53 protein-coding genes and 1 pseudogene (2 of these 54 cut by a window edge) are annotated in these 56700 nt (G+C 60.0%); 29 read left to right on the plus strand and 25 right to left on the minus strand.

Annotation, left to right across the window (positions count from 1 at the left end; all coding sequences use genetic code 11):
* Both FBY12_RS16315 and FBY12_RS16320 read right to left on the minus strand, forming a co-directional pair.
* Positions 1 to 1876, minus strand: partial view of a methyl-accepting chemotaxis protein gene (locus tag FBY12_RS16315; protein ID WP_121733414.1) — the 5' portion only. 101 nt of this gene lie to the left of the window's left edge; 1876 of the gene's 1977 nt are visible here — the first part of the coding sequence; the start codon lies at positions 1874 to 1876; its stop codon lies beyond the left edge, outside the window.
* A 420-nt stretch (positions 1877 to 2296) separates the two neighbouring features.
* A complete protein-coding gene (locus FBY12_RS16320) occupies positions 2297 to 3217 on the minus strand; it encodes a LysR substrate-binding domain-containing protein (protein ID WP_145253980.1) in 921 nt (306 codons plus the stop codon).
* 169 nt (positions 3218 to 3386) lie between these two features.
* Between FBY12_RS16320 and FBY12_RS16325 the strand changes: the two genes are divergently transcribed.
* On the plus strand, positions 3387 to 4781 hold the full coding sequence (locus FBY12_RS16325; protein WP_145253983.1) for a NorM family multidrug efflux MATE transporter: 1395 nt from the start codon (positions 3387 to 3389) through the stop codon (positions 4779 to 4781).
* A 112-nt stretch (positions 4782 to 4893) separates the two neighbouring features.
* Here the strand turns inward: FBY12_RS16325 and FBY12_RS16330 are convergent, their stop codons facing one another.
* Complete coding sequence (locus FBY12_RS16330) at positions 4894 to 6567, minus strand: bifunctional diguanylate cyclase/phosphodiesterase (protein ID WP_121757152.1); 1674 nt, start codon at positions 6565 to 6567, stop codon at positions 4894 to 4896.
* Between the two features lie 262 nt (positions 6568 to 6829).
* Between FBY12_RS16330 and rep the strand changes: the two genes are divergently transcribed.
* Both rep and FBY12_RS16340 read left to right on the plus strand, forming a co-directional pair.
* Entirely contained in the window at positions 6830 to 8839 is a 2010-nt protein-coding gene (rep, locus tag FBY12_RS16335; RefSeq protein WP_121732311.1) for a DNA helicase Rep, read from the plus strand.
* A 56-nt stretch (positions 8840 to 8895) separates the two neighbouring features.
* Positions 8896 to 9468, plus strand: coding sequence for a xanthine phosphoribosyltransferase (locus tag FBY12_RS16340; RefSeq protein ID WP_092276238.1), 573 nt, complete (start codon positions 8896 to 8898; stop codon positions 9466 to 9468).
* Between the two features lie 158 nt (positions 9469 to 9626).
* Here the strand turns inward: FBY12_RS16340 and FBY12_RS16350 are convergent, their stop codons facing one another.
* From FBY12_RS16350 to dadA, 6 genes are all read right to left on the minus strand, one after another.
* Positions 9627 to 11552, minus strand: a complete 1926-nt coding sequence (locus FBY12_RS16350; protein WP_145253985.1) for an acetyl-CoA hydrolase/transferase C-terminal domain-containing protein — start codon at positions 11550 to 11552, stop codon at positions 9627 to 9629.
* Positions 11553 to 11689: 137 nt separating this feature from the next.
* Complete coding sequence (locus FBY12_RS16355; protein WP_121732313.1) at positions 11690 to 12103, minus strand: cytochrome c5 family protein; 414 nt, start codon at positions 12101 to 12103, stop codon at positions 11690 to 11692.
* A gap of 181 nt (positions 12104 to 12284) precedes the next feature.
* Entirely contained in the window at positions 12285 to 12833 is a 549-nt protein-coding gene (locus tag FBY12_RS16360; protein ID WP_092276228.1) for a cupin domain-containing protein, read from the minus strand.
* Positions 12834 to 12961: 128 nt separating this feature from the next.
* Positions 12962 to 14038 carry an alanine racemase gene (gene alr, locus FBY12_RS16365; RefSeq protein WP_145253988.1) on the minus strand — a complete coding sequence of 359 codons (1077 nt, stop codon included), beginning with the start codon at positions 14036 to 14038 and terminating at the stop codon, positions 12962 to 12964.
* A 113-nt stretch (positions 14039 to 14151) separates the two neighbouring features.
* Entirely contained in the window at positions 14152 to 14505 is a 354-nt protein-coding gene (locus tag FBY12_RS16370; protein ID WP_145253991.1) for a RidA family protein, read from the minus strand.
* Positions 14477 to 15781, minus strand: a complete 1305-nt coding sequence (gene dadA / locus FBY12_RS16375; RefSeq protein WP_145253993.1) for a D-amino acid dehydrogenase — start codon at positions 15779 to 15781, stop codon at positions 14477 to 14479. The genes FBY12_RS16370 and dadA overlap by 29 nt, the downstream gene beginning before the upstream one ends.
* Positions 15782 to 15951: 170 nt before the next feature.
* Between dadA and FBY12_RS16380 the strand changes: the two genes are divergently transcribed.
* Entirely contained in the window at positions 15952 to 16440 is a 489-nt protein-coding gene (locus FBY12_RS16380) for an Lrp/AsnC ligand binding domain-containing protein (protein WP_010465173.1), read from the plus strand.
* Between the two features lie 123 nt (positions 16441 to 16563).
* Here the strand turns inward: FBY12_RS16380 and FBY12_RS16385 are convergent, their stop codons facing one another.
* The gene (locus FBY12_RS16385) at positions 16564 to 16917 is read right to left on the minus strand and encodes a YkgJ family cysteine cluster protein (protein ID WP_007947437.1); all 354 of its coding nucleotides are present in this window, start codon (positions 16915 to 16917) and stop codon (positions 16564 to 16566) included.
* A 147-nt stretch (positions 16918 to 17064) separates the two neighbouring features.
* Here FBY12_RS16385 and FBY12_RS16390 point away from each other — a divergent pair, with 147 nt between their 5' ends.
* The gene (locus FBY12_RS16390; protein ID WP_145253996.1) at positions 17065 to 18357 is read left to right on the plus strand and encodes an FAD-binding oxidoreductase; all 1293 of its coding nucleotides are present in this window, start codon (positions 17065 to 17067) and stop codon (positions 18355 to 18357) included.
* 119 nt (positions 18358 to 18476) lie between these two features.
* On the opposite strand, the gene FBY12_RS16395 is transcribed toward FBY12_RS16390, so the two are convergent.
* The gene (locus FBY12_RS16395; protein WP_145253999.1) at positions 18477 to 18719 is read right to left on the minus strand and encodes a DUF1127 domain-containing protein; all 243 of its coding nucleotides are present in this window, start codon (positions 18717 to 18719) and stop codon (positions 18477 to 18479) included.
* A 178-nt stretch (positions 18720 to 18897) separates the two neighbouring features.
* Between FBY12_RS16395 and FBY12_RS16400 the strand changes: the two genes are divergently transcribed.
* Together FBY12_RS16400 and FBY12_RS16405 are read left to right on the plus strand one after the other, a co-directional pair.
* Positions 18898 to 20331, plus strand: a complete 1434-nt coding sequence (locus tag FBY12_RS16400; protein ID WP_121732319.1) for a PLP-dependent aminotransferase family protein — start codon at positions 18898 to 18900, stop codon at positions 20329 to 20331.
* 59 nt (positions 20332 to 20390) lie between these two features.
* Entirely contained in the window at positions 20391 to 21959 is a 1569-nt protein-coding gene (locus tag FBY12_RS16405) for a phospholipase D family protein (RefSeq protein WP_145254003.1), read from the plus strand.
* A 184-nt stretch (positions 21960 to 22143) separates the two neighbouring features.
* Here the strand turns inward: FBY12_RS16405 and FBY12_RS16410 are convergent, their stop codons facing one another.
* Both FBY12_RS16410 and FBY12_RS16420 read right to left on the minus strand, forming a co-directional pair.
* Positions 22144 to 23289: an MFS transporter gene (locus FBY12_RS16410; protein ID WP_121732321.1), complete on the minus strand. Its 1146-nt coding sequence runs from the start codon at positions 23287 to 23289 to the stop codon at positions 22144 to 22146.
* Positions 23290 to 23444: 155 nt separating this feature from the next.
* A complete protein-coding gene (locus tag FBY12_RS16420) occupies positions 23445 to 24938 on the minus strand; it encodes an aldehyde dehydrogenase (protein WP_145254007.1) in 1494 nt (497 codons plus the stop codon).
* A gap of 236 nt (positions 24939 to 25174) precedes the next feature.
* Here FBY12_RS16420 and FBY12_RS16425 point away from each other — a divergent pair, with 236 nt between their 5' ends.
* Entirely contained in the window at positions 25175 to 25537 is a 363-nt protein-coding gene (locus FBY12_RS16425; protein WP_145254010.1) for a cupin domain-containing protein, read from the plus strand.
* 190 nt (positions 25538 to 25727) lie between these two features.
* On the opposite strand, the gene rpmG is transcribed toward FBY12_RS16425, so the two are convergent.
* Positions 25728 to 25883 carry a 50S ribosomal protein L33 gene (gene rpmG, locus FBY12_RS16430; RefSeq protein ID WP_007894709.1) on the minus strand — a complete coding sequence of 52 codons (156 nt, stop codon included), beginning with the start codon at positions 25881 to 25883 and terminating at the stop codon, positions 25728 to 25730.
* Positions 25884 to 25894: 11 nt separating this feature from the next.
* On the minus strand, positions 25895 to 26128 hold the full coding sequence (gene rpmB / locus FBY12_RS16435) for a 50S ribosomal protein L28 (protein WP_007894701.1): 234 nt from the start codon (positions 26126 to 26128) through the stop codon (positions 25895 to 25897).
* Positions 26129 to 26574: 446 nt separating this feature from the next.
* Between rpmB and FBY12_RS16440 the strand changes: the two genes are divergently transcribed.
* Positions 26575 to 28161 carry an ABC transporter substrate-binding protein gene (locus tag FBY12_RS16440; protein WP_145254013.1) on the plus strand — a complete coding sequence of 529 codons (1587 nt, stop codon included), beginning with the start codon at positions 26575 to 26577 and terminating at the stop codon, positions 28159 to 28161.
* A 526-nt stretch (positions 28162 to 28687) separates the two neighbouring features.
* Here FBY12_RS16440 and radC read toward each other — a convergent pair.
* Positions 28688 to 29362: a DNA repair protein RadC gene (gene radC, locus FBY12_RS16450; protein WP_121732325.1), complete on the minus strand. Its 675-nt coding sequence runs from the start codon at positions 29360 to 29362 to the stop codon at positions 28688 to 28690.
* Positions 29363 to 29498: 136 nt separating this feature from the next.
* Between radC and coaBC the strand changes: the two genes are divergently transcribed.
* The 7 genes and pseudogenes from coaBC to FBY12_RS16490 all read left to right on the plus strand — a co-directional run bounded on the left by coaBC (position 29499) and on the right by FBY12_RS16490 (position 35204).
* Positions 29499 to 30707: a bifunctional phosphopantothenoylcysteine decarboxylase/phosphopantothenate--cysteine ligase CoaBC gene (gene coaBC, locus FBY12_RS16455; RefSeq protein WP_145254549.1), complete on the plus strand. Its 1209-nt coding sequence runs from the start codon at positions 29499 to 29501 to the stop codon at positions 30705 to 30707.
* Positions 30708 to 30712: 5 nt separating this feature from the next.
* Positions 30713 to 31168 carry a dUTP diphosphatase gene (dut, locus tag FBY12_RS16460; protein ID WP_092276186.1) on the plus strand — a complete coding sequence of 152 codons (456 nt, stop codon included), beginning with the start codon at positions 30713 to 30715 and terminating at the stop codon, positions 31166 to 31168.
* Positions 31169 to 31532: 364 nt separating this feature from the next.
* Positions 31533 to 32909 (plus strand): annotated as a pseudogene (locus tag FBY12_RS16470) (phosphomannomutase/phosphoglucomutase); the annotation flags it as partial.
* Positions 32910 to 32934: 25 nt separating this feature from the next.
* Positions 32935 to 33840, plus strand: coding sequence for an acetylglutamate kinase (gene argB, locus FBY12_RS16475; RefSeq protein ID WP_092276181.1), 906 nt, complete (start codon positions 32935 to 32937; stop codon positions 33838 to 33840).
* 192 nt (positions 33841 to 34032) lie between these two features.
* Positions 34033 to 34245 carry a hypothetical protein gene (locus tag FBY12_RS16480; protein WP_145254016.1) on the plus strand — a complete coding sequence of 71 codons (213 nt, stop codon included), beginning with the start codon at positions 34033 to 34035 and terminating at the stop codon, positions 34243 to 34245.
* Between the two features lie 16 nt (positions 34246 to 34261).
* Positions 34262 to 34834, plus strand: a complete 573-nt coding sequence (locus FBY12_RS16485) for a hypothetical protein (protein WP_101208267.1) — start codon at positions 34262 to 34264, stop codon at positions 34832 to 34834.
* Entirely contained in the window at positions 34821 to 35204 is a 384-nt protein-coding gene (locus FBY12_RS16490) for a hypothetical protein (RefSeq protein WP_145254019.1), read from the plus strand. Before FBY12_RS16485 ends, FBY12_RS16490 begins: the two co-directional genes overlap by 14 nt.
* 115 nt (positions 35205 to 35319) lie before the next feature.
* Here the strand turns inward: FBY12_RS16490 and pyrE are convergent, their stop codons facing one another.
* Positions 35320 to 35964 (minus strand): orotate phosphoribosyltransferase, encoded by a 645-nt coding sequence (pyrE, locus tag FBY12_RS16495; RefSeq protein ID WP_145254022.1) that lies wholly within the window; start codon positions 35962 to 35964, stop codon positions 35320 to 35322.
* Between the two features lie 82 nt (positions 35965 to 36046).
* Between pyrE and FBY12_RS16500 the strand changes: the two genes are divergently transcribed.
* Positions 36047 to 36826 (plus strand): exodeoxyribonuclease III, encoded by a 780-nt coding sequence (locus FBY12_RS16500; protein ID WP_007934608.1) that lies wholly within the window; start codon positions 36047 to 36049, stop codon positions 36824 to 36826.
* 77 nt (positions 36827 to 36903) lie between these two features.
* On the opposite strand, the gene gltS is transcribed toward FBY12_RS16500, so the two are convergent.
* The 3 genes from gltS to rph form a co-directional block, all read right to left on the minus strand.
* A complete protein-coding gene (gltS, locus tag FBY12_RS16505; protein ID WP_145254024.1) occupies positions 36904 to 38112 on the minus strand; it encodes a sodium/glutamate symporter in 1209 nt (402 codons plus the stop codon).
* A gap of 389 nt (positions 38113 to 38501) precedes the next feature.
* Complete coding sequence (locus tag FBY12_RS16510; protein ID WP_121732331.1) at positions 38502 to 38870, minus strand: DUF4870 domain-containing protein; 369 nt, start codon at positions 38868 to 38870, stop codon at positions 38502 to 38504.
* Positions 38871 to 38901: 31 nt separating this feature from the next.
* Positions 38902 to 39624 (minus strand): ribonuclease PH, encoded by a 723-nt coding sequence (gene rph, locus FBY12_RS16515; RefSeq protein ID WP_092276160.1) that lies wholly within the window; start codon positions 39622 to 39624, stop codon positions 38902 to 38904.
* Between the two features lie 268 nt (positions 39625 to 39892).
* Here rph and FBY12_RS16520 point away from each other — a divergent pair, with 268 nt between their 5' ends.
* The 6 genes from FBY12_RS16520 to FBY12_RS16545 all read left to right on the plus strand — a co-directional run bounded on the left by FBY12_RS16520 (position 39893) and on the right by FBY12_RS16545 (position 45214).
* Positions 39893 to 40756 carry a YicC/YloC family endoribonuclease gene (locus FBY12_RS16520; protein ID WP_145254027.1) on the plus strand — a complete coding sequence of 288 codons (864 nt, stop codon included), beginning with the start codon at positions 39893 to 39895 and terminating at the stop codon, positions 40754 to 40756.
* Positions 40757 to 40768: 12 nt separating this feature from the next.
* Positions 40769 to 41389 carry a guanylate kinase gene (gene gmk, locus FBY12_RS16525; RefSeq protein ID WP_092276154.1) on the plus strand — a complete coding sequence of 207 codons (621 nt, stop codon included), beginning with the start codon at positions 40769 to 40771 and terminating at the stop codon, positions 41387 to 41389.
* Positions 41390 to 41567: 178 nt separating this feature from the next.
* Positions 41568 to 41831: a DNA-directed RNA polymerase subunit omega gene (gene rpoZ, locus FBY12_RS16530; protein WP_007894670.1), complete on the plus strand. Its 264-nt coding sequence runs from the start codon at positions 41568 to 41570 to the stop codon at positions 41829 to 41831.
* 60 nt (positions 41832 to 41891) lie between these two features.
* Complete coding sequence (gene spoT, locus FBY12_RS16535; protein ID WP_092276150.1) at positions 41892 to 43997, plus strand: bifunctional GTP diphosphokinase/guanosine-3',5'-bis pyrophosphate 3'-pyrophosphohydrolase; 2106 nt, start codon at positions 41892 to 41894, stop codon at positions 43995 to 43997.
* Positions 43998 to 44021: 24 nt separating this feature from the next.
* Positions 44022 to 44402, plus strand: a complete 381-nt coding sequence (locus FBY12_RS16540) for a RidA family protein (RefSeq protein WP_025130815.1) — start codon at positions 44022 to 44024, stop codon at positions 44400 to 44402.
* Between the two features lie 71 nt (positions 44403 to 44473).
* Positions 44474 to 45214 (plus strand): hypothetical protein, encoded by a 741-nt coding sequence (locus tag FBY12_RS16545; RefSeq protein WP_121732332.1) that lies wholly within the window; start codon positions 44474 to 44476, stop codon positions 45212 to 45214.
* A gap of 123 nt (positions 45215 to 45337) precedes the next feature.
* On the opposite strand, the gene FBY12_RS16550 is transcribed toward FBY12_RS16545, so the two are convergent.
* On the minus strand, positions 45338 to 46198 hold the full coding sequence (locus tag FBY12_RS16550) for an SDR family oxidoreductase (RefSeq protein WP_145254030.1): 861 nt from the start codon (positions 46196 to 46198) through the stop codon (positions 45338 to 45340).
* Positions 46199 to 46386: 188 nt separating this feature from the next.
* On the opposite strand from FBY12_RS16550, the gene exbB reads away from it, so the two are divergent.
* The 6 genes from exbB to FBY12_RS16580 all read left to right on the plus strand — a co-directional run bounded on the left by exbB (position 46387) and on the right by FBY12_RS16580 (position 53306).
* On the plus strand, positions 46387 to 47367 hold the full coding sequence (gene exbB, locus FBY12_RS16555) for a tonB-system energizer ExbB (protein WP_145254033.1): 981 nt from the start codon (positions 46387 to 46389) through the stop codon (positions 47365 to 47367).
* A 6-nt stretch (positions 47368 to 47373) separates the two neighbouring features.
* A complete protein-coding gene (gene exbD, locus FBY12_RS16560) occupies positions 47374 to 47802 on the plus strand; it encodes a TonB system transport protein ExbD (protein ID WP_145254036.1) in 429 nt (142 codons plus the stop codon).
* The gene (locus FBY12_RS16565; RefSeq protein ID WP_145254039.1) at positions 47799 to 48548 is read left to right on the plus strand and encodes an energy transducer TonB; all 750 of its coding nucleotides are present in this window, start codon (positions 47799 to 47801) and stop codon (positions 48546 to 48548) included. The genes exbD and FBY12_RS16565 overlap by 4 nt, the downstream gene beginning before the upstream one ends.
* A 265-nt stretch (positions 48549 to 48813) precedes the next feature.
* Complete coding sequence (locus tag FBY12_RS16570; RefSeq protein WP_121732336.1) at positions 48814 to 49743, plus strand: hydrogen peroxide-inducible genes activator; 930 nt, start codon at positions 48814 to 48816, stop codon at positions 49741 to 49743.
* Positions 49744 to 49752: 9 nt separating this feature from the next.
* Positions 49753 to 51828 carry an ATP-dependent DNA helicase RecG gene (recG, locus tag FBY12_RS16575; protein WP_092276132.1) on the plus strand — a complete coding sequence of 692 codons (2076 nt, stop codon included), beginning with the start codon at positions 49753 to 49755 and terminating at the stop codon, positions 51826 to 51828.
* Between the two features lie 77 nt (positions 51829 to 51905).
* Positions 51906 to 53306, plus strand: coding sequence for an aminoacyl-tRNA deacylase and HDOD domain-containing protein (locus tag FBY12_RS16580; protein WP_121757149.1), 1401 nt, complete (start codon positions 51906 to 51908; stop codon positions 53304 to 53306).
* A 163-nt stretch (positions 53307 to 53469) separates the two neighbouring features.
* On the opposite strand, the gene FBY12_RS16585 is transcribed toward FBY12_RS16580, so the two are convergent.
* The 4 genes from FBY12_RS16585 to FBY12_RS16600 all read right to left on the minus strand — a co-directional run.
* Positions 53470 to 53853, minus strand: a complete 384-nt coding sequence (locus FBY12_RS16585) for a helicase (RefSeq protein WP_145254042.1) — start codon at positions 53851 to 53853, stop codon at positions 53470 to 53472.
* Positions 53854 to 53993: 140 nt separating this feature from the next.
* Positions 53994 to 54584, minus strand: a complete 591-nt coding sequence (locus FBY12_RS16590) for a lysozyme inhibitor LprI family protein (protein WP_145254045.1) — start codon at positions 54582 to 54584, stop codon at positions 53994 to 53996.
* Positions 54584 to 56308: a tetratricopeptide repeat protein gene (locus tag FBY12_RS27910; RefSeq protein WP_256663326.1), complete on the minus strand. Its 1725-nt coding sequence runs from the start codon at positions 56306 to 56308 to the stop codon at positions 54584 to 54586. Before FBY12_RS27910 ends, FBY12_RS16590 begins: the two co-directional genes overlap by 1 nt.
* Positions 56305 to 56700, minus strand: partial view of a hypothetical protein gene (locus FBY12_RS16600; protein ID WP_231987149.1) — the 3' portion only. The gene runs 27 nt beyond the window's last position; only the last 396 of its 423 coding nucleotides appear in the window; the start codon falls outside the window, past its right edge; it ends in the stop codon at positions 56305 to 56307. Before FBY12_RS16600 ends, FBY12_RS27910 begins: the two co-directional genes overlap by 4 nt.

A 56700-nucleotide genomic window follows, 5' to 3' on the forward strand; every position in this document is an offset into this window, starting at 1 on the left:
TCGCCAGCGCGATGCTTTGCAGGTTGCTGCTGAGCAATGTCGCGGTGCTGCTTTGTTCTTGGGTGGCGGTGGTGATGGCGGCGAATTGTTGGCCGGCGGAGCGGCTCTGTTCGTCGATGCGCTCGAGGGCCGAGGCGACGTTGGCGTTGCGCGACAAGCCTTCCTGCATCAGCAGGTTGCCCTGCTCCATGGTGCTCACGGCGTTACCGGTTTCCTGCTGGATGCTCTGGATCATGCTGGAAATTTCGTCAGTCGCTTCACGAGTGCGCGACGCGAGGTTGCGCACCTCGTCGGCGACTACGGCAAAACCACGGCCCTGCTCGCCGGCACGCGCGGCCTCGATGGCGGCGTTGAGCGCCAGCAGGTTGGTCTGGTCGGCAATCGCGGTAATCACGCCGACGATGCCGCCGATTTCCTGTGAGCGCTGGCCGAGGGTGTTGATCACCGTCGCGGTGCTGTTGAGTGCGCCGGCAATTTGCTCGAGGGAAGAGGACGCTTCCGTCATCGATGTACGACCGATCTGCGTTTGCTGGGCGTTTTCCTGGGCCATGCGCTGGGTGTTGCTCATGTTGTCGGCGATGTTCAGCGAGGTGGCGCTGAATTCTTCCACGGCGCCGGCCATGCTGGTGATTTCGCCGGACTGCTGCTCCATGCCTTCATAAGCGCCGCCGGACAAACCGGACAAGGCCTGCGCGCGGCTGTTGACCTCGGCAGAGGCCTTGCGGATGTGCTCGACCATGGTCGACAGCGCTTGGCTCATCTGGTTGAAGGCGCGCGCCAACTGACCGATTTCGTCGTTGCTCGAGACGTTCAGTCGCACGCTCAAATCACCGGCGCCCAAGGCTTCGGCCTGACGCACCAGATCCCCCAATGGCGCCAGTTTGCTGCGCAGCAACCAGACTGCCGAGCCCACCGCAATCAACATCGCCAACAGGCTGCCGATGGCCAATTGAATGCCGACGCTCCAGGTCACGGCGCTGATTTCGGTTTTCGGCATGCTCGCCACCACCGACCACGGGCCGCCGTCGAACGGCACGGCAACGCTGTAGAACGCTTGCGACTTGTCGCTCCAGAACTCGCCTTTGCCCGGGGTTTTGGCCAGGTCGACGATGGCCGGGATCGCCTGATCCAGCGCTTGCACGCCGGCAATCGGCACCAGCCATTTGCTTTGTTCATCGAGCAGCGCCAGCGAGCCAGTCTGGCCGATGCGAAAGCGCTGCAGGTTGGCGAACTGAGCGTTCTGCGCGTCGGTGTAATCGAATCCTACAAACAACACGGCAATGACCTTACCGCTGGTGTCCCTGACCGGCGTGTATTGGGTCATGTAGGAGCGTTCGAACAACAAGGCGCGGCCGACGTAACTCTGCCCGGCGATCAACCGTGCGTAAGCCGGGTGAGCGTGATCCAGCAAAGTGCCGATCGCGCGGCTGCCGTCCTGCTTGCTCAGGGAGGTGCTGACGCGAATGAAGTCTTCGCCACTGCGCACAAACACCGTGGCTACGCCGGCGGTCATTTGCTTGAACTCGTCGACTTCCTGGAAGTTGTTGTTCAACACTTCGCTGCCCAGATGCAGCCCCGGCGTCTGCACGCCGGCCACGCTCACAGGTTCGTCCGGGTGCACGCTCAGGCCCGCGCTGAAGCGCTTTTCGAACAAGCCGCTGAGGCGCTGGGTGCTTTCACGCAACGTGCCGTGGAAGGTGCTCAACTGATCGGCGAGCAAGCGCGCTTCACTGGCCAAATGCTCTTCGCGGGTGGCGAGGTTGGCAGTGTCCAGCGAACGCAAAGCGAACACGGTGCTGCCGCTGATGACAATCGCCAGTATCACGGCAAGCGCAAGACCTAGCTGTGAGGCGATCCGGGCACGGGGTTGAGACATGACAGCTCCTGGCCAAGCGACCGGATCCTCCTTGATCCGGTTAGGCGCTCAGCAAAATTTCTAATAATTGGATAACGCGTGTGGGCGTAGCGCGGAACCTGCACGAAGGTTCCACCTGCAGCTATTCGGCGGCAAACCTGAATACTTGAGTGATTAACCCGGTTATAGCGCAGAACTGATGACAGTTCGTGATGCCGCCAGCCGTTCGGTAGCCGCCGGACGCAACTTGCGTTCGGCGGCTTAGCCGTTATGTAGCAGCTGGCGAAGCCTGCGTTCGGCGGCGTAGCCGTCGTGAAATCAGCTGGCGCGGTGTTTCAGGTTCAGCGTGGGCGCGGGTTTACGACGGCTTTGCCGCCGGACGCAGCCTCGCGGTGCTCGGCAGCTGCTACATGGAGCGTGTTTGCCGGGGTGCGGTTTTGGTCAGCTCAGGCGTTCGACCGGGGGCAATTCCATGGCGCGGACTTCGCCCTGCAAAAAGTCGCTGAGCCGGCGCATGCGCTCACCGCCGGGGCGGGTTTTCGGCCACACCAGGTAATATTTTTCGCCGCTGGCGACGGCGGTCGGCCACGGCAGACTCAGGCGACCTTGCGCGACATCTTCGGCGACCATCAGCAGGTCGCCCATCGACACGCCATAACCGCGAGCGGCGGCGATCATGCCCAGCTCCAGCGTGTCGAACACCTGCCCGCCCTTCAGCGAAACCTTGTCGGCGAGCCCCATGCGCTCCAGCCAATTGCGCCAATCACGCCGGTCCGGCGCCGGGTGCAGCAGCTCGGTGCTGGCCAGGCGCGCGACATCCCACGGTTGATCGTCGAGCAGATTCGGCGCGCCGACCGGGATCAGTTCTTCCGCAAACAGCAACGTGGTTTCCCAGTCCGGCGGGAAGTTGCCGCCGCTGAGGATCACCGCGCAGTCGAACGGCTCGTGGTTGAAGTCCACGGAGTCGATGTCCATCCAGGCGCTGGTCAGTTGCACCTCGTTGCCCGGTTGCAGATGCCGGAAACGGCTGAGCCGCGCCAGCAGCCAGCGCATGGTCAGGGTCGACGGGGCTTTCATGCGCAGGATGTCGTCCTCGGCGCGCAGGGTGTTGCAGGCGCGTTCCAGCGCGGTAAAACCTTCACGAATGCCCGGCAGAATCAGCCGCGCCGACTCGGTCAATTGCAGGTTGCGCCCACTGCGATGAAACAGCCGACAGGCAAAGTGCTCTTCGAGCGTACGAATATGCCGACTGACTGCACTTTGAGTTATCGACAACTCTTGTGCCGCGCGGGTAAACGAGCTGTGCCGCGCCGCTGCTTCAAATGCGCGCAGGGCATACAGGGGAGGCAACCGACGAGACATGCGCAAAGCTCCTATGGCGGCAAAAAAAGGCACCGGGCAAACTTATCAGAAAGTCCGCTGGATGAGTTTTAATCATGCCAACCATCGTTTTAATCCCTTTGTGAAAACCCCGCAGAGCGCCGAGAATCGAGCCTTTCCCTGTTCAATCTGCCGTAGGAGCGTGATGACCATGCAGCATCCAGCACGTACCGAACTCTGGGCCATCATGCGGCTGGCGGGGCCGTTGATTGCCTCGCAGTTGGCGCACATGTTGATGGTCCTCACCGACACCCTGATGATGGCGCGCCTGAGCCCCGAGGCGCTGGCCGGCGGCGGTCTGGGCGCGGCGACTTATTCGTTCGTGTCGATTTTCTGCATCGGCGTGATTGCGGCGGTCGGCACGTTGGTGGCGATCCGCCAGGGCGCCGGCGACATTGTCGGCGCGGCGCGGCTGACGCAGGCCGGGTTGTGGCTGGCGTGGCTTATGGCGTTGGTGGCCGGGTTGCTGCTGTGGAACCTGAAACCGGTGCTGCTGCTGTTTGGCCAGACCGAAACCAACGTGCAGGCCGCCGGGCAATTCCTGCTGATCCTGCCGTTTGCCCTCCCCGGCTACCTGAGTTTCATGGCGCTGCGCGGGTTCACCAGCGCGATTGGCCGGGCGACGCCAGTGATGGTGATCAGCCTGTGCGGTACGGTGGCCAACTTCGTCCTCAACTATGCGTTGATCACCGGCATGTTCGGTTTGCCGAAAATGGGCCTGGTCGGCATTGGTCTGGTGACGGCAATTGTTGCCAACCTGATGGCCGTGGCGCTGGCGCTGCACATTCGCCGGCACCCGGCTTACGACGCTTATCCGCTGCGTCAGGGTCTGTCGCGGCCGAACCGGCAGTACCTCAAAGAACTCTGGCGCCTGGGCTTGCCGATTGGCGGCACCTACGCGGTGGAAGTCGGTTTGTTCGCGTTCGCGGCGCTGTGCATGGGCACCATGGGCAGCACGCAATTGGCCGCGCATCAGATTGCGCTGCAGATTGTTTCGGTGGCGTTCATGGTGCCGGCGGGGCTTTCGTATGCGATCACCATGCGCATCGGCAAGCATTACGGCGCCGGGCAATTGCTCGATGCGCGGCTGGCGGGCCGGGTCGGGATCGTGTTCGGCGGCGCTTCGATGCTCGCGTTCGCCATGGTCTTCTGGTTGTTGCCGAATCAGTTGATCGGTCTGTTTCTCGACCACAACGACCCGGCGTTCCGGCCGGTGATTGATTTGGCGGTGAGCCTGCTGGCGGTGGCGGCGTGGTTCGAGCTGTTCGACGGCACGCAGACGATTGCCATGGGCTGCATCCGTGGGCTCAAGGATGCCAAGACGACTTTTCTGGTGGGTTTGGGCTGCTACTGGCTGATCGGTGCACCGGCCGCGTGGCTGATGGCGTTCAATCTGAACTGGGGGCCGACGGGCGTCTGGTGGGGCCTGGCGCTGGGCCTGGCATGCGCGGCGGTGAGTTTGACCTTGGCGTTTGAGTGGAAGATGAAACGGATGATCCGGCGCGAGCCTGCGCCGGAGCGTTTCCCGATTGCCCAGCCAGATTAGTCTGCCCTTGTAGGAGCGAGGCTTGCCCGCGAAGGCGTCGTGTCAGTTAACAAAGATGTCGACTGATACGACGCCTTCGCGGGCAAGCCTCGCTCCTACAGGGGATTTTGCGTTAGCTCATCACTTCTGTGGCGGGCTGCTGGCTGCTGCCGAACGTCAGGTATTCGACCAATTCCGCCAGCGGCAGCGGTCGGCTGATCAAATACCCTTGCACCTGATCGCAACCGAACCCGCGCAACAAATCCAGCTGTGCCGGGGTTTCCACGCCTTCGGCCACCACTTCCAGATTGAGGTTGTGCGCCAGGTTGATCATCGCGTGCACCAGTTTGCGATTCTCTTCGCGTTGCTCCATGCCGCCGACGAAGCTCTTGTCGATCTTCAGCAAGGTGATCGGCAGGCTGTTGAGGTGCACAAACGACGAGAACCCGGTGCCGAAGTCATCCAGCGAGAAGCGCACGCCCAGACGGCCAAGCGCGTCCATGGTTTGCTTGACCAGATCGCTGCGGCGCATCACCGCGGTTTCGGTCAGTTCGAATTCCAGCCATTGCGCCTCGACGCCACGCTCGGTGATCAAGCGACTCAGCGTCGAGAGCAACTGGCTGTCCTGAAACTGGCGGAACGACAAATTGATCGCCATGTGCAGCGCCGGCAAACCGCGCTCACGCAACGCCTGCATGTCGCGCAGCGCCCGGGAAATCACCCAGTAACCCAGCGGCACAATCAGACCGCTCTGCTCGGCCAGCGGCACAAACTCGCTCGGCGGCAGCAAACCGCGTTCGGCATGGCGCCAGCGCACCAAGGCTTCGAGGCCGACGATCTGCCCGTCGGCGAGGTTCAGGCGTGGCTGGTAATGCAGCTCCAGCTCATCGCGGCGCAACGCCCGGCGCAGTTCGCTTTCAAGGTCGGCGATGCTCCGGGCGTTACGGTTGATGCGTTCGTTGAAGATATGAAAGGTGCAGCCCTGGGTGCTTTTCGCTTGCTGCATGGCGATGTGCGCGTGCCACATCAGCGGGTCGGCGCCGGCCTGGGCGCGGGCGTGGGCAATCCCGAGGCTGGAACCGATCAACAGGCTTTCGCCGTCGACCCAATACGGTTCGGCCAGCGCTTCGGTGATGCGTTCGGCCATCCATTCGGCGCGTTGCGGGGCGCGGCGGGTGTCGATCAGCAAGGCAAATTCGTCGCTGCCGAGACGCGCCAGTTGATCGCCGACCTCCAGCTGACTTTTCAGCCGCGAGACCACTTGCAGAATCAGCCGGTCACCAGCCTGATGGCCGAGGGCGTCGTTGGCGTGGCGAAAGTTGTCGAGGTCGAGGTGGCCGAGTGCGAGGCCGCGCCCGTCGTTTTCCGCCAGGCGCGCGGCGAGCAAGGTCTGGAAACCCTGGCGATTGGCGATGCCGGTCAGCGGATCTTGCTCGGCGAGGCGTTGCAGGGTGTTTTCGAGTACGCCGCGCTCGCGCACATGGCGCAGGCAGCGGCGCAGCATGCCGGGGTCGAGCACGTCGCGCACCAGCCAGTCACTGACACCGTCGGGCGGCGTTGGCGGTTCGTGTTCGAGCAATAACACGGTGGGCAAGTTGCAACGGCCGGGCCCCGGTTGAAGCGCCGGAATCGTCAGTAATACAGCGCTGCGGTTGTCATCGAACAGGCTGCTGACCGACTCCCAGCTCGGCGCGCTGATCAGCACTGCCGAGCTCCCCATCGGAGCCAGACACTCGCGCAACAACGCTGTCCACGCTGGCTCTTCGGCCAGTAGCAGCAAACGCAAGGGTTCGACAGGCGTAGACAAGCTAGCTCCCTAGACTCTGCAATAGATGTAGGCGGCAGCATTATGCCGCGCACAAAACCAATGACCAACTGACCTGAGCGTGCAAACGCGGCTTTGTCGCTGGAATACGAACATTAGCCGCAAATACCCTGCGCATCCTGCGTGAAAGTAACAAAACCGGCAAATGGAGATCGCGTGCTGCGTCACAAGTCGGACAGAGCAGCACAATTCGCTGAGCCTGTTAAAATGCCGGCCCATTTCGCAAATGACTCCCTGATTTCGTATGTCCCGACTCAATCCCCGGCAGCAAGAAGCCGTGAACTACGTCGGCGGCCCTCTATTGGTGCTCGCCGGTGCAGGCTCCGGCAAGACCAGCGTGATCACCCGCAAAATCGCGCACTTGATCCAGAACTGTGGCATCCGCGCCCAGTACATCGTCGCCATGACCTTCACCAACAAGGCTGCGCGCGAGATGAAGGAACGGGTCGGCACCCTGCTCAAGGGCGGCGAGGGCCGTGGCTTGACCGTGTGCACCTTCCACAACCTGGGCCTCAACATCATCCGCAAGGAACACGCGCGGCTGGGCTACAAACCGGGCTTCTCGATCTTCGACGAGACCGACGTCAAAGCCCTGATGACCGACATCATGCAAAAGGAATACGCGGGCGACGACGGCGTCGATGAAATCAAGAACATGATCGGCTCGTGGAAAAACGACCTGATCCTGCCCGCCGAAGCCCTGGAAAACGCGCGTAATCCCAAGGAACAGACCGCCGCCATCGTCTACACCCACTATCAGCGCACGCTCAAAGCGTTCAACGCGGTGGACTTCGACGACCTGATCCTGCTGCCGGTAAAACTGTTCCAGGAACATAAAGACATCCTCGAAAAGTGGCAGAACAAAGTCCGCTACCTGTTGGTGGACGAATATCAGGACACCAACGCCAGCCAGTATTTGCTGGTGAAGTTGCTGATCGGCACGCGCAACCAGTTCACCGTGGTCGGCGACGACGACCAGTCGATCTACGCCTGGCGCGGCGCGCGCCCGGAAAACCTGATGTTGCTCAAGGACGATTACCCGTCGCTGAAAGTGGTGATGCTGGAGCAGAACTACCGCTCCACCAGCCGCATCCTGCGCTGCGCCAACGTGCTGATCTCGAACAACCCGCACGAGTTTGAAAAACAACTGTGGAGCGAGATGGGCCACGGCGACGAGATCCGCGTGATCCGCTGCCGCAACGAAGACGCCGAAGCCGAGCGCGTCGCCGTCGAGTTGCTGACCCTGCACTTGCGCACCGACCGCCCTTACAGCGATTTCGCGATTCTGTATCGCGGTAACTATCAGGCCAAACTGATCGAGCTGAAGCTGCAGCACCACCAGATTCCGTATCGTTTGTCTGGCGGCAACAGCTTTTTCGGCCGTCAGGAAGTGAAAGACCTGATGGCCTACTTCCGTCTGATCGTGAACCCGGACGACGACAACGCCTTCCTGCGCGTGATCAACGTGCCGCGCCGCGAGATCGGTTCGACCACCCTGGAAAAACTCGGCAACTACGCCACCGAACGCAAAATCTCGATGTACGCCGCGACCGACGAAATCGGTCTGGGCGAGCATCTGGACACGCGCTTCACCGATCGCCTGTCGCGCTTCAAGCGCTTCATGGACAAGGTCCGCGAGCAATGCGCCGGTGAAGACCCGATCTCGGCGCTGCGCAGCATGGTCATGGACATCGATTACGAGAACTGGCTGCGCACCAACAGCTCCAGCGACAAGGCTGCCGATTACCGCATGGGCAACGTCTGGTTCCTGATCGAGGCGTTGAAAAACACCTTGGAGAAGGATGAAGAAGGCGAAATGACCGTCGAGGATGCAATCGGCAAACTGGTTTTGCGCGACATGCTCGAACGTCAGCAGGAAGAAGAGGACGGCGCCGAAGGTGTGCAGATGATGACGTTGCACGCCTCCAAAGGCCTGGAATTCCCCTACGTGTTCATCATGGGCATGGAGGAGGAAATCCTCCCGCACCGTTCCAGCATCGAAGCCGACACCATCGAAGAAGAACGCCGCTTGGCCTACGTGGGGATTACCCGCGCGCGGCAGACGCTGGCCTTCACCTTCGCCGCCAAGCGCAAGCAGTACGGCGAGATCATCGATTGCGCGCCGAGCCGCTTCCTCGATGAGCTGCCGCCGGACGACCTGGCCTGGGAAGGCAACGACGACACCCCGGTCGAAGTCAAAGCCGTTCGCGGCAATACCGCTTTGGCCGACATACGCGCGATGTTAAAGCGCTAGAATCGACTACTTTTTAATCAGCCCTGGACGCACAGGCGTCCTTAGAGGAAAGCTTCATGGAAGCACTGCACAAGAAAATCCGCGAAGAAGGCATCGTGCTTTCCGACCAGGTCCTGAAGGTTGACGCCTTTTTGAACCACCAGATCGACCCGGCCCTGATGAAGCTGATCGGCGACGAATTCGCCACGCTGTTCAAGGATTCGGGGATCACCAAGATCGTCACCATCGAAGCCTCGGGCATCGCCCCGGCGATCATGACCGGGCTGAACCTCGGCGTGCCGGTGATTTTCGCCCGCAAGCAACAGTCGCTGACCCTGACTGAAAACCTGCTGTCGGCGACCGTTTACTCGTTCACCAAGAAGACCGAAAGCACCGTGGCGATTTCCCCGCGCCACCTGACCAGCAGCGACCGCGTGCTGATCATCGATGACTTTTTGGCCAACGGTAAGGCGTCGCAAGCGCTGATTTCGATCATCAAACAGGCAGGCGCCACCGTCGCCGGTTTGGGCATCGTCATCGAGAAGTCGTTCCAGGGCGGCCGCGCGGAACTGGATGCCCAAGGTTATCGCGTTGAATCGCTGGCCCGCGTGCAATCGCTGAAGGACGGCGTAGTCACCTTCATCGAGTAACCCTGTAGGAGCAAAGCTTGCTCGCGATGCAGGCGATGCGGTGTTCCAGATGAACCCGGTCATCGTTCTTCGCGGGCAAGCCTCGCTCCTACAGGTCATACGCGACCGCAAATAACGCGCGAATCCTGTAGGAGCGAGGCTTGCCCGCGAAGGCGTCCTCACTGTTGCGCGGTGGCTTTCAGGCCGGTGAGCAGCAGTCGCTGAAACAGGTCTTCTTTGAACCCTTCCGGCTTCTCCAGTTGCATGCGCTGCAGATGTTCCGGGTATTGCGTCGCCTCGGGCGCATCCAGCGCAGCCTTGCCCAATTCCAGAATCTCGGTGAGTTTGAACTTGCTCTTCAGCCAGTTCAGCGCGCGCAACACATCGCGCTCGACCTCGGTAAAATCACAGCCCAGCGGATACTCCGGAAACAGATTCGGGTGCCGCGCCTGAATCGCCTGCAAACGCTGCGGATGGTTATCGGCAAAACGCGGATCCATGCGGAAATTCTTCGGCAACTTGCCGACCGCTTGCGCCTGTTCGATCAGCCCCGGTTGAAAGCGTGAATCGCTGATATTCAACAACGCCTCGATCACCGCCGCATCGGTCTTGCCGCGCAAATCGGCGATGCCATATTCGGTGACGACGATGTCGCGCAAGTGCCGTGGAATCGTGCAATGCCCGTATTCCCAGACAATGTTCGAACTGACCTCGCCGCCCGACTCGCGCCAACTGCGCAGGATCAGCACCGAACGCGCGCCTTCCAGCGCGTGCCCCTGCGCGACAAAGTTGTACTGCCCGCCCACGCCGCTGAGCACGCGCCCGTCTTCCAGTTGGTCGGCGACACCGGCGCCGAGCAAAGTCATGGTGAACACGGTGTTGATGAACCGCGCGTCCAGACGCTGCAAACGCTTAAGCTCTTCCTGGCCGTAGAGCTCGTTGATGTAGCTGATGCGGGTCATGTTGAATTCGCGGCGTTTTTCCTGCGGCAACTCGCGCAGGCGCTCATAAAAACTGCGCGGGCCGAGGAAGAACCCGCCGTGCACCGAGATGCCATCGGGTTGCGCGGCTTCGTCGAGGGTGCCGTCGTTCGCCTGCTGCTGGGTCGGCACGTCCGGGTAGACCTTGCGCCGGATGATCCCGGCGTCGGCCAACACCAGCAGGCCGTTGACGAACATTTCGCTGCAACCGTAAAGGCCTTTGGCGAAGGCATCGGTGCCGCCCTCGCGCTCGATCAACTGCGCCCACTGGCTGAGGTTCAAATCGGCGAGCAAGGCTTTGTAACCGGCGTTATCGGCCTGACGCGCAAGCAACGCGGCGGTCAGCGCATCGCCCATCGAGCCGATGCCAATTTGCAGCGTGCCGCCATCGCGCACCAGCGTACTGGCGTGCAGGCCGATGAAGTGATCCTGAAAACCCACCGGCATGTTCGGCGTCGAGAACAGCGTGCTGCTGTCCTTGGCGTCGATCAACAGATCGAAAGTGTCCATGCCGACTTCCGCATCGCCCGGCATGTAGGGCAAATCGTTGTGCACCTGGCCGACCACGAGGATGGTTTCCCCGGCATCGCGGCGCTTGGCGATCATCGGCAACAGGTCGAGGGTGATGTCCGGGTTGCAACTCAGGCTCAGGCGATCCGGATGCTCGGGATGGCTGGCGACCATTTGCGCCACCAAGTTCAAACCGGCGCCATTGATGTCGCGGGCGGCGTGGCTGTAGTTGCTGCTGACGTAATCCTGCTGGGCCTGCGCGCTGTGCAGCAGGCTGCCGGGCTGCATGAAAAATTGCTGGACCTGGATGTTCGGCGGCAGGTCGTCACGCTGCAGGTCGGCGAGGAAATCCAGTTCCGGGTAATCGCCGAACACGCGCTCCACGAACGGTTCGATGAAGCGCTTCTGCAAGCCATCGCCCAGCGCCGGTCGGCCCAGGCACAGCGCGGTGTAGACCGTCAGCCGGCGCTCGGGCAATTGCGCGATGCGTTGGTACAGCGCGTTGACGAAGTGGTTGGGTTTGCCCAACCCCAGCGGCAGGCCCATGTGAATGTGCGCCGGCAACCGCGCCAGTACTTCATCGACCGCCTGCTCGATAGAACACAGCTGCACCATCGGATCCTCCCTTTCAAATGCGTGAATGCGGGTTGGACCGAGCTTGCCGGGCCTTTGCTGCAAAGAATAGTCCCCAAGGGTAAATCGCAGGCACAAAAAAGCCGCTCGCAAGCGGCTTTTTCGCTGAAGATGAAGGCTTATTTCAGGCCGGACATCTTCTCGATTGCGCCTTTGAGCTCGTCATCGGAGCAGTCGGCGCAGGTGCCTTTTGGCGGCATCGCGTTGATGCCGGTGATGGCTTTGGCCAGGATGCCGTCGAGGCCGCCCTGGTGATCGGCGCGTTCTTTCCAGGCCGCTGTGTCACCAATTTTCGGCGCACCCAACAAGCCAGTACCGTGGCAAGCGTTGCAATGTTTTTCAATCACTTGATCCGGGGTCTTGGCCCCGCCGCCACCGGCCGCAACGGCCACGTCCATCCCTTTGCACTCTTGACCCGTCACACAGACTTGGCCGACAGGCTCAAGGCGTTTGGCAATGTCATCGTTGGTCGCAGCTTGTGCGCTCACAGCCCAAAGGGCCAATACAGTTGCTGGTGCAGCCAGCATTTTCATAATTAGGTTCACGCGTTCACCCTCAATGGTGGCTATTCACGCCCGCGGCCACGGTTCGCAGGCGGGCGCAAGTATAACGACAAGCCCGCCACACTGAAACAACCCCAAAGTCGAAGGGGTCTTGTGGTGTGGGGTAAAACCCTTCGGGCGCCTTCGCGATGCTGGCCGGGCGCCTCTTCTGTCAGAAATTCGCGGGAGTGGCTGCGCTGATTAGTCGCGCCGGCGCATCGAACGGATTCCGGAAACGGTGCGGCTTGGTACTTTCAAAGTAGTAGCTGTCGCCGGCTTCGAGCACAAAAGTTTCGCCGCCGACCACCAGCTCCAGCCGGCCTTCGACCAGAATCCCGGTTTCCTCGCCCTCATGCGTGAGCATCTCGTCGCCGGTGTCGGCGCCGGGCGGGTAAATTTCATTGAGGAACGCGATGGCCCGGCTCGGGTGGGCCCGGCCGACCAGTTTCATGGTCACGGCGCCATCGGAAATATCGATCAGCTCGTTAGCTTTGTAGACGATCTGAGTCGGTTTTTCCTGCAGGATTTCTTCGGAAAAGAACTCGACCATGGACATGGGAATCCCGCCCAACACTTTGCGCAGCGAGCTGATCGAGGGGCTGACGCTGTTTTTCTCGATCATCGAAATGGTGCTGTTGGTGACACCCGCGCGTTTGGCGAGCTCACGCTGCGAAAGACCTTTGAGCTTACGGATGGATTGCAGTCGTTCACCGACGTCCAATGCTGGAGCCTCCAGGGATTCAGGTTGTAGAAAATTTGAGCGTTATCATGGCGACAGCGTTCAGTATTTACAACACTTTGGCCTGAATCCTGTTCAGCGAGGCGACTTCCGGCGCGGGGCGTTTTGCCTCAAGCCCCGGAATAGAGCAGCGGCACCCGGCGCAGGTTGCAGAAGATCTGGTAAGGAATCGTGTCAGCGGCCAGCGCCACTTCGCTGGCCAGCACGTTTTTGCCCCACAACTCGACGGTCGACCCAAGGCCGGCGTGCAGCACATCGGTCAAATCGATGCAGAGCATGTCCATCGACACCCGCCCGAGCAACTGGCTGCGCTGGCCGGCGACCATTACCGGCGTGCCGGTCGGTGCATGGCGCGGGTAACCGTCGGCATAACCCAGGGCGACCACGCCGATGCGCATCGGCTTGTGCGTGATGAACTTCGCGCCGTAGCCCACCGGCTCGCCGGCCGGCAGTTCGCGCACGCAGATCACTTTCGATTCGAGGGTCATCACCGGTTGCAGGCGCGCGGCCACGGCGTTGGCTTCTTCGAACGGCGTGGCGCCGTAGAGCATGATGCCAGGACGCACCCAATCGCTGGGGATCTGCGGCCAACCGAGCACGGCGGGCGAATTGCGCAAGCTGACTTCGGCGGCCAGGCCCTGACGCGCCGCTTCAAACACCGCGACCTGCTCGGCGCTGGCCTGAGCGTGCAATTCATCGGCGCGGGCGAAGTGGCTCATCAAGACGATTTTCGCCACTTTGCCGCTGGCCAGCAGCCGTTGATAGGCCGCTTGATAGTCCTTGGGATGCAAACCGACGCGGTGCATGCCCGAATCGAGCTTGAGCCACACCGTGATCGGTCTGCTCAGCGCCGCTTGCTCAATCGCTTCGAGTTGCCAAAGCGAATGCACCACGCACCAGAAGTCGTGCTCGACAATCAGCGCCAACTCTTCAGCTTCAAAAAAACCTTCGAGCAACAACACCGGCGCGCGAATCCCCGCCGCGCGCAGTTCCAGCGCCTCTTCAATGCATGCCACCGCAAAGCCGTCGGCCTCGGCTTCCAGCGCCTGCGCGCAACGCACCGCGCCGTGGCCGTAGGCATCAGCCTTGATCACCGCGAGGGCCTTGGCCCCCGGCGCGAGTTCACGGGCGATCTGGTAGTTGTGACGCATTGCTTGAAGGTCGATCAGGGCACGGGCAGGACGCATGGCGGCAGACTTCTAGGCGGTCATGGGAATAAAAACCGGCGCTGGCTGACGGCGTGAACCGCCAGCAGCACCGGGAGAGGGATCGTTTTTTACAGGTTGTTTGCAACAGGCCGTTACGGCAGCGCGGCAACCACTGACAGCTCAACCAGAATTTCCGGTTCACACAGCTTCGATTCGACGGTGGCACGGGCCGGGGCGACGCCTTTTGGCAACCACTGATCCCACACCGCGTTCATGCCGGCGAAATCCGCATCGATGTCTTTCAGGTAAATCGTCACCGACAGCAGATGGTTTTTGTCGGTGCCGGCCAGATCAAGCAAACGCTCGATGTTGCCCAGGGTTTCGCGGGTCTGCTGTTCAATTCCGGCGCTCAGGTCATCACCAACCTGCCCGGCGAGGTACACGGTACCGTTGTGGGCGACGATCTGACTCATGCGTTCATTGGTGAGCTGGCGCTGGATTGCCATGTTTTGCGGACTCCTGGATTTTGCTGCCGTAACGGGAAATATCGAGGCCTTCGGCGCTGATCTGTGGGGTTTTCTTCGCAATCAAATCTGCCAGCAAACGCCCGGAGCCACAGGCCATGGTCCAACCGAGTGTGCCGTGGCCGGTGTTCAGGAACAGATTGCTGAACGGCGTCGCGCCAACGATCGGCGTGCCGTCCGGAGTGGTCGGGCGCAGGCCAGTCCAGAAACTCGCCTGGGCCAGATCGCCGCCCTGAGGATAAAGGTCGTTGACGATCATCTCCAGGGTTTCGCGCCGACGCGGGTTCAGCGACAGGTCAAAACCGGCGATCTCGGCCATGCCGCCAACGCGAATGCGGTTGTCGAAACGGGTGATCGCGACTTTGTAGGTCTCGTCGAGAATGGTCGAAGTCGGGGCCATCGCCGGGTTGGTGATCGGCACGGTCAGCGAGTAACCCTTGAGCGGGTAAACCGGCGCTTTGATGCCCAGCGGCTTGAGCAGTTGCGGCGAATAACTGCCGAGCGCAAGGACGTAGCGGTCAGCGGTTTCGAGCTTGCCGTCGATCCACACACCGTTGATGCGATCACCGGCGTAGTCGAGCTTCTGAATGTCTTGGCCGAAGCGGAATTCCACGCCGAGTTTCACGGCCATTTCGGCCAGGCGCGTGGTGAAGATCTGGCAGTCGCCAGTCTGGTCGTTCGGCAGGCGCAGGGCACCGGCGAGGATGTCAGTGACGCTGGCCAGCGCCGGTTCAACGCGAGCAATACCGGCGCGGTCGAGCAGTTCGAACGGCACGCCGGACGCTTGCAGTACGGCAATGTCTTTGGCGGCGTTGTCGAGCTGCGCCTGAGTGCGGAACAGTTGCGTGGTGCCGAGGCTGCGGCCTTCGTAGGCGATGCCGGTTTCGGCGCGCAATTCGTCGAGGCAGTCGCGGCTGTACTCGGACAGACGGACCATGCGCTCCTTGTTCACCGCATAACGGTTGGCGGTGCAGTTGCGCAGCATCTGCGCCATCCACAGGTATTGGTCGATGTCGGCGGTGGCCTTGATCGCCAATGGCGCGTGGCGTTGCAGCAGCCATTTGATCGCTTTGAGCGGCACGCCCGGCGCGGCCCACGGCGAGGCATAACCCGGCGAAACCTGCCCGGCGTTGGCGAAACTGGTCTCCATGGCAGCGGCCGGCTGCCGGTCCACGACCACCACTTCAAATCCGGCACGGGCCAGATAGTAAGCACTGGCGGTACCGATGACGCCGCTACCCAAGACCATAACGCGCATTTTTATTTCCCTCATCGCGGCGGACCGCTGACGTGTGCTGTGTAAATCGATGTGTGCAAACCGATGATGTGCGCAGTTTAAAAAAGATTAGCCAGTGCTTTTCACTATATAAGTGCCTATATTTGGCGACAATTCTCGGCAAAAACCCTTTTCACGGAGGCGCATCCCCTATGCGTACCAACACTCAGACCAAACGTGAGCTGGACAAGATCGACCGCAACATCCTGCGGATCCTGCAAGCGGACGGGCGCATTTCCTTTACCGAGCTGGGGGAAAAGGTCGGCCTCTCGACCACGCCGTGCACCGAGCGGGTGCGTCGGCTGGAACGCGAAGGGATCATCATGGGCTACAACGCCCGGCTCAATCCGCAGCATTTGAAGGGTAGCTTGCTGGTGTTCGTCGAGATCAGCCTCGACTACAAATCCGGCGATACTTTCGAAGAGTTCCGACGCGCGGTGCTGAAACTGCCGCACGTGCTGGAGTGCCATTTGGTCTCAGGGGATTTCGATTATCTGGTGAAAGCGCGGATTTCCGAGATGGCGTCTTACCGCAAATTGCTCGGCGACATCCTGCTGAAACTGCCGCATGTGCGCGAATCGAAGAGCTATATCGTAATGGAAGAAGTCAAAGAGAGCCTGTGCCTGCCGATCCCGGATTGAGATCAAGTCGGCTGGGCGGACGCCATCGCGAGCAGGCTCGCTCCCACAAGGACAGCGCTGAACCTGTGGGAGCGAGCTTGCTCGCGATGGCGTCGACTCGGTCACTCCGCAGGAACGCGACCGCTAAACCAACACCTGCCGCGTCGAAGCCATGTACTCATGAATCTGCTTCTCCACCCGCGGATGGATCAGCTCCACCGGCCCGCGCCCGTTGGGGCACGGCAGGGTTTTGGTGGTGCCGAACAACCGGCAGATCAGCGGCCGCTCGTCGTACACGGTGCAGCCGTTTGGCCCCAGATGTACGCAGTTCAGCTCGTCCATTGCGGCGTCCTGCTCGGCGCGGGTCTTGCGCGGCAGGCGCGACATTTCTTCCGGCGAAGTAGTCACCGGGCCGCAGCAGTCATGGCAGCCAGGCACGCACTCGAACGAGGGGATCTGCTGGCGCAAGGTGCGAATTTTCTGACTGTTGCAACTCATCGAAGCGCTGACCAAAAGCGAAATTGAACGCGAGTCTGACGCATCCGGCTCGATCCATACAGCCGCAACCGACCAGTGTTGCCCGCGCCGGAAGGTCCGGCTTATCCTCCGTCGACTTTTTCAAACACGATGATCAGGAACCCACGCATGAATGCCCCTGCCCGGCACACCGCCTCTTATTACGCCGCCAGCAGCCTGCCGCAGCCCGATCACCCGGCGCTGCAAGGCGAGTTGATCGCCGATGTGTGCGTGGTCGGCGGCGGGTTCTCCGGGTTGAACACGGCGCTCGAACTGGCCGAGCGTGGCCTCAGCGTCGTGCTGCTCGAAGCGCACAAGATCGGCTGGGGCGCCAGCGGCCGCAACGGCGGGCAACTGATTCGCGGCGTCGGCCATGGCCTCGATCAGTTCGCCAACATCATCGGCGCCGACGGCGTGCGGCAGATGAAACTCATGGGCCTGGAAGCGGTGGAAATCGTCCGCCAGCGCGTCGAGCGTTTCCAGATACCTTGCGACCTGACCTGGGGTTATTGCGACTTGGCGAACAAACCCCGCGACCTTGAAGGGTTCGCCGAAGACGCCGAAGAACTGCGCAGCCTCGGATATCGCTACGAAACACGCTTGCTGCAAGCCGATGAAATGCACTCGGTAGTGGGCTCGGACCGTTACCTCGGCGGTTTGATCGACATGGGTTCCGGGCATTTGCACCCGCTGAACCTGGCGCTCGGCGAAGCGGCCGCCGCGCAGCAACTGGGGGTCAAACTGTTCGAACAGTCGGCGGTTATCCGTATCGATTACGGCTCGGAAGTGAAGGTCCATACCGCTCAGGGTCGGGTGCGCGCCAAGACCTTGGTGCTCGGTTGCAACGCTTATCTGAATGACCTCAACCCCGAACTCAGCGGCAAAGTGCTGCCGGCCGGCAGTTACATCATCGCCACCGAGCCGTTGAGCGAGGAACAGGCGCATAACCTGTTGCCGCAGAACATGGCGGTGTGTGATCAACGGGTCGCGCTGGATTATTACCGACTCTCGGCGGATCGGCGTTTGCTGTTCGGCGGCGCCTGCCATTACTCGGGGCGCGACCCGAGAGACATCGCCGCGTACATGCGGCCAAAGATGCTTGAGGTATTCCCGCAACTGGCCGGGGTGAAAATCGATTATCAGTGGGGCGGGATGATTGGCATCGGCGCCAATCGCTTGCCGCAGATCGGCCGGCTCAAGGAGCAGCCGAATGTGTATTACGCCCAGGCCTATTCCGGGCACGGGGTGAATGCCACGCACCTGGCCGGCAAGTTGCTCGCCGAAGCAATCAGCGGCCAGCACAGCGGCGGCTTTGATCTGTTTGCGCAGGTGCCGCACATCACCTTCCCCGGCGGCAAGCATTTGCGCTCACCATTGCTGGCGTTGGGGATGTTGTGGCATCGGCTTAAAGAGTTGGTTTGAGAGATTTTTGGCGTTTGTAAGGACGCCTTCGCGGGCAAGCCTCGCTCCTACAGGTATCCAGTGCATAACCTGTAGGAGCGAGGCTTGCCCGCGAATGGACCTGAAGCACACCACAGACTTCAAATCCGCCAAAACGGCTTCAGCCCTTCCGCCAGCGCTTGCTCGCGGCTCAAGCCAATATCGCGCAACTGTTCGGTCGTCAGGTTCAGCAACGCCTTGCGTGTATGCACTCGCCGCCAGAACAGCGCCCAACGACTCAGGCAAGACGCCGTGCTCATCGTTGCCTCGCGGGTCGCGTTCTCCTGCCCTGCCGCCAGTTCCTGACTGTGTAACGTCAGCCGCACATCGCTCAAGCCGTTCATTTTGATTGCTCCTGTTTACTTGGATAGCCAGAGCTTTCATGATGCGCGGACGTCGAAAAGCATTACAGATTCAAAGCAACTGTATTAATTCCATACAGATTGACCGTTCAGGCTCTGAATCACGTATTTAAAGCCGATCTGTACTGGTTAACCGAATCACCCGCGCCGAGGCTGCACCATGACTCTCTACGTCAATCTCGCCGAATTGCTCGGCACGCGTATCGAACAGGGCTTCTATCGTCCCGGCGACCGGTTGCCGTCGGTGCGGGCCTTGAGCGTGGAACACGGGGTCAGCCTGAGCACCGTGCAACAGGCTTATCGTGTACTCGAAGACAGCGGCCTGGCGACGCCGAAACCCAAATCCGGCTACTTCGTGCCGGTCAGCCGCGACTTGCCGGAACTGCCGGCGATTGGCCGCCCGGCGCAACGCCCGGTGGATATTTCGCAGTGGGATCAGGTGCTGGAATTGATCCGCGCGGTGCCACGCAAAGACACCGTGCAACTCGGGCGCGGCATGCCGGACATCACCACGCCGACCATGAAACCGTTGCTGCGCGGGCTGGCGCAAATCAGTCGGCGCCAGGACATGCCCGGCCTGTATTACGACAACATCCACGGCAACCTCGACCTGCGCGAACAGATCGCCCGGCTGATGCTCGATTCCGGCTGCCAATTGAGCGCTGCTGACCTGGTGATCACCACCGGTTGCCACGAAGCACTGTCCACCAGCATTCGCTCGATTTGCACGCCAGGCGACATCGTCGCGGTGGACTCGCCGAGCTTTCACGGCGCCATGCAAACCCTCAAGGGCCTGGGCATGAAAGCTCTGGAAATTCCCACCGACCCCCTCACTGGCATCAGCCTCGACGCACTGGAACTGGCGCTCGAACAATGGCCGATCAAAGCCATTCAACTGACGCCCAACTGCAACAACCCGCTGGGCTACATCATGCCCGAGGGGCGCAAACGCGCATTGCTGAACCTGGCACAGCGCTTCGACGTGGCGATCATCGAGGACGATGTGTATGGCGAATTGGCCTACAACTACCCGCGCCCACGGACGATCAAATCCTTCGATGAAGACGGCCGCGTGCTGCTTTGCAGCTCGTTTTCCAAAACCCTGGCGCCAGGGCTGCGGATTGGCTGGGTAGCGCCGGGCCGTTATCTGGAACGGGTGCTGCACATGAAATACATCAGCACCGGCTCCACCGCGCCGCAACCGCAAATCGCCATCGCCGAATTCCTCAAGGGCGGCCACTTCGAGCCGCATCTGCGGCGGATGCGCAGCCAATATCAGCGCAATCGCGACTTGATGATCGATTGGGTCAGCCGTTATTTCCCGGCCGGCACACGCGCCAGTCGCCCGCAGGGCAGCTTCATGTTGTGGGTCGAATTGCCGGAAGGTTTCGACACCTTGAAACTGAATCGAGCGCTGCACGATCAAGGCGTACAGATCGCCGTCGGGAGCATTTTTTCCGCCTCGGGCAAGTACCGCAATTGCCTGCGCATGAACTACGCTGCCAAACCGACGCCGCAGATCGAAGACGCCGTGCGCAAGGTCGGCGCGGCGGCGATCAAGTTGCTGGCCGAAACAGATTTCACCAGCGACTGACCTTTCTCGCAAAACCGGCATCCTATGCCGACAACCGCCGCCACTCGGAACGATCCTACGTGAGAGCCAGACCACCGCTGTACGTGCTTTTGTTACTCACCGCGCTCCTTGGCGGTTGCGCCAGCATCAGCGCCCCGCGCGAGCCGAGCTCAGCGCTGCCGGCAGCCGATTCGGCGTTTGGCCGCTCGATCCAGGCCCAAGCGGCGCCGCATCAAGGGCAATCCGGCTTTCGCCTGTTGTCCAACAGCACCGAAGCCTTCATGGCCCGCGCCGAGTTGATCCGCAACGCCCAGACCAGCCTCGACTTGCAGTACTACATCGTCCACGACGGCATCAGCACGCGGATGCTCGTCGAGGAATTGCTCAAGGCTGCCGACCGTGGCGTGCGCGTGCGCATCCTGCTGGACGACACCACCAGCGACGGCCTCGACCAGATCATCGCGACGCTGGCCGCACATCCGCAAATCCAGATTCGCCTGTTCAACCCGTTGCACCTGGGCCGCGCCACCGGCGTGACGCGGGCCATGGGCCGTTTGTTTGACCTGTCGCTGCAACATCGGCGCATGCACAACAAGCTGTGGCTGGCCGACAACAGCGCCGCCATCGTCGGCGGACGCAACTTGGGCGATGAGTATTTCGACGCCGAGCCGAACCTGAATTTCACTGATATCGACATGCTCAGCGTCGGCCCGGTCGCCGAGCAGCTCGGGCACAGTTTCGACCAGTACTGGAACAGTGCGCTGAGCAAGCCGATCGACGATTTCCTCAGCAGCAAACCAACTGCCAAGGACCTGCAAGAGACCCGCGCGCAGCTGGAGCAATCGCTGGAAGAAACGCGTAAACAGAACCACGCGCTGTATCAGCAATTGATGATTTACGACAAACACCCGCGCCTGGATATCTGGCGCAGCGAGTTGATCTGGGCGTGGAACCAGGCACTGTGGGACGCGCCGAGCAAGGTGTTGTCCAAAGGCGAACCCGATCCGCACTTGCTGCTGACCACGCAACTGGCGCCTGAGCTGACTGGGGTCAGCAAAGAGCTGATCATGATTTCCGCGTATTTCGTTCCGGGACAACCGGGGCTGGTTTACCTCACCGGGCGTGCCGACGCGGGCGTCACCGTGAGTTTGCTCACCAATTCGCTGGAAGCCACCGACGTGCCGGCGGTGCACGGCGGATATGCGCCGTATCGCAAGGCGTTGCTGGAGCACGGGGTGAAGCTGTACGAGTTGCGTCGCCAGCCCGGTGAAGGTGGCGGCAGTGGCCCGAATCTGTTCCGGCGCTCGGCGTATCAAGGCTCGGATTCGAGTTTGCACAGCAAAGCGATGATTTTCGACCAGAAGAAATCATTTATCGGCTCGTTCAATTTCGACCCGCGTTCGGTGCTGTGGAATACCGAAGTCGGGGTGCTGGTGGACAGCCCGGAACTCGCCGCGCACGTGCGTGAACTGGCGCTGCAAGGCATGGCGCCGCCGCTCAGTTACGAGGCGAAACTGCAGGACGGCAAAGTGGTTTGGGTGACCGAGGACGACGGCAAAATGCACACGCTGAGCAAAGAGCCGGGCAGTCTGTGGCGGCGGTTCAATGCGTGGTTCAGCACCACCGTCGGGCTGGAGCGGATGTTGTAGTCAAGGTTTACTGATCAATTGTGGCGAGGGGGCTTGCCCCCGCTGCGCTGCGAAGCGGCGCCAAAGTTGACGACACGAATCTACCCGTTATGTCGCGTTGGATGGTTTTACGACTGCTGCGCAGCCGAACGGGGGCGAGCCCCCTCGCCACACAAGCTCGCTCCCACAGGTTTTGCGTTCAGGTTCAGGCAGGTTCGGCCACTGCGCCAAACGCACCTTGGCGCATCAGCAATATCACCAACCCCAACGCCCCCGCCGCCATCAGCAGTGGCAACGCGTGCCCGCTGATCCACTGGCTGCCCGCGCCGGCCGCCAACGGCCCGACCAGGCAACCGATGCCCCACAGCTGCGCGATGTGCGCATTGGCCCGCACCAGCGCATCGTCGCGATAACGCTCGCCGATCAAGATCAGCGACAAGGTAAACAACCCACCCGCGCTCGCGCCGAACAACACCCACAGCGGCCAGATCAGCAACGTGTCGAGCAGCAGCGGAATCGCCAGGCTCGACCCCAGCAGCACCACCGCGCAAGCGGTGAACAGACTGCGCCGCGACACCCGATCCGCCAGCGCGCCAATCGGCAATTGCAGCAACGCATCGCCGACCACCACCGTGCTGACCATCGCCAAAGCAATCTCGGCAGTGAAGCCCTGGCGCAGGCAATACACCGGCAGTAGCGTCAGGATCATCGCCTCGAACGCGGCGAACAGCGACACCGCCCAGGCAATCGCCGGCAAGCCTCGGCAGAACGTCCACAAATCACCGAACGTCACGCTGCTCGCTTCACTGGCCGGCGCGCCGCTGCGCCCGAGCAACAGCAATGGCGCAGAAATCAGCAAACCGACGCCGACCCAGAAACCGTAATCGTGATCAGTGCCCAAGGCCCCCAACAGCAACGGCCCGCCGAGTTGGCTTAACGCGTAACTGCTGCCGTACAGCGCGACCAAACGGCCGCGCCACTGCTCGACCACCAGTTGGTTGATCCAGCTCTCGCCGAGGATGAACACCAGCGTAAGGATCACGCCGATCATCAGCCGCAGCAGCAGCCAGATCGGGTAACTCGGCAACAGCGCCAGCAAACCGATGGACACCGCCCCGGCCCACAGGCACAGACGCATCAGGTTGGCGGTGCCGAAACGCGCCGCCAGATGGCTGGAGATCTTCGCCCCGACCAACACGCCAATCGCCGGCATGGCGGCCATGACGCCAATCGCGAACGCGCCATAACCCCAGCTCTCGAGACGAAACGACACCAACGGCATGCTTACGCCCAGAGCCAAGCCAACGCTCAAGACAGACGCCAACACGGCGAAATAAGTCGCCCAACGCATGTTCCACGCTCCTGTGGATATTTTTTTGTTCAGCACAAAACACTGTGGGAGCGAGCTTGCTCGCGATGGCGGTTGCACATTCAACACTGATGTCGACTGTTACACCGCTATCGCGAGCAAGCTCGCTCCCACAGGGGATCTTCGTTGTGTGGCGCTTACAACTTGATCCAGGTCGCCTTCAGTTCGGTGTATTTGTCGAACGCGTGCAGCGATTTATCGCGACCGTTGCCCGACTGCTTGAAGCCACCGAACGGTGCGGTCATGTCGCCGCCGTCGTACTGGTTGACCCAAACGCTGCCGGCGCGCAGTGCCTTGGCGGTCAGGTGCGCCTTGGAGATGTCCTTGGTCCACACCGCTGCGGCCAGGCCATACGGCGTGTCGTTGGCGATCTGGATGGCTTCTTCGGCGGAGTCGAAAGCAATCACCGACAGCACTGGGCCGAAGATTTCTTCCTGAGCGATTTTCATCGCGTTGTTCACGCCGTCGAAAATCGTCGGCTCAACGTAGGTGCCACCGGTTTCCTGCAAGATGCGCTTGCCGCCCGCGACCAGTTTGGCGCCGTCGGTGTGGCCGGATTCGATGTAGGACAGCACGGTGTTCATCTGCTGCGTGTCCACCAGCGCGCCGACGTTGGTCGCCGGGTCCAGCGGGTTGCCCGGTTTCCAGGTTTTCAGTGCTTCGATCACCAGCGGCAGGAAGGTGTCCTTGATCGAACGCTCGACCAGCAGACGCGAACCGGCGGTGCAGACTTCGCCCTGGTTGAAGGCGATGGCGCTGGCGGCGGATTCGGCGGCGGCTTGCAGGTCCGGCGCATCGGCAAACACGATGTTCGGGCTCTTGCCGCCGGCTTCGAGCCAGACGCGTTTCATGTTCGATTCGCCGGAGTAGATCAGCAATTGCTTGGCGATTTTGGTCGAACCGGTGAACACCAAGGTGTCGACGTCGTTGTGCAAGGCCAAAGCCTTGCCGACGGTGTGGCCGTAGCCCGGCAGAACGTTGAGCACGCCTTTCGGAATACCGGCTTCAACGGCCAGCGCGGCGATGCGGATGGCGGTCAACGGCGATTTTTCCGACGGCTTGAGGATCACCGAGTTACCGGTGGACAGCGCCGGCCCGAGTTTCCAGCAGGCCATCATCAACGGGAAGTTCCACGGCACGATTGCGCCAACCACGCCCACCGGCTCGCGGGTCACCAGGCCCAGTTGATCGTGCGGAGTCGCGGCGACTTCGTCATAAATCTTGTCGATCGCCTCACCGCTCCAGCTCAGCGCTTGCGCCGCGCCGGGGATGTCGATGTACAGCGAATCGCTGATCGGTTTGCCCATGTCCAGGGTTTCAAGCAGCGCCAGTTCTTCGGCGTGCTGCTTGAGCAGACCGGCGAAACGGATCATCGCGGCTTTGCGTTTGGTCGGAGCGAGGCGCGACCAGACGCCGGAATTGAAGGTAGCGCGGGCATTTTCCACAGCGCGCTGGGCGTCGGCGGCGTCACAGCTGGCAATCTTGCCGAGCAGACGGCCATCGACCGGGCTGATGCACTCGAAGGTCTCGCTGGAGACGGCGTCGGTGTATTCGCCATTGATGTAGGCGCGGCCTTCGATCTTCAGATCGCGAGCGCGTTGCTCCCAATCGGCACGAGTCAGGGTGGTCATTCGGGTGTCCTCCTCTTGTTGAATACGAGTGCCCCGCGTTTGTTCGCGAGTGCTTGCAGGAATTCCGCCCGGCCAGCCGACTTTCGGCCCAGGGCACCCGCCACCCTAAACCAGTGACCGGGGTTGTTTCAATATATTTGACATAAGGCAGGTAAACAGCCTTGCGGTGTTCATTTTAATAAACATAGACTTTGGCCTTTCCAGCCATCGCGCCGCAATCACGGGGGATTACAACAATGAATATCGAGAACGTGGTCGACTTCAGCCAAGCCAAAACCGAACCGGAACGCTATCGACCGGACGAGGCGAAAATTCTGAAAGGCGATCCCGAACAAGTGGTTTACAACCACTACAACAGCCCTTGCGGCCAGTTGAATGCCGGCGTCTGGGAAGGCGCGGTGGGCCAGTGGCTGGTGAACTTCACCGAACATGAATATTGCGAGATCGTGCAGGGTGTTTCGGTGCTGCGCGATAACGACGGCAACAGTAAAACCGTGCGCGCGGGCGATCGCTTCGTGATTCCAGCGGGTTTTCGCGGGACGTGGGAAGTGCTGGAAGCGTGCCGCAAGATCTATGTGGCGTTTGAGCAGAAGGCTTGAGGGTTTGGGGATTTTAGTTGTCTGGGCCGGCCTCTTCGCGGGCAAGCCTCGCTTCTACAGGACGGACGCGATCCCTGTAGGAGCGAGGCTTGCCCGCGAAGGCGTCCTGACAGGCAACGCCTAACCCGCAGGCAACAAAAAAGGCCCGTATCTCGCGATACGGGCCTTTTTCGTAAGTCGGAAAAATCAATTACTTGATTTTGCCTTCTTTGTAGATCACGTGCTTGCGAACAACCGGATCAAATTTCTTGATCTCGATTTTGTCCGGCGTAGTGCGCTTGTTCTTGTCGGTAGTGTAGAAGTGACCAGTACCGGCGCTCGAAATCAAACGAATCAATTCACGCATGATTAGCTCCCTTAGATCTTGCCAGCTTTGCGGATTTCGGCCAGCACGACAGTGATGCCACGCTTGTCGATGATACGCATGCCTTTGGCAGATACGCGCAGACGCACGAAACGTTTCTCTTCTTCAACCCAGAAGCGGTGATGCTGCAGGTTCGGCAGGAAACGACGACGGGTTTTGTTGTTTGCGTGGGAAATGTTATTCCCAGTCACCGGACCCTTACCGGTAACTTGACATACTCTCGACATGCCTCAGCCCTCTAAAACCACATGCCCAACCCGGCATGGGTTGGCCGCTTAATCTCTCAGTCATTTGGCGCCAGGCGCCGCGTTTCTTTAGAGGTCTTACCGGCTACACCTACAGTGAAGGAACCGGGCCCCTAGAAAAGAGCGCTGCTTTATACCAGAAAGACCTTGAAGCAACAACATTCAGTGTGCGAAGAATTCACAAAAAGCCCGTTTTCCGGGCTGTGAGCGCCTTGGATAAAGGCTATTGTCGGTGGCGACCGCTCGTCGCAGAGCCTCCACCAACACGTCAATCCAAGACCCTTGCCAACCCTCACACACAAAAATCTGGCGCCTATAGTCGCCCCAAAATGAAAAAGGGGATAGTCATTTGCAAAAGAGCCCTCTAGGGTAGGCCTTTTCCAGACTGCACTTGCAGATGGGCAATCGATCTGTGAAGGAATCTGACCATGCGCCTCGCTGCCCTACCGCTGCTGCTCGCCCCTCTGCTGCTGAGCCCGCTGGCCCACGCTGCGGCCCTGACCGTTTGCACCGAGGCCAGCCCTGAAGGCTTCGACGTGGTGCAATACAACTCGCTGACCACCACTAATGCATCGGCCGATGTGCTGATGAACCGTCTGGTGGATTTCGATACCGCCAGCGGCAAAGTGGTCGCCAGCCTCGCCGACAGCTGGGAAGTCTCGCCGGACGGCCTGACCTACGTGTTCAAACTGCATCCGAAGGTCAAATTCCAAAAAACCGACTACTTCAGCCCGACCCGCGAGTTGAGCGCCGAAGACGTCAAATTCAGCTTCGACCGCATGCTCGACCCGGCGCACCCGTGGCACAAAATCGCCCAGAGCGGCTTCCCGCACGCGCAGTCAATGCAGTTGCCGGCGCTGATCAAGAAGATCGACGCGCTCGACCCACTGACCGTGCGCTTCACCCTCGATCACCCGGATTCGACCTTCCTCGCGACGTTGAGCATGGGTTTCGCCTCGATCTATTCCGCCGAATACGCCGACAAACTGTTGAAGGCCGGCACACCGCAAAAGCTCAACAGCCAGCCAATCGGCAGCGGCCCGTTCGTATTTACGCGATTCCAGAAAGACGCGGTGATTCGCTACAAGGCCAACCCGGATTACTTCGGCGGCAAGCCGTCAGTCGACCCGCTGATCTTCGCCATTACGCCGGACGCCAACGTGCGTTTGCAGAAGTTGCGCCGCAACGAATGCCAGATTGCGCTCTCGCCCAAGCCGCTCGACGTACAAGCCGCGCTGAAAGAGCCGACGTTGAAAGTCGAAAAGACTGACGCGTTCATGACCGCTTTCGTTGGCATCAACACCCAGCATCCGCCGCTGGACAAACCGGAAGTGCGCCAGGCGATCAACCTCGCGTTCGATAAGGCCAACTACATCAAAGCCGTGTTCGAAGACACCGCCGCGCCGGCGAACGGCCCTTACCCGCCGAACACCTGGAGCTACGCGAAAAACCTGCCCGGCTACGCGCATGACGTGGAAAAAGCCAAGGCATTGATGGCCAAGGCCGGGCTCAAGGAAGGTTTCCAGACGACGATCTGGACCCGCCCTTCCGGCAGTTTGCTGAACCCGAACCCGAGCCTCGGCGCGCAGATGTTGCAGTCGGATCTGGCCGCCATCGGCATTCAAGCGGAGATCCGCGTGATCGAGTGGGGCGAGTTGATTCGGCGCGCCAAGGCTGGCGAGCATGACTTGCTGTTCATGGGCTGGGCGGGCGATAACGGCGACCCGGACAACTTCCTCACGCCGCAGTTTTCCTGTGCGGCGGTCAAGTCCGGCACCAACTTCGCGCGCTACTGCAATCAGGACCTGGACAAGCTGATCAGTGCCGGCAAAACCACCAGCGAACAAGGCGTGCGCACCAAGCTGTATGAACAGGCGCAAACGCAGATCCAGCAACAGGCGTTGTGGCTGCCGCTGGCGCACCCGACGGCGTTCGCACTGACGCGCAAGGACGTGCAGGGTTACCAAGTCAGCCCGTTCGGCCGCCAGGATTATTCCAAAGTCAGCATCAAATAACCCGACCCGACACAAAACCTGTGGGAGCGAGCTTGCTCGCGATGAGGCCGTTACATTCAACATCGCTGTTGACTGATAAACCGCCATCGCGAGCAAGCTCGCTCCCACAAGGTTATGGGTTGGCCGCAGATTCCGCGTTTACCGCAGATCAATTGTGGGAGTGAGCCTGCTCGCGATGGCGCCGTGTCAGTCAGCCAAATCGGTGACTGAAAGAATGCAATCGCGAGCAGGCTCACTCCTACAGGGGTTGTGGGTTGGGCGCAGATTCTGTGCTTTCCGCAAATCAATTGTAGGAGCGAGCCTGCTCGCGATGGCGCCGTGTCAGTCAGCCAAATCGGTGACTGAAAGAATGCGATCGCGAGCAGGCTCGCTCCTACAGGGGTTGTGGGTTGGACGCAGATTCTGTGTTTACCGCAGATCAATTGTAGGAGTGAGCCTGCTCGCGATGGCGCCGTGTCAGTCAACCAAATCGGTGACTGAAAGAATGCGATCGCGAGCAGGCTCACTCCTACAGGTGTCCCGCGCGCTACATCCAGCCGTACTCCGCCATCGACAGCGGTTCCCCGTCGCCGACGATGAAATGGTCGAGCACGCGCACGTCGATCAATTCCAGCGCCTCTTGCAGGCGTCTGGTGAGCATTCGGTCGGCCTGACTCGGCTCGGGGTTACCGGAGGGGTGGTTGTGGCACAGGATCATCGCTGCGGCGTTGTGCGCTAAGGCGCGCTTGACCACTTGTCGCGGGTAGACGCTGGTGGTGTCGATAGAGCCGCGAAACAGCGTTTCGAACGCCAGCACGCGGTGCTTGGAGTCCAGAAACAGGCAGCCGAACACCTCGTGGGGCTCGTGGCGCAGCATGGATTTCAGATAATCGCGCACGGCTTGCGGGCTCTCCAGCGCGGACTTTTGCCGCGATTGCTCAGCCAAGTGCCGTCGGCCCATCTCCTGAGCTGCCTGCAACTGCGCGAATTTCGCCGGCCCAAGCCCTAATTCTTTGCTGAATGTTGTTCGATCAGCCTCCAGCAGTGAACGCAAGCTGCCGAACTGAACCAACAAGTGTCGCGCCAGATCGACCGCGCTTTTGCCGGAGACGCCGGTGCGTAAAAAAATCGCCAATAACTCGGCATCTGAAAGACTCGCCGAGCCAAACTCCAATAACCTCTCCCGCGGCCGTTCCGCCGCCGGCCAATCACGAATACTCATAACACCTCCCTGGTCTGTGGGCGCCGCTGTTCCGTAGCGGTCGCTGTGATATCGTAGCCCATCTTTTTTGCGGGCGAATTCATCCCTGGGGAGGGGGTTTCGCCATGCAGTCATCAACGAAATGAAAGGCAGACCTATGCAGCGGCTGTATCGGAAACGCATCGTTCTGGGCGTCGGCGGCGGCATTGCTGCCTACAAGAGTGCCGACCTGGTCCGCCGCTTGATCGACCAGGGCGCCGAAGTGCGCGTGGTCATGACCCGTGGCGGCAGGGAGTTTATTACTCCGCTGACCATGCAGGCCTTGTCCGGGCACCCGGTTCACCTGGACCTGCTGGACCCCGCAGCCGAAGCGGCGATGGGCCACATCGAGCTGGCCAAATGGGCTGATCTGGTGCTGATCGCGCCGGCCACCGCCGACCTGATCGCCCGCCTCGCCCAAGGTATCGCCGACGATTTGCTGACCACGCTGGTGCTGGCCACCGATGCAGTGGCCGCTGTTGCGCCGGCAATGAACCAGGCAATGTGGCGCGATCCGGCGACCCAAGCCAACCTGCAAACCCTTGAATCGCGCGGCCTCAAGACCTTCGGTCCAGCCTCCGGCAGCCAGGCCTGCGGCGACGTCGGCATGGGCCGCATGATGGAAGCGACCGACCTCGCGCAGTGCGCCGCGGACTGTTTCCAGCGTCAGGCGCTGACCGGCAAACACGTGCTGATCACCGCCGGTCCGACCCAGGAAAACATCGACCCGGTGCGCTACATCACCAACCACAGCTCGGGAAAAATGGGTTTTGCCCTCGCCGAAGCGGCGGTTGAAGCCGGCGCCCGCGTGACGTTGATCACCGGCCCGGTGCACTTGCCGACGCCGGATCGGGTCACGCGCATCGACGTGGTCAGCGCTCGCGACATGCTCGCCGCGTGTGAATCGGCGATCCCCTGCGACCTGTTTATCGCCTCGGCGGCGGTCGCGGACTACCGTCCGGAAGTCGTCGCGCCACAGAAACTCAAGAAAGATCCTACGAACGGCGACGGCTTGTTGCTACAAATGGTGCGCAACCCGGACATCCTGGCCACCATCGCCACCCGTCCCGACCGTCCGTTCAGCGTCGGTTTCGCCGCCGAAACCGAACACCTGCTCGATTACGCAGCACGCAAGTTGAAAGACAAGAATCTGGATCTGATCGTCGCCAACGACGTGGCGAATCCGAGCATTGGCTTCAACAGCGAAGAAAACGCCTGCAGCGTGATCGACCGTGAACTGCACGCCACACTTTTCGCCCAGACCAGCAAGAGCAAAATCGCTCGCCAGCTGATCACTTTTATCGCCGACCGTCTGAACCAGGTTTAATTTACATGCACGCTTTGCAAGCCAAGATCCTCGACCCACGCATCGGCAGCGAATTCCCGCTGCCGCAGTACGCCACGCCAGGCTCCGCCGGCCTCGACCTGCGCGCCATGCTGGAAAAAGACACCGTGATCAAGCCGGGCGAAACCCTGCTGATCCCTACCGGCCTGTCGGTTTACATCGGCGATCCGGGTTTGGCGGCGCTGATCCTGCCGCGCTCCGGCCTCGGCCACAAACACGGCATCGTGCTGGGCAATCTGGTCGGTTTGATCGACTCCGATTACCAGGGCCCGCTGATGGTTTCGTGCTGGAACCGCAGCGACAAGGATTTCACCCTCGAAGTGGGCGAACGTCTGGCGCAGTTGGTGTTGGTGCCGGTGGTTCAGGCGCACTTCGAAATGGTTGAAGAGTTCGTCGAAACCGAACGCGGTGCCGGTGGTTTCGGGCATTCCGGTAGCCACTGACCAACAGAGAAACCTGTGGCGAGCGAGCTTGCTCGCGCTGGGCTGCGAAGCGGCCCCAAATTCTGTAAGTCATTACCGATTTTGTGGGTGCTACGCCCCCAAGCGCGAGCAAGCTCGCTCGCCGCAAATACTTTATGTGCTCAAAAATGCACAGCTGTCATCTGGAAGGTTTACCACTGAAAATCAAGGGATTGGCCGGCAAAATACCGGCTAATGCGACGATCATGGCCATTTCGCACCACGAACTCTCTGGGGAAAATGCCGTCATACCCTTCAGTTTGAGCCAGCCCAAGCGTCAATCGCTGGCCGGTCCAGTCACTTTCGAAATGGAGCATTTCCACAGATGAGCAGTCCAGCCCAAGTCGCACCGAAGTTCCCCGACAGCATTTTCCGCGCCTACGATATTCGCGGCACCGTCCCGGAATTCCTTAACGGCGAAACCGCTTATTGGCTCGGCCGCGCGATCGGCGCCCAGAGCCTTGCCCAGGACGAACCGAATGTTTCCGTTGGCCGCGACGGCCGCCTTTCCGGCCCGGAATTGGTCGAACGCCTGATCCAGGGCCTGGCCGACAGCGGCTGCCACGTCAGCGACGTCGGGCTGGTGCCAACACCGGCGCTGTATTACGCCGCCAACGTACTGGCCGGCAAATCCGGCGTGATGTTGACCGGTAGCCACAACCCGTCGAACTACAACGGTTTCAAGATCGTCATTGCCGGCGACACCTTGGCCAACGAACAGATCCAGGCCCTGCACGAACGCCTCAAGACCAACAACTTGAGCAGCGGCAAGGGCAGCATCACCAAGGTCGAAATCCTCGATCGCTACAACACCGAAATCGTCCAGGACATCAAACTGGCCCGTCGCCTCAAAGTCGTGGTCGACTGCGGTAACGGCGCGGCCGGCGTGATCGCCCCGCAACTGATCGAAGCGCTGAACTGCGAAGTCATCCCGCTGTTCTGCGAGGTCGACGGCAACTTCCCGAACCATCACCCGGACCCGGGCAAACCGGAAAACCTCGTCGACCTGATCGCCAAGGTCAAGGAAACCAACGCCGACCTGGGCCTGGCTTTCGACGGCGACGGCGACCGTGTTGGCGTCGTGACCAACACCGGCAGCATCGTCTACCCGGACCGCTTGCTGATGCTGTTCGCCCGCGACGTACTGGCGCGTAACGCCGACGCGGAAATCATCTTCGACGTCAAATGCACCCGGCGCCTGACGCCGCTGATCAAGGAATACGGCGGTCGCCCACTAATGTGGAAGACCGGTCACTCGTTGATCAAAAAGAAAATGAAACAAACCGGCGCGCTGTTGGCCGGCGAAATGAGCGGGCACATCTTCTTCAAGGAGCGCTGGTTCGGTTTCGACGACGGCATCTACAGCGCCGCGCGTTTGCTGGAGATCCTCAGCAAGGAAAAATCCACCGCCGAAGAGCTGTTCGCGACCTTCCCGAACGATATTTCTACGCCTGAAATCAATATCAATGTGACCGAAGAGAGCAAATTCAGCATCATTGATGCTCTGCACGACGCGAAGTGGGGCGAAGGTGCCGACCTGACCACCATCGACGGCGTGCGAGTCGACTACGCCAAAGGCTGGGGCCTGGTGCGCGCCTCCAACACCACACCGGTGCTGGTGCTGCGTTTCGAGGCCGATGACGAGGCTGAATTGCAGCGCATCAAGGACGTGTTCAAAGTCCAGTTGAAGCGTGTTGCACCTGATCTCCAACTACCGTTTTGATCTTCTGATTCACCCGGAGCCCTGAATGACCCTCGAACGCGAAGCCGCCGCCAACACCGCCAAGGTCCTGTCCGAAGCACTGCCTTACATTCGCCGCTACGTCGGCAAGACGCTGGTGATCAAATACGGCGGCAACGCGATGGAAAGCGAGGAGCTGAAAACTGGCTTCGCCCGCGACATCGTGCTGATGAAAGCCGTGGGCATCAACCCGGTGGTGGTTCACGGTGGCGGCCCGCAAATCGGCGATCTGCTCAAGCGGCTGTCGATCGAGAGCCACTTTATCGATGGCATGCGCGTGACTGACGCGCAGACCATGGACGTGGTGGAAATGGTCCTCGGCGGCCAGGTCAACAAGGACATCGTCAACCTGATCAACCGTCATGGCGGCAGCGCCATCGGCCTGACCGGTAAAGACGCCGAGCTGATCCGTGCGAAAAAACTCACCGTGACCCGCCAGACGCCGGAGATGACCCAACCGGAGATCATCGACATCGGGCAAGTGGGCGAAGTGGTCGGGATCAACACCGATTTGCTCAACCTGCTGGTCAGAGGCGATTTCATCCCGGTGATCGCGCCAATCGGCGTCGGCGCCAACGGTGAGTCGTACAACATCAACGCCGACCTGGTGGCCGGTAAAGTGGCGGAAGCGCTGAAAGCCGAAAAGCTCATGCTGCTGACCAACATCGCCGGCCTGATGGACAAGCAAGGCACGGTCCTCACCGGCCTGACCACCCAGCAAGTCGACGAACTGATCGCCGACGGCACGATCTACGGCGGCATGCTGCCGAAGATCCGTTGCGCGCTGGAAGCGGTTCAGGGCGGCGTCGGCAGCTCGCTGATCATCGACGGCCGGGTGCCGAACGCGATTCTGCTGGAGATCTTCACCGATACCGGCGTGGGGACGTTGATCAGTAACCGCAAACGTCCTTGATTCAGTAACGCCAAAAGATCGCAGCCTTCGTCAGTGCCTACAGGGTTTTCCGATAACCCTGTAGGACCTGGCGAAGGCTGCGATCTTTTTTTGCCTGCGGGAAACGTCTGACCTGATTCAGCGAAACGTCTGACATATCGCCCAGCACTAGTCCGCATAGGATCTTCCCTGAATCCACAGGAGATCTTCCCTATGCAAAAAGACCATGTTCCTTACGGCAGCGATATCTCAGCAGGTTCCTATGCGTGCGTAGATTGCGGCCGCGAGTATTCAGGCCCGTCACAAAAATCGATGCCGCCCTGCCCTGACTTCAATAATTCCCCCCACCCATTGAAAGGCTGGAAGGTCCTCAGCGGCCAAGGCGATGCCGTGGAAGATCCGTATCCAGATAACGCCAACAAGTGATCTCGGGAGGCTCAGCATGCAGATCTCGTTCACGATCGACGCCCAGGCTTTCGAGCAGGAGCAAAAGGAGCCGGTCAAAAAGACCCTGAAGATTTCCGACGGCGAAATCGCTCATGCCTTACAACGGATCGCCAAGGCGAGCCTCACTGAATACCTGAAAATGCTGGTCGAAGGCGGGATGCCGAGTCGGGCCGATGAAGCGAAACAGGATCGTTTGCTGTACTTGATCCAAAGCTACTTCGGCCAGACCTTGCCGACCGAATCGCAGATTTCGACGATTTTTCAGCTGACCCAGAGTCAAAGCAAAACCCTGCTGAAAAACACGGTTTCGCGCTTTCGCAATCAGCTCGACGAGATCTTGCAGCACAGCATGCAAGCGGTCATCGAGTCTGCGGAGCACGCACAGACGGTGTATCTGGTGGTCATCAGCTCGGACGTCATTCGTGATGAGCTGAACATGCTGATCACGCAAAACGAGCCGACCTTCAAACCCATCACCAAACGCAAAGGCAGTGCCGGGCAGTTCGAAATCAGCGAGGATTCCCACGCGCTGTTGTGCCAGACGCTGGGCCTGAATGCCGTTCAGTGACATCGTCGCGGTCAGCGGCTTGCTGCTGACCCTGACCACGTTCATGTTCAACCTGGCGTGGCCAAGGCTGCATGAGGCGCTGGAACTGGATGAATATGAGTCGGGGGAGCTGGCCAGAAAGCGCAGCAGGACAAAGGTGATGAACGTTTTGTGCAGCTGCGCCCTTCCACTACTGGCGGCCTTCATTGCGCTGTTCTACGTCAACTTACCTGCCGCCGTGAGGATCATGAGCTCCAGCACACTGGACCTGTGGGACTTCGACGTGGACCGAACGCTCTACGTGTCAGTCGTCCTGGCATTGCTGGTATTTGCGCTATTCAACCTGTGGTTGGCACTGAAACTCGTACGGAAATGGCGAAGACTGCACTAACGACGCACTCCTTGTAGGAGCGAGGCTTGCCCGCGAAAGCGATTTAACGGTCAACATATCTGTTGAATGTGACGACGTCTTCGCGGGCAAGCCTCGCTCCTACAGGTCTGCGGTGTCAGACGCCGAATTGCGCGCGGTAGGCTTCTACGGCTGGCAGGTGCTGCTTGAGCTGCGGGTCATCGGCGAGGAATTCCAGCACTTGGTTCAGCGAGACAATGCTGATCACCGGGATACCGAAGTCGCGCTCCACTTCCTGGATCGCCGACAAGTCGCCGTTGCCGCGCTCTTGACGATTGAGGGCGATCAGCACGCCCGCAGCCTTGGCGCCGTCCTGCGAGGCAATTATTTGCATCACTTCACGAATCGCAGTGCCGGCGGTGATCACGTCGTCGATGATCAGCACTTCGCCGCTCAGCGGTGCGCCAACCAGGCTGCCACCTTCACCGTGGGCCTTGGCCTCTTTGCGATTGAAACACCACGGCAGATCACGCTCGTGATGCTCGGCCAGCGCCACGGCAGTGGTCGCCGCCAAAGGAATACCTTTGTACGCCGGGCCAAACAGCACATCGAAAGAAATACCGCTTTCAACGATGGCCGCAGCATAAAAACGCCCCAGCTGAGCCAGGGCCGAACCGCTGTTGAACAGGCCTGCGTTGAAGAAGTAAGGACTGGTGCGCCCGGACTTCAGGGTGAACTCACCGAAGCGCAAAACGCCGCGATCGATGGCAAAACGAATGAAATCGCGCTGATACGCTTGCATGAAAAAAACCCCAAATACCACGGATTTAGCTAATTAGGTTGACGCCGTGTATCATACACGCACGCGATTTTTGGGGCCATTTATGCGGATCATCAGTGTGAACGTCAATGGTATTCAGGCTGCAGTGGAGCGAGGTTTGCTCAGTTGGCTGCAAGCACAGAATGCCGACGTCATCTGCCTGCAGGACACCCGCGCCTCCGCCTTTGAACTGGACGATCCAGCCTTCCAACTGGATGGCTACTTCCTTTATGCCTGCGAAGCCGAAGTACCCGCCCAAGGTGGCGTGGCTTTGTATTCGCGGCTGCAACCGAAGGCAGTCATCAGCGGTCTCGGGTTCGAGACGGCCGACCGCTACGGGCGCTACCTGCAAGCCGATTTCGATAAGGTCAGCATCGCGACCTTGCTGCTTCCTTCGGGGCAGAATGGCGATGAAGACTTGAACCAGAAGTTCAAGCTAATGGACGATTTCGCCCGTTATCTGGATAAACAGCGACGCAAACGTCGCGAGTACATTTATTGTGGCTCGCTGTACGTGGCGCAACAGAAGCTGGATATCAAGAACTGGCGCGACAGCCAGCAATCCCCGGGCTTCCTGGCACCTGAACGTGCCTGGATGGACGAGATTGTCGGCAACATGGGTTATGTCGATGCCCTGCGCGAAGTCAGTCGTGAAGGCGACCAGTACAGCTGGTGGCCGGACAACGAGCAGGCTGAGATGCTCAACCTCGGCTGGCGTTTCGATTACCAGCTGCTGACCCCAGGCCTGCGCCGCTTTGTCCGCAGCGCGCGCCTGCCACGTCAGCCACGGTTCTCGCAGCACGCACCGTTGATCGTGGACTACGACTGGACGCTGACGATCTAAGCGTCGATTCGCAGAAAAAAATGCCCGTATCGCGAGATACGGGCATTTTTTATGCGCCAGGCGACATGGCCAGAACTTCAGGCAACGGCAAAAAACGGCAGCGCAAGGTACAACTTGATCACGATGACATTAATGATGTCGATGAAGAATGCACCGACCATTGGCACCACCAGAAACGCTATCTGCGAAGGACCGTAACGCTGCGTTACCGCCTGCATGTTAGCGATGGCCGTGGGCGTCGCGCCTAGTCCAAAACCGCAATGCCCCGCCGCCAACACCGCCGCATCGTAGTTACTGCCCATGATTCTGAACGTCACGAAAATCGCAAACAACGCCATGACCAACGCTTGCGCAGCCAGAATGATGAAGATCGGCAAGGCCAGTGCCGCCAAGTCCCACAGTTTCAGCGACATCAAGGCAATCGCCAGAAACAGCGACAGACTGACGTTACCCAACACAGACACTTCACGCTCGAATACCTGATACAAGCCCAGCGCTGAAAGGCCATTGCGTAAAACCACACCAATGAACAGCACGCAGACGAAAGTTGGCAATTCAAGTGCGGTTCCCTGCAACAAACCATTCAGAAGATTGCCGACCAATAAGCTCACTGCAATCAGCGCGAGGGTTTCGATAAACGAAAATGGCGTGATCGAACGCTCTTTGTTCGGCTGTTCAAAGCCTTTTGGCAAGCGTGGCGCCTCTTGCGTGTGGCAGCCAGGTACTTGAACACGCTTGATCAGCAGGCGGGCGACCGGGCCGCCAATCAAGCCACCCAACACCAGGCCAAACGTTGCAGAGGCAATCGCCAACTCGGAGGCAGACGCCAGACCGTACTTCTCACTGAACACCGTCCCCCACGCAGCGCCTGTACCATGACCGCCCGACAACGTAATCGAACCGGTCAGCAGCCCCATCAGCGGATCGAGCCCGAGCAGGGTTGCGAGGCCGATACCCATGGCGTTCTGGACGATCAGAAGTCCGGCCACCGCCAACAGAAATACACCGACCACGCGACCGCCCTTCTTCAAGCTGGCGAAGTCGGCACTCAAGCCAATCGTGGCAAAAAAAGCCAACATCAACGGCGTCTGCAACGAAGTATCGAAGCGAACTTCAATATCAAAGGTTCGCGAGAGAAGCAGAGCCAGAGCAACCACCAGACCACCGGCAACAGGTTCGGGAATATTGTAATTACGAAGGAAAGCCACACGTGTAACCAGTCCGCGCCCCAGCAAAAGCACTAAAGAGGCGGCCACCAGCGTTCCATAAAAGTCGAGCTGAATCATTGGGATTGTTCTTGGCTATATATTCAGAGGCGAACTTTTTACCCGCGCACGCCTGATGAATCGGCTGAGTATCTCAACACTGATTGGCTGAAATTCAAGGACCTTCGTTGGCTTGAATATGTCGATATATTTCTAAGTGAATATAACGTGGGGCAACTCTAACAACCGCAAAGTCTGATTGCCAAGAACGCAGCCAACTTATAGGCATTGAAGTTGTGACTTAAGATGTAAGAGTCAAATTTCAATAAGGAATGTACGCGCGTGTTTAACACGTATTCCACACACCGTTATGTCAAATCTGTTAATTGAATTATGAAAATACAAATGCCCTGACAAGTCAGGGCATTTAGTTACAATCGGCAAATGTGAACGAGTCGCCGGTTGGGTCGTTACTTGATCAACCGCAAAGTGAACGGATAACGATAAGGCACGCCTTCATTGGCTTTTACGCCACCGATGATCGTCAGCACCAAACCTGCGATTGCGATCAGACCCAGCAGGAAAAACCCGATGACCACCAATATCAAAAAGAACGAGATGGTCGCGGCGATGGCAACGGTAATCTGAAAATTCAGCGCTTCCTTGCCCTGCGCATCAATGAACGGGTCACTCTCGCGCTTCATCTGCCAGAGGATCAGCGGGCCGATCAACGTACCAAATGGAATCCAGATCCCCAACAAGGCGGACAAGTGACAAAACATCGCCCACTGCCGAGCCTCTTGGCTCGGGGTAGGAAGTAACTCTTGCCCATCACTCATAACATCCTCCTTGGTGTGAAAAACGACTCGATCAGTCAGCCAACGCAGCTTTTTGCAGTTCGAAAATCTCGTTCATGCCTTTCTTGGCCAATTCCAGCATGGCGTTCAGGTCTTCCGGCTGGAACGGCGCGCCTTCAGCGGTGCCCTGGACTTCGATGAAGCCGCCGGTGCTGGTCATTACCACGTTCAGGTCAGTCTCGGCAGCCGAGTCTTCCAGATAATCGAGGTCAAGCACAGCCTCGCCCTGGTACATGCCGACCGAAACGGCAGCGATCATTTGCTTGAGCGGGTCGCCGCCCTTGAGGCCGCCGCGCTTTTTGATCACTTTCAACGCATCGACCAGTGCAACCATGGCGCCGGTGATGGAGGCAGTGCGGGTGCCGCCGTCAGCCTGGATCACGTCGCAATCGACGTACAGGGTAACGTCGCCGAGCTTCGACATGTCCAGCGCAGCGCGCAGCGAACGGCCGATCAGACGCTGGATTTCCAGGGTACGGCCGCCTTGCTTGCCACGGCTCGCTTCACGCTGGTTACGCTCGCCAGTGGCGCGCGGCAGCATGCCGTATTCAGCGGTCAACCAGCCTTGGCCCTGACCTTTGAGGAAACGTGGCACGCCGTTTTCGACGCTGACGGTGCAGATGACTTTGGTGTCACCGAACTCGACCAGCACAGAACCCTCGGCGTGTTTGGTGTAGTTGCGGGTAATGCGGATCGAGCGGAGCTGATCGGCAACGCGACCACTTGGACGTTTCATAGGGAATACCTGTACTGGGGACGGAAAACTGCCGAGCATTATAGAGCCGCGAGCCGCGAGTGGGCACGCCTAAAAAATCCAGCCGACGGTTGAAGCCGGCAAAATTGCCTTAACCGACGGCCTGCAGCCCTTTGTCACAGGGTGTGTTTGGGCGCATCCACCGCACTGCGCTACAATCCTGCGCCTTTGCTGCCAGTCGGCTCACATTCATTGATATCGGGTTCGCGAAGCCAAGGTTTCGCGCCAGCCTGCACTGCGAGGTACCTCCATGGTGCACAGCATGACCGCCTTCGCCCGCGTCGAATCCGCCGGCGTCCAAGGCACCCTGAGCTGGGAACTGCGCTCGGTCAACAGCCGCTACCTGGAACCGCATCTGCGCCTGCCGGAATCCTTTCGCGACCTCGAAGGCGCCGTTCGCGAAGCGCTGCGCCAAGGGTTGTCGCGCGGCAAACTGGAATGCACCTTGCGTTTCACCGAGGAAAGCACCGGCCAAACCCTGCAAGTGGACCGCGAACGCGCCGCGCAACTGGTGGCCGCCGCTGAAACAATTGCCGACCTGATCAAGAACCCGGCCGCGCTGAACCCGCTGGAAGTGCTGGCCTGGCCCGGCGTGCTGGTGGGCGACGCGGCGGACCCGCAAGCCTTGAACGCCGAGGCCCTGGCACTGTTCACCCAAGGCCTGAAGGAATTGAAGGCTGGCCGCGAGCGCGAAGGCGCGGAGCTGGCCCGGCTGATCAATGATCGCCTGACCTCTATTGAAGAAGACGTCGTGACCCTGCGCGGGCTGGTCCCGCAAATGCTCGCGACCCAGCGCCAGAAAGTCCTCGACCGCTTTGCCGACATGAAAGCCGAGATGGACCCACAGCGTCTGGAACAGGAAATGGTCATGCTCGCGCAAAAGAGCGACGTCGCCGAAGAACTGGATCGCCTGAGCACTCACATCATCGAAGTTCGCCGGGTGCTCAAGTCCGGCGGGGCCGCCGGTCGGCGCCTCGACTTCCTGATGCAGGAACTCAACCGCGAAGCCAACACACTGGGCTCCAAAGCCTTCGACCCGCGCAGCACCACGGCGGCGGTCAACCTCAAAGTGTTGATCGAGCAGATGCGCGAACAAGTGCAGAATATTGAGTAAGGCAACCCCGACATGACCCACAGCACCGGCACCCTTTACATCATTTCCGCCCCCTCGGGCGCGGGCAAGAGCAGCCTGGTCAAGGCCTTGACCGACGCCGACCAAGAGATTCGCGTCTCGGTTTCGCACACCACCCGCGCCATGCGCCCCGGTGAAGTGAACGGCGTGAACTATCACTTCGTCACGCGCGAAGCGTTCGTGAAAATGGGCGAGCACGGCGATTTCCTCGAGCGCGCCGAAGTCTTCGGCAACCTCTATGGCACCTCGCAAAGTCACTTGCAGCAGACGCTGGACGCGGGCCACGATCTGATCCTGGAAATCGACTGGCAGGGCGCCGAGCAAGTGCGCAAGTTGATGCCGCAAGCGCGCTCGATCTTCATTTTGCCGCCGTCGCTGGAAGCGTTGCACCAGCGCCTGACCAATCGCGGCCAGGACAGCGACGAAATCATCGACGGGCGGATGCGTGAAGCGGTCAGCGAGATGAGCCACTACGTCGACTACGACTACCTGATCATCAACGACAATTTCGCCCACGCACTGCGCGACCTGCAGGCGATTTTCCGTGCCAATCAGCTGCATCAAAAGCGTCAGCAGCAGCGCAACGGAAAACTTTTGGCCGAATTGCTTGGCTGACAAGCGCTTAATCAGCTCTTCCCAAAACCGTTGCAAGGGCTTTACATTGGCACTTGCAGCGCGTTGAAGGGCTTGGTCAAAAAATCAGCGCTTCCCTAAACGCTGGTGATTTTTTAAACTGTCGAGTCCGCTCGCCCAACCGGGCAGCGCGCATATTGCATTCGCTCCGAGGAATACCATGGCCCGCGTAACTGTTGAAGACTGCCTGAACCACGTGGAAAACCGTTTTGAGCTGGTCATGCTGTCCACCAAACGTGCCCGTCAACTGGCCACCGGCGGCAAAGAGCCACTGGTTCAGTGGGAAAACGACAAGCCTACCGTTGTAGCGCTGCGTGAAATCGCTGAAGGCCTGATGAGCTATGAGTTCATCGCCAATGCTGAAATCGTCGAAGACGAACCGCTGTTCGCAGCGTTCGAGGACGAGTCCAACGAGGCCGTCTAAGCCTATGCCTGGTCGACGTAGCACGGCGCGGGGTCACAGCCAACGGCAGGAGTTAATACTTTGCCGAGCATAGACGCCCTCGCCGATCGCTTATCGACCTACCTCGGCAAGGACCAGGTCAACCTGGTCCGCCGAGCGTATTTCTACGCCGAACAAGCCCACGACGGCCAACGCCGCCGCAGCGGCGAGGCGTACGTCACGCACCCTCTTGCGGTGGCGAATATTCTTGCCGACATGCACATGGACCATCAGAGTTTGATGGCCGCGATGCTGCATGACGTGATCGAAGACACCGGGATTGCCAAAGAAGCGCTGCAAGCGCAGTTCGGCGAAACCGTGGCCGAACTGGTCGACGGGGTCAGCAAACTGACCCAGATGAATTTCGAGACCAAAGCCGAAGCCCAGGCCGAAAACTTCCAGAAAATGGCCATGGCCATGGCGCGCGATATTCGCGTGATCCTGGTCAAGCTCGCCGACCGCCTGCACAACATGCGCACGCTGGAAGTGCTGTCCGGCGAAAAACGCCGACGCATCGCCAAGGAAACCCTGGAAATCTATGCGCCCATTGCCAACCGGCTGGGCATGCACGCCATCCGCATAGAATTCGAAGACCTCGGCTTCAAAGCCATGCACCCGATGCGTTCCGCGCGGATCAACCAGGCCGTCAAGCGCGCCCGGGGCAACCGCAAGGAAATCGTCAACAAGATCGAAGAATCCCTGAGCCACTGCCTGGCGATTGATGAAATCCAGGGCGAAGTCAGCGGCCGCCAGAAGCACCTCTACGGCATCTACAAGAAAATGCGCGGCAAGCGTCGGGCCTTCAACGAGATCATGGACGTCTACGCGTTCCGGATCATCGTCGACAAGGTCGACACCTGCTACCGCGTACTGGGCGCTGTACATAATTTGTACAAACCGTTGCCGGGCCGTTTCAAGGATTACATCGCGATCCCCAAGGCCAACGGCTATCAGTCGCTGCACACCACGCTGTTCGGCATGCACGGCGTACCGATCGAAATCCAGATCCGCACCCGTGAAATGGAAGAGATGGCCAACAACGGCATCGCCGCCCATTGGCTGTACAAATCCAGCGGCGACGAGCAGCCCAAAGGCACTCACGCCCGCGCCCGCCAGTGGGTCAAAGGCGTGCTGGAAATGCAGCAACGCGCCGGCAACTCGCTGGAATTCATCGAAAGCGTGAAGATCGACCTGTTCCCGGACGAGGTCTACGTGTTCACGCCCAAGGGCCGGATCATGGAGCTGCCCAAAGGCTCCACGGCAGTCGACTTTGCCTACGCGGTGCACACCGACGTCGGCAACAGCTGCATTGCCTGCCGGATCAACCGCCGTCTCGCGCCGCTGTCCGAGCCGCTGCAAAGCGGCTCCACGGTCGAGATCGTCAGCGCCCCCGGCGCGCGGCCAAACCCGGCGTGGCTCAACTTTGTGGTCACCGGCAAGGCGCGGACGCACATCCGCCACGCGCTGAAACTGCAACGCCGCTCCGAGTCCATCAGCCTCGGCGAACGCCTGCTGAACAAGGTGCTCAACGGTTTCGACAGCAGCCTGGAAAAAATCGCCGCCGAACGGGTCAAGGCAATGCTCGCCGAGTATCGCCTCGAACTGATCGAAGACTTGCTCGAAGACATCGGCCTGGGCAATCGCATGGCATACGTGGTCGCGCGCCGCCTGCTCGGCGAAGGCGAACAGTTGCCGAGCCCGGAAGGCCCGCTGGCGATTCGCGGCACCGAAGGTCTGGTGCTGAGCTACGCCAAGTGCTGCACGCCGATCCCGGGCGACCCGATTGTCGGCCATCTGTCGGCGGGCAAAGGCATGGTCGTGCACCTGGACAACTGCCGCAACATCAGCGAAATCAGGCACAACCCGGAAAAATGCATCCAGCTCTCGTGGGCCAAGGATGTTACCGGCGAATTCAACGTCGAACTGCGCGTCGAGCTGGAACACCAGCGCGGCCTGATCGCTCTGCTGGCCAGCAGCGTCAACGCGGCCGACGGCAATATCGAAAAAATCAGCATGGACGAACGCGATGGTCGCATCAGCGTGGTCCAACTGGTGGTCAGCGTGCACGACCGTGTGCACCTGGCTCGTGTGATCAAGAAACTGCGCGCCTTGACCGGGGTGATCCGCATCACCCGCATGCGTGCGTAGCCCACCCATTACAAGGAGTCATTCATGACCAAAACAGTTATCACCAGCGACAAGGCCCCGGCCGCCATCGGTACTTATTCCCAGGCGATCAAGGCTGGCAATACCGTTTACATGTCGGGTCAAATTCCGCTGGACCCAAAAACCATGGAACTGGTTGAAGGCTTCGAAGCCCAGACCGTCCAGGTGTTCGAGAACCTCAAGTCCGTGGCTGAAGCTGCCGGTGGTTCGTTCAAGGACATCGTCAAACTGAACATCTTCCTCACCGACCTGAGCCACTTCGCCAAGGTCAACGAGATCATGGGCAAGTACTTTGAACAGCCCTACCCTGCCCGCGCCGCCATCGGCGTTGCCGCCCTGCCAAAGGGTTCGCAGGTAGAAATGGACGCCATTCTGGTCATCGAGTAATACATCCGGCGCAGCCCTCACAGGCTGCGCCGCTGATCTTTTGTAAGAAAGGTTTTTGAAAGGATTCCAACATGCGCAAAGCGCTTGCCCTCTCCTTGCTCGCCGTTTTCCTCGGCGGCTGCGCCAGCGACCCTGCCGACCGCGACATCAGCGGCACTTGGATCAACCAGGTGGCCATCGATGCTGCCGCTCAGGGCGGCCCACTGCGTGAAGCGCTGCAGGCTTACGGCCCGAACCTGGAATGGGACGTCAACACCAAGGCCAATCAGGCCCGCTACACCAACGGTTTTGAAAACGTCGAAGGCAAGCTGCTGGCCGACGAGTCCGGCGCCTGGAAGGTCGACTTCTATGGCAGCTCCGCTAGCGAACTGCGCCGCGACGGCAAGCAGCTGAGCCAGGTCGCCAGCGACAACGAACCGGCGCAGGTTTTCGACCGCGCAGTGATTCAAGTGCCGGACGGCGCGCCGATTGGCGCCAGTTTCGAACGGGCGCTGTACACCGCTTATATGGGCGGCAGCTGGAAAGTCATCAGCGGCCCGGGCGAAGGCAACACCGTGCAATTTCAGGCGGATGGCCAAGTCACCGGCCTGACCGGGGCGGATCGTTATGCGTTGTGTCTGGCCGGTGATTGCGCGTCGATGAGCGGCGGCAACGACAGCATGTGGCTGCAACTCAACGGCCAGGGCAACACTTGGGTGTTTGCGCGCAAGGGCAAGGAACTGGAGATTTTCCAGACCGTGAACGCGTCGATGGCTGATGAAATGCCATCGTTCACGCCGGGTGATCGCAAGTGGTTGCTGGAGAAGCAGTAACAGCGAAATCCTTGCAGGAGCCAGGCTTGCCCGCGAAGGCGTCATAACATCCAACGTCTACGTCGGCATTTATGAAGCTTTCGCGGGCAAGCCTCGCTCCTACAATGCTTCGGGTGTTTGGAATCAGCAGCGGCCTTCAAGAATCGCTGCATAACCTTCGCGATAGCTTGGATATTGCGGCGCCCAGCCCAGCGCCTTCGCCCGAGCATTGCTGCAGCGCTTGCTCCCCGCCCGACGCACGCTCGCGTCTTCGGCCCATTCGGTCACGCCCAGATACTCGCGCAACCAGCCGACCACTTCGGCCAGTGGCGCCGGCGCATCGTCGACACCTATATAGACGTCATCCAGCGCCACACCGCGCTCATTCGCCTCAAGCAGGAACGCCAGCAAACCCGCCGCGTCATCGGCGTGAATGCGGTTGCCGTACAGCGGCGGATCAAGCGCCACCCGATAACCGCGACGAACCTGAGTCAGCAGCCACTCGCGGCCCGGCCCGTAAATACCCGTCAGCCGCACAATGCTCGCGGGGATGCCGCTGTCCAGCGCCACTTGCTCGGCTTCGAGCATCAACCGCCCGGAATAACCGCTACCGGCGACGGTCGGCGAGGTCTCATCGACCCATTCACCTTCCTGCTGGCCGTAGACGCTGCTGCTCGAAACGAATAACAGGCGTTTCGGCACCTGGCCGTAATCGCCCAGCCATTCCAGCACGTGCTGCAAACCCTCGACGTAAGCGGCGCGATAGCCGGCCTCATCGTGATCGGTCGCGGCGGCGCAATACACCAGGTAATCCACCGCGCCGATCGGCCAAGTGTCCGGGCAGTCTTTATTGAACAGGTCACCGGCGACGCCGATCACCCCTTCGGGCAGCCGCGAGATATTACGGCGCAAGCCGTGAACCTCCCAGCCTGAAACCAGTAATTGCTTAGCCAGACGGCTGCCAACATCACCGCAGCCGGCGATCAAAACAGAAGGCGCGGACATCAGAAAACTCCTCCGGGAAAGGTACAGACTAGCTTCCGCACAGGACGAGCGGCTAGCAATGAAGGAAAAAAAGATACTCTATTACTTTTGTTAACAAGAATTACTTGCAATAATGCCCGCCACTTTTGTTCTCGGCCTTCGAGGCCTGGAAGAACATTTACCGTCTTTTTTTCTCAGGTCCGGCCAGCATGACACGCAATCAATTCCCCGCTTCGCCTACCAAACGACCTCGCGCCTGGAGCGCTGTGGCCGCCCTGTTGCTCAGCCTGATGATCGCACCGGTCGCCGCTTTGGCTGATGCGCAAGCGCCAGCCGCTCCGGCCGCCGCTGCGACTGAAGCTGCGCCGGCACCTGCCCCAGCCGCGCCAGTCGCCGCGCCTGCTGCTGCCGACCCGGCGCCGGCCGTCGACGCTTCCGTTGCAGATGCTCCAGAAGTGCTGGAACCGGACAACACCCTGGGCATGGCCCACGACCTGTCGCCATGGGGCATGTACCAGAACGCCGACATCATCGTCAAAATCGTGATGATTGGCCTGGCCATCGCTTCGATCATTACCTGGACCATCTGGATCGCCAAAGGCTTCGAGCTGATGGGCGCCAAGCGTCGTCTGCGTAACGAAATCGTCCACCTGAAAAAAGCCACCACCCTTAAAGAAGCCAGCGCTTCGGCGACCAAGCAAGGCACCCTCGCCAATCTGCTGGTCCATGACGCGCTGGAAGAAATGCGCCTGTCGGCCAACAGCCGCGAGAAAGAAGGCATCAAGGAACGTGTGAGCTTCCGTCTCGAGCGCCTCGTCGCCGCGTGCGGTCGCAACATGAGCAACGGCACCGGCGTACTCGCCACCATCGGTTCCACCGCGCCGTTCGTGGGCCTGTTCGGTACCGTGTGGGGCATCATGAACAGCTTCATCGGCATCGCCAAAACCCAGACCACCAACCTCGCCGTCGTCGCACCGGGTATCGCCGAAGCCTTGCTGGCTACCGCGCTGGGCCTGGTTGCAGCGATTCCGGCCGTGGTCATCTACAACGTCTTCGCCCGCTCCATCGCCGGTTACAAGGCGCAGGTATCGGACGCCTCTGCTGAAGTCCTGTTGCTGGTCAGCCGTGATCTCGATCACCTGCCGACCGCTGAGCGCTCCCCGCAGCCCCACGTGGTCAAAGTAGGGTAATCAGCTATGGGCTTGCATTTGAAAGAAGGTGCGGACGACGATCTGCACGAGAACCACGAAATCAACGTCACGCCGTTTATCGACGTGATGCTGGTGCTGTTGATCATCTTCATGGTGGCCGCGCCGTTGGCCACCGTGGACATCAAGGTCGACCTGCCGGCCTCCAGCGCCAAACCGGCGCCACGGCCAGAGAAACCGGTGTTCCTCAGCGTGAAAGCTGACCAGCGCCTGTTCCTCGGTGAAGACGAAGTGAGGGTCGAAGCCCTCGGCGCCACACTCGACGCCCGGACCCAGGGCAAGAAAGACACGACGATCTTCTTCCAGGCCGATAAAGGCGTGGATTACGGCGACCTGATGAGCGTGATGGACAGCCTGCGCTCGGCCGGTTACCTGAAGGTCGGTCTGGTCGGGCTTGAGACGGCAGTCAAGAAATGATCACGACGCGCCATAAGCTGACGCGTTACAGCGGGAGCCTGGCCGTGGTGCTCGGCGTGCATGCGCTGGCCATCGCGCTGGCGGTGAACTGGACCGCGCGCCCGCCGATCGAGCTGCCACCGCAGGCGATGATGGTCGAGTTGGCGCCGGTTCCGGCCCCGCCACCGCCCGCCCCGCCGAAGGTGATCACGCCGCCGCAGCCACCGGCCCCGGTGGAAGAACTGCCGATCCCGAAACTGGCGGAAGTGGCGAAAGCCGAGATCGCTGTGCCGAAACCGGTCAAACCCAAGCCAAAGCCTAAACCGCCCAAGCCTGTGGAGAAAAAACCGGAGCCGCCGAAGGAGAAACCGTCCGAGGAAAAACCGAGCGACGCGCAACCGACGCAGGCACCGACCGAGAAATCCGCGCAGCCAGCGCCGGGCCCATCGCCCGCGCAACAGGCCGCCAAGGCCAGTTGGCAAGGCACCCTGCTCGCTCACTTGGCCAAGTACAAAAAGTACCCGGCCAGTGCGCAATCGCGGGGCAAGGAAGGGCTGAACCGCCTGCGCTTTGTGGTCGATGCTGAAGGCAATGTATTGTCGTACGAGCTGGTCGGCCGGTCTGGTAACGCCGATCTGGACCGCGCGACGCTGGAAATGATCAAACGCGCCCAACCCCTGCCCAAGCCACCGGCAGACATGCTGAACAATGGCTCGATTGAAATTGTTGCGCCGTTTGTTTACTCGCTGGAAAAACGCCGACGCTAAACCACCGCGCACTCTGTAGGAGCAAAGCTTGCTCGCGAAGAGGCCATCACATCCAACATCCATGTTGGCTGATAAACCGCTTTCGCGAGCAAGCTTCGCTCCTACAGGGTCATGCAGCGCCCATAAAGGCACCGAAAGGTGCCTTTTGCGTCTCCGCCAACGGCAAACCTGCATTGCCCGGTGTCACTCACCACGCTCTCTCTGATAACGTGCGTCTATCGATTGCAGCCGGTATGCTTGGCCCGCAACTTCACGGACGCTTGCTATGACTCTTACAGAATTACGCTACATCGTTACCCTCGCCCAAGAGCAGCACTTCGGCCACGCGGCCGAGCGTTGCCACGTCAGTCAGCCGACCCTGTCGGTGGGCGTGAAAAAGCTTGAAGACGAACTCGGTGTGCTGATTTTCGAGCGCAGCAAGAGCGCCGTGCGCCTGACCCCGGTCGGCGAAGGCATCGTCGCCCAGGCGCAGAAAGTCCTCGAGCAGGCGCAAGGCATCCGCGAGCTGGCCCAGGCCGGCAAGAACCAACTGACCGCACCGCTGAAAGTCGGCGCGATCTACACCGTCGGCCCGTACCTGTTTCCGCACCTGATCCCGCAACTGCACCGGGTCGCCCCGCAGATGCCGTTGTACATCGAAGAAAACTTCACCCACGTGCTGCGCGACAAACTGCGCAACGGCGAGCTCGACGCGATCATCATCGCCCTGCCGTTCAATGAAGCCGATGTGCTGACCCTGCCGCTCTACGACGAGCCGTTCTATGTGCTGATGCCGGCGCAACATCCGTGGACCAAAAAAGAATCGATCGACGCCGCCCTGCTCAACGACAAGAGCCTGCTGCTGCTCGGCGAAGGCCACTGCTTCCGCGATCAAGTGCTGGAAGCCTGCCCGACGCTGGGCAAGGGCAATGACGGCGCCAAGCACACCACCGTCGAATCCAGCTCGCTGGAAACCATCCGCCACATGGTTGCCTCCGGTCTCGGCATTTCGATCCTGCCGCTGTCGGCGGTCGACAGCCACCATTACGCACCGGGCGTAATTGCCGTGCGCCCACTGACGCCGCCAGTGCCGTTCCGTACCGTGGCAATTGCCTGGCGCGCTAGCTTCCCGCGTCCGAAAGCCATCGAAATCCTCGCTGACTCCATTCGCCTGTGCTCGGTGGCCAAGCCGCAAGCGCCGGTGGTGGCCGGTTAAGTCGCAGCCATGACCGAGTTGTCGCAAGTGTCGGTGACCGCACTCAAGGGTGTCGGTGAAGCCATGGCCGAGAAATTGGCCAAGGTCGGTCTGGAGAATCTCCAGGACGTGCTGTTTCACTTGCCGCTGCGGTATCAGGACCGCACGCGCGTGGTCCCGATCGGCCATTTGCGCCCCGGCCAGGATGCCGTGGTCGAAGGCACCGTCAGCGGCGCCGACGTGGTCATGGGCCGTCGCCGCAGTCTGGTCGTGCGGATCCAGGACGGCACCGGCGGGCTCAGCCTGCGCTTCTACCATTTCAGCAACGCGCAGAAAGAAGGCCTCAAGCGTGGCACGCGAATCCGCTGCTACGGCGAAGCGCGGCCCGGCGCTTCGGGGCTGGAAATCTACCACCCGGAATACCGCGCCATCACCGGCGACGAACCGCCGCCCGTGGATGAAACGCTCACGCCGGTCTACCCGCTCACCGAAGGCCTGACCCAGCAGCGTTTGCGCCAACTGTGCATGCAAACCCTGACCCTGCTCGGCCCGACCAGCCTGCCCGACTGGCTGCCGACCGAACTGGCGCGCGACTATCAACTGGCGCCGCTGGCGGACGCAATCCGCTACCTGCATCACCCGCCCGCCGACGCCGACGTCGATGAACTCGCCATCGGTCATCACTGGGCGCAGCACCGTTTGGCGTTCGAAGAACTGCTGACGCATCAACTGTCCCAGCAGCGCCTGCGCGAAAGCATGCGTTCACTGCGCGCGCCAGCGATGCCGAAAGCCACCCGGTTGCCTGCCAAATACCTGGCCAATCTCGGCTTCACGCCGACGGGCGCGCAGCAACGGGTCGGCAACGAAATCGCCTACGACCTCAGTCAGCACGAACCGATGCTGCGGCTGATTCAGGGCGATGTCGGCGCGGGTAAAACTGTGGTCGCCGCCCTCGCCGCCCTGCAAGCGCTGGAGGCCGGTTATCAAGTCGCGCTGATGGCGCCGACCGAGATCCTCGCCGAGCAGCATTTCATCACGTTCAAGCGCTGGCTCGAGCCGTTGGGCATCGAAGTCGCATGGCTGGCCGGCAAGCTGAAAGGCAAGAATCGCGTCGCCGCGCTGGAGCAGATCGCCAACGGTGCGCCCATGGTGGTCGGCACTCACGCACTGTTTCAGGAAGAAGTGCGGTTCAAGAACCTCGCACTGGCGATCATCGACGAACAGCACCGTTTTGGCGTGCAGCAACGTCTGGCGCTGCGGCAGAAAGGCGTCGGCGGGCGCATGTGCCCACACCAATTGATCATGACCGCGACGCCGATCCCTCGGACGCTGGCCATGAGCGCTTACGCCGACCTCGACACCTCGATCCTCGACGAACTGCCGCCCGGCCGCACCCCGGTCAACACCGTGCTGGTCACCGACACGCGGCGCGTCGAAGTCATCGAGCGCGTGCGCGGCGCCTGTGCCGAAGGGCGTCAGGCGTATTGGGTGTGCACGCTGATCGAAGAATCCGAAGAGCTGACCTGCCAGGCCGCCGAGACCACTTTTGAGGACCTCACCGCCGCGCTCGGCGAGTTGAAGGTCGGGCTGATCCACGGGCGCATGAAGCCTGTGGAGAAAGCCGCAGTGATGGCCGAATTCAAGGCTGGCAACCTGCAACTGCTGGTCGCGACCACGGTGATCGAAGTCGGCGTCGACGTGCCCAACGCCAGCCTGATGATCATCGAAAACCCCGAACGCCTCGGCCTCGCGCAACTGCACCAATTGCGTGGCCGGGTCGGCCGGGGCAGCGCCGCCAGCCATTGCGTGCTGCTCTACCATCCGCCGCTGTCGCAAATCGGCCGTCAGCGCCTGGGCATCATGCGCGAAACCAACGACGGTTTTGTCATCGCCGAAAAAGACTTGGAACTGCGCGGCCCCGGCGAAATGCTCGGCACGCGCCAGACTGGCCTGCTGCAATTCAAGGTGGCGGACCTGATGCGCGACGCCGATTTATTGCCCGCCGTGCGCGACGCGGCGCAGGCGTTGCTGGAACGCTGGCCTGATCATGTCAGCCCGTTGCTCGATCGCTGGTTGCGTCATGGGCAGCAATACGGACAAGTGTGAGCACCGTCGCAGTTTCCGGACACTCGGTCCGGGGAAGCTGTTTATACTCCTGCAATTGTTGAAAACGGACACAGACCATGACCGAAGCTGCTCTCGTCCCAGAAGCCCCGCACGCCCCGTCTGTCATTCGCTTGCTGCTCGGCAAGTTGGGCATTGCTTACGAAGAAGTCATTGACCACCACGGCCTCAACGCCGCGCGAAAAGTGCAAGCGGTGTTGGTTGACGATGCCGTCGGCGCGCTCATGGTGCTGTTCCCGCAAAGCCAATTGCTGGACCTCAATCGCCTCGCCGAACTGACTGGCCGGCGCTTGACGGCAGTGTCCACCGAGCGTCTGGAAAAGATGCTCGGCAAACATAACCTGAGCTTGCTGCCCGGCCTGCCGGCGCTCACCAGTTCGCCGTGTCTGTACGAAGAAAGTCTGCTGCGCGAGCCGAAGTTGCTGATCAACTCCGGTGAGCCGAACGTGCTGCTGGAAATCACCAGCGACGCTTTCAAGACAATGTTGACCAAGGCCAGCGCCGCCAATTTCGGCGAGAACCTTACCAGCATCCGCCCCAACCTCGACCGCCCGGACGATGACCGCGAGGAAATCACCCAGGCCGTTCAGGCATTCACCGCGCGGCGCATCCAGCAACGTCTGGAAGCCACCATCGAGATTCCCCCGCTGGCCGAAACTGCGCAGAAAATCATCAAACTGCGGGTCGATCCCAACGCGACGATTGATGACATCACTGGCGTGGTCGAAACCGATCCGGCGCTGGCCGCGCAAGTCGTGAGTTGGGCGGCGTCGCCTTATTACGCTTCGCCGGGCAAGATACGTTCGGTGGAAGACGCGATCGTCCGCGTGCTCGGTTTTGATCTGGTGATCAACCTGGCGCTGGGTCTGGCCCTCGGCAAAACCCTGAGCCTGCCCAAAGATCATCCGCAACACACCACGCCGTACTGGCAGCAATCGATTTACACCGCCGCCGTCATCGAAGGCCTGACCCGCGCCATGCCGCGCGCCCAGCGCCCCGAGGCGGGCCTGACCTACCTCGCCGGCCTGCTGCACAACTTCGGTTATTTGCTGCTGGCGCACGTGTTCCCGCCGCACTTTTCGCTGATCTGCCGTCACCTTGAGGTCAACCCGCACCTGTGCCACAGCTATGTCGAGCAACATCTGCTGGGCATCAGTCGCGAACAGATCGGCTCGTGGTTGATGCGTTATTGGGACATGCCCGACGAGCTGGCCACGGCGTTGCGCTTCCAGCACGACCCGACATATGACGGCGCCTACGCCGAATACCCGAACCTGGTGTGCCTGGCCGTGCGTTTGCTGCGCAGTCGCGGCGTCGGCTCGGGACCGGATGAAGACATCCCGGATGCGCTGCTGGAGCGCGTCGGCCTGAGCCGCGAGAAAGCCAACGACGTGGTCAGCAAAGTCCTCGAAGCCGAAGTGCTGCTGCGCGAACTGGCCTCGCAGTTCTCTCAGGGCTGAAAGCATTCGCGGGCAAGCCTCGCTCCTACGGATCACCTAATCCTGTGGGAGCGAGGCTTGCCCGCGATGAACCCAACTCGGTCTTCCTGGCTACCTGATCGTTCCCACGCTCCGCGTGGTAACGCATCCCGTGACGCTCCGCGTCACAGCCCCAACACCGAACTCAAGCCTTAGGCTTAGCCTTCCTCGGCTTCAAATACTTGGTCAAACCCTGGAACCAGATCACCAGCGCCGGGTTGCCCTTGATCTGAATCGACTTGTCCTGAATCCCCGTCATAAACGCCAACTGCTTGTTCTTCGCCTGCATCGTCGCGAAACCATAAGCCGCGTCTTTGAAAGCAATCGCAAACGCCGGCTCGGGGTACATCCCGGACTTGCTGGTGATGCGCTGATTCTTTACCAAAAAGTGCCGCGCCACTTTCCCGTCCAGGGTCTGTAGCTGAAACACCAATTCCTTGTCACCCAACTGCTGTTGAAACGCAGGATTAGTCCGACTGGCCTTACCCATCAACAAACCCAGTATCCACAGAAGAAAACGAAATTTCATGCGTGCAGCCTCAAAAGGAAATGAACGGCGGGCGCAGTGTAGCGACTTCGGTGGATAACGACACTATCGGGTTGTGTTGGAAGAAGATATAGCACTTTTTGGCGTAAATGACTGCCAAGTCACGATTTCCGACTGACTAATCAGCGATAGATCGGCAACTGGAAGCGCATTCTCTGCCCGCAGTACTCCAAGTCTTCGCGGAATAAGATGAAGGCCATTTCACAATGGCCATCCACGTAGTGCTGCCAGACCGGGTCAACCAATGCCTCTCCTCCCAAGCGATCAGCCACCGCGCCCAACGTCATAGCTTGATCCTTGCCCACCATCGCCTGCATCGCATTGTAGAAACCATCGTTGGTCATCCCTGTCTGCAGATACATCAACTCGCTCAATCGTCCATTGGTGGTGTGCAGTAAACAGGACCATTTTTTGAGTGCCGGATCCTCACCAGTACCGGCATGTTGATAAAGCTCTTGGCAATACTCTTCCTTGAATTCCACCCAACTGCGCTGCACATCTGCCAACAGTTTCCTGTCGTCCGGGGAAAGACTGGCCAACGCTTTTTTGTATTGATCATTTAGCGATGAATCGAGTCGGTCGAAGGTTTCCTGACTGCAAATCAGCAGGTCGGGATTCTCAAAACTGTCGGGCTGACAGGATGGTTGAGCGAAAACCGGAGATATGAACGTCGCTAAGGCAATACCGGCTAATACCTTTGTGTATCCCCACATCACTCAACTACTCCATCACTGCGCTCAGTCACTCGCGCAGGAATCTTCGACGCCTTACGCGCGTCAGTCATCCACGAGGCGTACTGCTTGTAAGCCTGTGCCGCCCGCACTTTATCCTTCAGTCCCCAGTAACTGTCCGCGAGGTTCAGATAGGCCACGGTCCGGTTGGGATTTCGGGCAATCACCGCGTTCAACAACTCGATGGATTCTTGGTAATAACCGGTTTCACCCAATAGAAACCCCAAGTCGTTAGACCAGCCGGGTAGCTGAGGAAAATCATACTTTGAAGCGATGTAGCCTTCTGGATCGCATTGGCCTGCGTTGTTGTACATCAGGAAGCTTCCCATCAACTCCCGGACCGCCTCGGTCTGCCCTTTTCGATACAGCGCCAACGCCTTGTCGAGCTTTTCCGCGACGTCAGTCATCATCAATTTCTTGTAGTCGGCAGACTTAGGGTGCAAGTCAGACAGCTGCTCAAACACCTTGCGCCCCTCGAAAGACGCCAATGACTTTTCGCCGATCATTCCTAGAGGCATTTCTCGAACACCGACAATCGAGTGATCACAGGCGTCGTTGTTCGTTACCTGCAACACGCTTTTCAGCTCAAATTGTCTGGAGCTTTTGTTGTAGCGAAACACCAGGTTGAAATTATAAACGGCGTTATCTTCTTCGCTGCTGACCAGTACAAGGGCGCTCCCGGCTTCGGCAGAAGACTGTTTGACCGACACAGGCTCACCCTGCATATCGATCACATTAAGCACGCCTGCCGGGTTGTTGATGATGTTGACACTGAAGACATCGTTCATGGCAGTCGAGTATTGGCTCTTGACCAACGGCAACGCCTTGGAGGTATCCAGCAGGATGTCGTCGCCGGTGCCGTGTTCGCGTGTGATCTGCAGGCGGCGGAAGTCTGCCCCGGTGGCTCCGGACAGCACAGACACGTTTTGCCGGGATGCATCGCCTAATAAGCTGGCCGATAGTTTTTTGATGACTGTTGTCTGGGTGGCTGCGGTACTTCGTTGCGCGACTTCTCCCTTATTCAGGGAGGCCGTTTTTTTCCAAGTTGACTCGCAGCCGGAATAACACGCCAACTTCAACAATTCAGGTTGATCAGTGCCCTCAAACAGATAAGTCGCAGAACCATTTTGTTGCCCGTCGTTGTATACCGGAACGCTAACCGCCAACGTACCGGCCGCCAACGACTCGGGTGCGCCATCCGCTACTGATGGGGCGTAGGATTCAACGTCCTTGCAAACAGCATCGAGTGAGGATTCCAGGAGCCCCTGCCCTGCCGGGAAGCTCAGCTTCGCGTTGACCGGACGACAGTCATAGCCATGCCAGTACGGACCCACTTGCATCGAGATATTCAAAGAAAAAATATAGATATGGTTCAGGACAATGTCTTTACCGTCATAACTGAAGTCCACCCAACGACGGGTTTTGGCAGAAGAGTAATTTTCACTCTCCAGAATGTAACGGCTGCCGGATCGGTACAGCGCGTTGGTAAACATGGCGCCTGTATATTCGGGCCCGTCGAACAGTTTCTTTCCTGAGCGGGCATCTAAAATGTAGCCGTCTGCACTCAAGGCAACTGAACAACTGCCGGGGGCCTTGCCGTAATACTCACAGATCGTGGCGTGGGGAAAAACCAACTCAGTGGCACCCGCGCCAAAGCTCAATAGCGCCATCAGGAACATTGAAATCTTCAAGGTAAACAGTTTCACCACTGACACCCCTTCTCAGCAGAAGTCTCAATCAAGGGGTGATGATCAAACTCAAACCGTTTCTTGGTTTTGGCATTGGTGTAGGACATGCCGTAAATCAACGCACCTTGGCGAACCATGACGTATTCACCCGTGACTGCGCCACCGACGACTTCCACCCATGTGGTGGTGAACTGAAAAGGCCGGCCCTCGGCCATTTCTTCTTGCTCGGTACTTTTGAATACCAACGGGATCGACTCTTTGGACGTCCCATACCTAGCGCCCGCCCCGCTCCACTTGGCGGCCTCGTCACGGTAGATCCTGAAATCCAGCTTTATGTCCTTGCCTTCCAAGGATTGAAAACAGTCAATTTCCGTTTCCACTTCGCTGTGAGCGAATGCGGGGAAGGCTAG

The sequence above is a fragment of the Pseudomonas sp. SJZ131 genome, assembly GCF_007828705.1.
Taxonomy (GTDB): domain Bacteria; phylum Pseudomonadota; class Gammaproteobacteria; order Pseudomonadales; family Pseudomonadaceae; genus Aquipseudomonas; species Aquipseudomonas prosekii.

Bases quoted from the DNA above. Each gene is read 5' to 3' on its own strand.
- FBY12_RS16320 (WP_145253980.1), bottom strand. From the start codon at position 3,217: ATGTCTCGTCGGTTGCCTCCCCTGTATGCCCTGCGCGCATTTGAAGCA.
- FBY12_RS16325 (WP_145253983.1), top strand. From the start codon at position 3,387: ATGCAGCATCCAGCACGTACCGAACTCTGGGCCATCATGCGGCTGGCG.
- rep (WP_121732311.1), top strand. From the start codon at position 6,830: ATGTCCCGACTCAATCCCCGGCAGCAAGAAGCCGTGAACTACGTCGGC.
- FBY12_RS16340 (WP_092276238.1), top strand. From the start codon at position 8,896: ATGGAAGCACTGCACAAGAAAATCCGCGAAGAAGGCATCGTGCTTTCC.
- FBY12_RS16350 (WP_145253985.1), bottom strand. From the start codon at position 11,552: ATGGTGCAGCTGTGTTCTATCGAGCAGGCGGTCGATGAAGTACTGGCG.
- FBY12_RS16355 (WP_121732313.1), bottom strand. From the start codon at position 12,103: ATGAAAATGCTGGCTGCACCAGCAACTGTATTGGCCCTTTGGGCTGTG.
- alr (WP_145253988.1), bottom strand. From the start codon at position 14,038: ATGCGTCCTGCCCGTGCCCTGATCGACCTTCAAGCAATGCGTCACAAC.
- FBY12_RS16370 (WP_145253991.1), bottom strand. From the start codon at position 14,505: ATGGCAATCCAGCGCCAGCTCACCAATGAACGCATGAGTCAGATCGTC.
- dadA (WP_145253993.1), bottom strand. From the start codon at position 15,781: ATGCGCGTTATGGTCTTGGGTAGCGGCGTCATCGGTACCGCCAGTGCT.
- FBY12_RS16380 (WP_010465173.1), top strand. From the start codon at position 15,952: ATGCGTACCAACACTCAGACCAAACGTGAGCTGGACAAGATCGACCGC.
- FBY12_RS16385 (WP_007947437.1), bottom strand. From the start codon at position 16,917: ATGAGTTGCAACAGTCAGAAAATTCGCACCTTGCGCCAGCAGATCCCC.
- FBY12_RS16390 (WP_145253996.1), top strand. From the start codon at position 17,065: ATGAATGCCCCTGCCCGGCACACCGCCTCTTATTACGCCGCCAGCAGC.
- FBY12_RS16395 (WP_145253999.1), bottom strand. From the start codon at position 18,719: ATGAACGGCTTGAGCGATGTGCGGCTGACGTTACACAGTCAGGAACTG.
- FBY12_RS16400 (WP_121732319.1), top strand. From the start codon at position 18,898: ATGACTCTCTACGTCAATCTCGCCGAATTGCTCGGCACGCGTATCGAA.
- FBY12_RS16410 (WP_121732321.1), bottom strand. From the start codon at position 23,289: ATGCGTTGGGCGACTTATTTCGCCGTGTTGGCGTCTGTCTTGAGCGTT.
- FBY12_RS16420 (WP_145254007.1), bottom strand. From the start codon at position 24,938: ATGACCACCCTGACTCGTGCCGATTGGGAGCAACGCGCTCGCGATCTG.
- FBY12_RS16425 (WP_145254010.1), top strand. From the start codon at position 25,175: ATGAATATCGAGAACGTGGTCGACTTCAGCCAAGCCAAAACCGAACCG.
- rpmG (WP_007894709.1), bottom strand. From the start codon at position 25,883: ATGCGTGAATTGATTCGTTTGATTTCGAGCGCCGGTACTGGTCACTTC.
- rpmB (WP_007894701.1), bottom strand. From the start codon at position 26,128: ATGTCGAGAGTATGTCAAGTTACCGGTAAGGGTCCGGTGACTGGGAAT.
- FBY12_RS16440 (WP_145254013.1), top strand. From the start codon at position 26,575: ATGCGCCTCGCTGCCCTACCGCTGCTGCTCGCCCCTCTGCTGCTGAGC.
- radC (WP_121732325.1), bottom strand. From the start codon at position 29,362: ATGAGTATTCGTGATTGGCCGGCGGCGGAACGGCCGCGGGAGAGGTTA.
- coaBC (WP_145254549.1), top strand. From the start codon at position 29,499: ATGCAGCGGCTGTATCGGAAACGCATCGTTCTGGGCGTCGGCGGCGGC.
- dut (WP_092276186.1), top strand. From the start codon at position 30,713: ATGCACGCTTTGCAAGCCAAGATCCTCGACCCACGCATCGGCAGCGAA.
- argB (WP_092276181.1), top strand. From the start codon at position 32,935: ATGACCCTCGAACGCGAAGCCGCCGCCAACACCGCCAAGGTCCTGTCC.
- FBY12_RS16480 (WP_145254016.1), top strand. From the start codon at position 34,033: ATGCAAAAAGACCATGTTCCTTACGGCAGCGATATCTCAGCAGGTTCC.
- FBY12_RS16485 (WP_101208267.1), top strand. From the start codon at position 34,262: ATGCAGATCTCGTTCACGATCGACGCCCAGGCTTTCGAGCAGGAGCAA.
- FBY12_RS16490 (WP_145254019.1), top strand. From the start codon at position 34,821: ATGCCGTTCAGTGACATCGTCGCGGTCAGCGGCTTGCTGCTGACCCTG.
- pyrE (WP_145254022.1), bottom strand. From the start codon at position 35,964: ATGCAAGCGTATCAGCGCGATTTCATTCGTTTTGCCATCGATCGCGGC.
- FBY12_RS16500 (WP_007934608.1), top strand. From the start codon at position 36,047: ATGCGGATCATCAGTGTGAACGTCAATGGTATTCAGGCTGCAGTGGAG.
- gltS (WP_145254024.1), bottom strand. From the start codon at position 38,112: ATGATTCAGCTCGACTTTTATGGAACGCTGGTGGCCGCCTCTTTAGTG.
- FBY12_RS16510 (WP_121732331.1), bottom strand. From the start codon at position 38,870: ATGAGTGATGGGCAAGAGTTACTTCCTACCCCGAGCCAAGAGGCTCGG.
- rph (WP_092276160.1), bottom strand. From the start codon at position 39,624: ATGAAACGTCCAAGTGGTCGCGTTGCCGATCAGCTCCGCTCGATCCGC.
- FBY12_RS16520 (WP_145254027.1), top strand. From the start codon at position 39,893: ATGGTGCACAGCATGACCGCCTTCGCCCGCGTCGAATCCGCCGGCGTC.
- gmk (WP_092276154.1), top strand. From the start codon at position 40,769: ATGACCCACAGCACCGGCACCCTTTACATCATTTCCGCCCCCTCGGGC.
- rpoZ (WP_007894670.1), top strand. From the start codon at position 41,568: ATGGCCCGCGTAACTGTTGAAGACTGCCTGAACCACGTGGAAAACCGT.
- FBY12_RS16540 (WP_025130815.1), top strand. From the start codon at position 44,022: ATGACCAAAACAGTTATCACCAGCGACAAGGCCCCGGCCGCCATCGGT.
- FBY12_RS16545 (WP_121732332.1), top strand. From the start codon at position 44,474: ATGCGCAAAGCGCTTGCCCTCTCCTTGCTCGCCGTTTTCCTCGGCGGC.
- FBY12_RS16550 (WP_145254030.1), bottom strand. From the start codon at position 46,198: ATGTCCGCGCCTTCTGTTTTGATCGCCGGCTGCGGTGATGTTGGCAGC.
- exbB (WP_145254033.1), top strand. From the start codon at position 46,387: ATGACACGCAATCAATTCCCCGCTTCGCCTACCAAACGACCTCGCGCC.
- exbD (WP_145254036.1), top strand. From the start codon at position 47,374: ATGGGCTTGCATTTGAAAGAAGGTGCGGACGACGATCTGCACGAGAAC.
- FBY12_RS16565 (WP_145254039.1), top strand. From the start codon at position 47,799: ATGATCACGACGCGCCATAAGCTGACGCGTTACAGCGGGAGCCTGGCC.
- FBY12_RS16570 (WP_121732336.1), top strand. From the start codon at position 48,814: ATGACTCTTACAGAATTACGCTACATCGTTACCCTCGCCCAAGAGCAG.
- recG (WP_092276132.1), top strand. From the start codon at position 49,753: ATGACCGAGTTGTCGCAAGTGTCGGTGACCGCACTCAAGGGTGTCGGT.
- FBY12_RS16580 (WP_121757149.1), top strand. From the start codon at position 51,906: ATGACCGAAGCTGCTCTCGTCCCAGAAGCCCCGCACGCCCCGTCTGTC.
- FBY12_RS16585 (WP_145254042.1), bottom strand. From the start codon at position 53,853: ATGAAATTTCGTTTTCTTCTGTGGATACTGGGTTTGTTGATGGGTAAG.
- FBY12_RS16590 (WP_145254045.1), bottom strand. From the start codon at position 54,584: ATGTGGGGATACACAAAGGTATTAGCCGGTATTGCCTTAGCGACGTTC.